Consider the following 51,356-nt stretch of genomic DNA (forward strand, 5'->3'; position numbering starts at 1 on the left):
CGATTGGTGAAGACCTATCTGCCGCGCGCCTATGCGGACGGCGGGGATATCGAGGCGCGCACGCAGATGATGGCAGCCGCCGCGATGGGCGCCGTCGCCTTCCAGAAGGGGCTGGGCGCGATCCATTCGCTCTCCCATCCGGTCGGGGCGGTCTACCACACCCACCACGGTACCACGAATGCCGTGGTGATGCCGCCGGTGCTGCGCTTCAACCGCCCTGCCATCGAGGAGAAGATCGCGGCGGCCGCCGCCTATCTCGGCATCGCCGGGGGCTTCGACGGCTTCTACGATTTCGTGATGAAACTGCGCGCCGATCTCGGCATCCCCGACAAGCTCGGCGCGCTCGGCGTCGGCACTGACAGGATCGACGAACTGGCCGAGGCGGCCGTGGCCGACCCATCGACCGGCGGCAACCCGGTGGAGCTTACCGTCGCTGCGGCGCGCAAGCTGCTGATCGAGTCGATCTGAGATCGAGAGTGACTATCGACCGGCGCGCAGCTTGCGGACGATGTTCGCGGCGCGCCTGATCGTGGTGATCGCGGCGCCGGCAGCAATCAGCCAGAGCGCTGCAACGAGAACCTGATTGTGGCCGTTCCAGAGTGGCTCCAGCAGCGACAGCATGGCTGCGGCGGTGATCGTGGCCATGCGGTGCTGCTTGGCCATCGGGCCCGAGAAATCGGCAGGCAATCCGCAATTGCGGCCGAGCTCGCGGGTATAGGCGGTCAGCACGGCAAAAGCCGCCGCCGCCCAGCCCAAGGCCGGCTGGCCCATGCCATAGCCGACGCCGACACAGATCAGGATATCGGCGACACGGTCGGGGAATTCGTTCCAGAACGGCCCGTCAGGCTCCTGCTTGCCGCCCTCGATCGCGACCATCCCGTCGAAGAGATTGCAGAGCAATCGGAACTGGCAGAACAAGGCTGCGACGAGCAACAAGGCAATGCGCGAGCCACCGGTCGCCGCTCCCGCCTGCCAGAAGGCGATGCCGGCAACCGCCGCCATCGCCATGCTCGCCATCGAGATCTGGTTCGGCGTCACGGAGGCCGTGCTCAAGCGGCGTGCGATCACGCGGGCCCAGCCGGAATCACGGCTGGCGAGCGGGCGTCTGTTCTCGTCCTGCGCCATGGTTCAGGCCTTCCGGATGCGCCAGAGCGAATAATTGTAGAGCGCGGCGTAGCTCGTCGCGACGGTGAGCGGCACGGCGATGGTCTTCGCGATCTCGGGCGTGCCACCGAGCGTGTGCAGGATTGTCAGCAGCGTCGCCGAGACGAGGCTGGCGATCACGGGCGGCGCCAGCAAGGCGGCGAGGCCGGAGAAGCGACTGGCGAGATATTCGATCGCGCGTTTCAGGACCAGCGTGATCGTGGCCGAGATCGCGCCTTGCAGCAGCCCCGCATAGAGCGGCGCCGGCATCGGATGAGCGCGGTTGGCGAAGGCCGCCCAGCTGCCCATGGCGAGGAAGGCAAAGCCGACATGGACGATGCTGCTCCGCATCAGGCGCGCGAGCGGGCCATTCATACGGCCGACCAGCCGTAGCGGACGAGATGGAAGAAGATCGGTGCGGAGAAGACGACCGAGTCGAGCCGGTCGATGAAGCCACCATGGCCGGCGATCAGGTTGCCCCAGTCCTTGACGCCGCGATCCCGCTTGATCGCAGACATGACGAGCCCGCCGAAGAAGCCCATGAGGACGATGACAAGCGCGAGGAAGGCCGCCTGCAACGGCGTGAACGGCGTCATCCAGGACAGGCCGGCGCCGACCGCGGTGGCACTCAGCGCCCCGCCGACGAAGCCCTCGACCGTCTTCGAGGGCGAGAGCTTCGGCGCGATCTTGGTGCGGCCCAGAAGCTTGCCCCAGACATATTGCAGGACGTCGCTGATCTGCACGACGATGACGAGGAAGGCGATCAGCAGGACGTTACGGCCCTCGTAACCGGCGATATCAAGGCTGAGCAGCGCCGGCACATGCGAGGTGGCGAAGACGCAGATCATCAAGGCCCACTGCACCTCGGCGATGCGGACGAGGAAATGCTCGGTATCGCCGCGCGCCGCCGCGATGATCGGCATCAACAGGAAGGCGTAGACCGGGATGAAGATCGAGTAGAGCCCGTACCACTCGATCCAGATCAGGTAATACTGCACCGGCAGCACGACGAAGAAGGCCGCAGCCAGCGCCCAGTGGTCGGCCCGGCGCGTATCGGTCAGCGTGATGAACTCGCGCAAGGCCGCGAAGGAGCAGAAGCCGAAAAGCAGGGTCACGCCGGTCTTGCCGCCAATGAGCGCGAGCCCCATCAGCACGACCATGACCCACCAGGCCCGGATGCGGTCGTTGAGGTTTTCGATCACCGCGTTCGAGCCGTCAGGCGAGAGCCGGCGCTCAAGCACGAAGCCGATGGTCGAGGCGAGGACGAGAACGCCAAGGATGCCGGCGAGGACGGCCACGAGATCGGGATGCGGCATCGTCATGACGCGTTCGCCTTCGGGGACAGGGCAAGCAGCGCCGCTTCCGCCCTTTTCAGGAAATCCTGCTTCGCCTCGCCCTCGGCGAGATGCAGCGGCGCGCCGAAGGTCACCGTGCAGATCAGCGGGATCGGCACGAACTCGCCCTTCGGCATGACGCGGTTGAGATTGTCGATCCAGGCCGGCACCAGCGCCACGTTCGGCCGCGCCTGCGCCAGATGGAACAGGCCGCTCTTGAACGGCAGCAGACGCGCCTCGGTGGTGTTGCGCGTCCCCTCCGGGAAAACGATCAGCGAGGAACCGGCATCGAGCGCTTCTGTCATCTGCGCGATCGGATCGCTGGTGCGGCTCTCTCGGTCGCGGTCGATCAGGACGGCATTGAAGACATCGCGGCCGATGAAGCGGCGCAAGCTGCTTTGCAGCCAGTAATCGCTGCCGGCGACAGGACGGGTCGCGAAGCGCAGGCGCCGCGGCAGCACCGTCCAGATCAGGACGAAATCGCCATGGCTCGCGTGATTGGCGAAGTAGATGCGCTGCTCGTCTGTCGGCCCGATGCCGGCCCAGCGGCCACGGACGGCGGTGATGAATCGTGCGAAGAAGAGGATGAGCGCGCCCGCCAGACCTGCCGCTATCCCACGCATTCCGCCGGTCCCACCCTCGTTAGCCTGCGAGAGGAGGTAGCGCCTGTTACCGGCGCTGTCGATATCGCCGGCAAGGCAATGAACAGGCTCGGCAATCGCGGCGGCTGCGCTATACTCCGCGCAACAGAAGCAGATAGGCACCCGCTCGATGCTGGCCGAGACTTTGCCCCCCGCGAGCGTGGGCGTCACCGTCAAACTCTATGACGATCTCACCTCGGCCATCGTCTCCGGGGAGATCGCGCCCGGCGCCAAGCTGAGCGAGCCGGCGATCGCCCGCCATTTCGGCGTCAGCCGCGCGCCGGTGCGCGAGGCGATCCGGCGCCTGCAGGAGCGCGGGCTCGTCACCTATGTCGCCAATCAGGGCGCGCGCGTCGCCGAGCCGAGCGCTGCAGAGTTCCTCGCGCTGCTCGATGTGCGCGAGGCGACCGAGGGCATGGCCGCGCGCCTCGCGGCCGAAAGCATGAGCGACGACGAGATCGCGGCGCTGGAAGCGCTGGTCACGGGCCATCGCGGCGAGATCGAGCGCAATCCGATGGGCGCCTATCTCCAGGACGAGCCGGAGGCGGATTTCCACCGTCGGATCGCCAAGGGCAGCGGCAATCCGATCCTGGCCGAACTGCTCTGCGAGCAGTTCTACCCGCGGCTGCGCCTGTGCCGGCGCCTGCATTCCACCGTGCCGGGGCGCGGCCGCGAGGCCTGGCGTGAGCATATGCGCATCACCGAGGCGATCAGTCATCGCGACGGCGAGCTCGCGGAAATCCTGATGCGACGCCATATCCGCGCCGCGCGCATGGCGCTTCAGGCCGCGCTTGCGGCAAGCGAGAGCGCCAAGCCCGGCAAGCGCCGGAACGGCGCGAAGCGCTGACCCCGCTCAGCCGGCAGCAGTGGCCGATTGTCCATCCGCCTCGGCGCGGCGGCGGCGATAGGCCAGCAGCGGTGGCACGATCAGAACCAGAGCCGCGACCGCGAGCAGTGTCGCCGCGATCGGCGTGCCGACCAGCACGCTCCAGTCGCCCTGGCTGACCGCGAGCGCGCGCCGGAGCTGGATTTCCGCCTGCGGGCCGAGGATCAGCCCGATCAGCGCCGGCGCGATCGGAAAATCATGGACGCGCGCGACATAGCCGACGAGGCCGAGCCCGAACATCAGCGCGAGGTCCATCCATGAGGTCGAGAGCCCCCAGACGCCGACCATCGCGAAGACGACGATACCGCCATAGATGTAGTGCCGGGGGATCAGCAGCAGCCGGACCCAGATGCCGACCAGCGGCAGGTTGAGGATCAGCAGGATGACGTTGCCGATATAGAGCGAGGCGATCAGGCCCCAGAGCAGATCGGGGTTGGTCGCGAAGAGCAGCGGTCCCGGCTGGAGCCCGTAATTCTGGAAAGCGGCGAGCAGGACGGCGGCTGTCGCAGTCGAGGGCAGGCCGAGCGTCAGGAGCGGCACGAGAATGCCGGCAGCGGCCGCGTTGTTGGCAGCCTCAGGCCCGGCGACGCCCTCGATGGCGCCCTGCCCGAACTCCTCGGGATGCTTGGTCAGGCGGCGCTCCAGCGCATAGGACAGGAAGGTCGGGATTTCCGTGCCGCCGGCCGGCAGCGCCCCGATCGGGAAGCCGATGACGCTGCCGCGCAGCCAGGGCTTCCATGAACGCTTCCAATCCTGCCGGGTCATCCAGCTGCCGCCGGAGAGCGGATTGATCGCGGCCGGTGCGGCGCTGTGCCGGCTCGCGACATAGAGCGTCTCGCCGATGGCGAAGAGCGAGACCAGCACGACGGTAAAGGAAATCCCGTCGAGCAGTTCGAGAGAGCCGAAGACCATGCGCGTCTGGCCGGTCTGGGTGTCGATGCCGATCGTCCCGAGCGCGAGCCCGAAGAACAGCGCGGCGAAGCCCCGCACCATCGAGCGCCCCATCACCACCGCGACCGAAGTGAAGGACAGCATCATCAAAGCGAAATAGTCTTCGGGGCCGAAGACGAAGGCGAGCTCGGCGATGGCCGGAGCGAGGAAGGTCAGAGCCAGCGTGCCGATCGTGCCGGCAACGAAGGAGCCGATCGCGGCCGTCGCCAGCGCTGCCGCGCCACGGCCTCGGCGGGCCATGCGGTTGCCTTCGAGCGCCGTCATCACCGAGCCGCTCTCGCCCGGCGTGTTCAGCAGGATCGAGGTGGTCGAGCCGCCATAGAGCGCGCCGTAGAGGATGCCGGCGAACATGATGAAGGCCGAGGCCGGATTGACCTGCGCGGTGACGGGCAGAAGCAGCGCGATGGTCAGCGCGGGGCCGATGCCGGGCAGCACGCCGACCGCCGTGCCGAGGCCGCAGCCGATGAAGGCCCAGAACAGGTTCATCGGCTGCAGGGCAACCGCGAACCCGCCGAGCAACTGGTTCAGGATGTCCATGACTCAGCCCAGCAGCGGGAAGAAGGGGCCAAGGCTGATGCCGAGGCGGGAGAAGCCGAGCCAGGCGAGGCTGGCGATCAGCGCGCCGATACCGAGATCGAGCAGCGTCCGGCGCGAACCGAAGGCATGGGTCACCAGCGTGAAGGCCAGCATCGCGCTGAAGGGAAAGCCGAGCCAGCGGATCGTCAGCAAGGGTACGCCGACGCCAGCCAGCGCCATCAGGAAGGCGGGGCGCGAGAACGGCGCCTCTTCCTCATCCTCGCTGTGAGAAGCCAATTGCCCCTTCAGCGCCTGCACGATCAGCAGGAAGCCGAGCAGAACGAGACCGAGCCCGACGGCGAGCACGATCGCGGCCGGCCCGACACCGACATAATTGGTGGTCGAGGCGATGCTGCGCGCGCCATTGAGCCAGAGCGCGCCCATGACCAGGATCGCGAGCCCGAGCCACCAGGGCCGTCCGCCGCCGGACGCTACGGAATCGTTCTTCATCGACGGCATCGCCCTACCCTGCTCTTCACAGCAAAACGCGGGCGGCGCGCTCGCGCGCGCCGCATTGTTCAGGCACGGATTATTTCAGGATGCCGACTTCCTTGAGCGCGCTGGTCCAGTTCGCTTCCTCGCCCTTGAGGAAAGCGTTGAAGGCGTCGCCCGGCAGATAGGCGTCCTCCCAGCCCTGCGTCTTCAGCGTCTCCTTCCACTCCTTGGTGGCGTGGAGCTTGGCGAAGCGGTCGAGCCAGGTCTTCTTGGCGGCGTCGCTCATGCCGGGCGCGCCGACGAAGCCGCGCCAGTTGCCGACCTCGACCGGGATGCCGGCTTCCTTCAGCGTCGGAGCGTTGAGGCCCTCGACCCGCGTCGGGCCGGAGGTCGCGATGATCCGGATACGGCCGGATTCGGCGAAGGCACGGAATTCCGAGGCGCCGGAGATCGCCGCCTTGATCTTGCCGCCGCCGAGCGCGGCCAGGATCTCGCCGCCGGAGAAGGCGACGAAGTTGATCTTCGCGACGGGCGCGCCGGCATGCTTGGCGAGCAGCGCCAGCATGACATGGTCGGCACCACCGGCCGAGCCGCCGCCGACCGAGAGCGCACCGGGATCGGCCTTGAGCGCGGCGATGAAGTCCGCCGGCGTCTTGATCGGCGAGTTCGCAGGCACGGCGATGGCATTGTACTCGTTGGTCAGGCGCAAGAGCGGCGTCGTGTCCTTGAGCGAGACCGGCGTCTGGTTGGTGATGACGCCACCGACCATGATGACGCCGGTGACCAGCAGGGCATTGTCATCGCCCTTGGCGGTGCGGACGAATTCGGCGAGGCCGATCGTGCCGGCGGCACCGCCCTTGTTGGTGAAGGACGCCCCGTCCGTGAAGACCTTGGACTGGGCGAAGGCCGCCATGGTGTGGCGCCCGGCCCCGTCCCAGCCGCCGCCGGGATTGGCGGGGATCATCACCTTGGCCGGCTCAGCCAGGGCCGCACCGGCGCCGAGCCCCAGAGCCAGGACGCCGGCCATCGTCAAACGCTTCAGCATCTTTCATCTCCTCCCGTTGTCGTTACGCCGCTCTTTTCGAGCTGGTCGTTTCTTCTGGTCGTTTCTTGCCGCGTGATCCGCGGTTCGGGCTCCGGCTCGTTCCGGCGCCCCGCTGGCCTCATGCACTGCGCTCGCGCTGGGGCATGCCTTCCGGCGCGATGGTCGCGACGATCGAGGCGTCGAGCGCCTCGTAATCGGCGAGCCCGATCGTCTTGTAGAGCTCGACCCGCGTCTGCATCTGATCGACCATGGCATGCGTCCCGCCGTCGCGAGCGAGCGCCGCGTAAAGCTTTTCCTGCGCCTTGTTGGCGACGCGCAACGAGGAGACCGGCCAGATCACCATGCGGTAGCCCATCGTCTCGAACTCCGAGGCCGTGAAGAAGGGCGTGCGGCCGAACTCGGTCATGTTGGCGAGCAGCGGTACGCCGGGCATGCGGCGGGCGAACTCGCGGAACATCTCGGCCGTGGTCAGCGCCTCCGGGAAGATCGCGTCGGCGCCAGCCTCAAGATAGAGCTTGGCGCGGGCGACCGCGCCGTCGATGCCTTCGCTCGCGGCGGCATCGGTGCGGGCGATGACGTAGAGATGCCGGCGAGCCTTGGCGGCGGCGGCGACCTTCGCCGCCATGTCATGGGCGTCGGCGAGCTTCTTGTCGTTGAGATGGCCGCATTTCTTCGGCAGCAGCTGATCCTCGATATGGACGGCGCCGGCGCCGGCCTCCTCGAAGACGCGGACCATATGCATGACGTTGAGCGCCTCGCCATAGCCGGTATCGCCATCGACCAAGAGCGGCAGGCCCGAGGCCCGCGCGATCTGGCGGATGAAGAAGGCAACCTCGTCGACGGTGATCATGCCGAGATCGGGAATGCCCATCGAGGCGGTCATCGCCGCGCCCGACAGATACAGTCCCTCGAAACCGGCCATCCTGGCCTGAATCGCGGCCATGCCGTTATGGGCGCCGGGAAGCTGGGCGATGCCGCCGCGCTCGACCAGCGCCCGGAAGCGCTGGCCGGCCGGCTCTGACGGAAGATCGGAGGCGACGAGATAGGGCATGGGCGCTCAGTTGCAGTAGAGATCGACGTAGTCGTTGACGGACATCGCTTCGAGCCTGGCCTGATCCAAGGAGACGTCGAGGATCTGGCGCTGGCGCTTCTCGACGAAGCGACGGGCGAGATTGGTGCGGAACTTGGCTTCCAGCAGCGGGATGCCATCAGTGCGGCGACGCTTGTGGCCGATCGGGTATTCCACGACGAGCTCGGGCAGCACCGTGCCATCCTTCAGGGTCACCGTCATGCCGTTGGCGATCGAGCGCTTCTCGGGGTCGTGATAGTCCTTGGTGAAGGCCGGGTCCTCGACGCATTCGATCTTGTCGCGGAGCGCATCGATGCGCGGATCGGCGGCGACATCATCCTCGTAATCGGCGGCGGTGAGGCGGCCGAAGATGAAGGGCACGGCGACCATGTACTGGATCGTGTGGTCGCGGTCGGCCGGATTATGCAGCGGGCCGCGCTTGTCGATGATGCGGATGCAGGCCTCGTGCGTCCTGATCCTGATCGAGGCGATGTCGTCGCTGCTGCGGCCCATCGCCTTGAGCTGGCCGTGCAGGGTCATCGCCGCCTCGACCGCTGTCTGCGAATGGAACTCGGCCGGGTAGGAAATCTTGAACAGCACATGCTCCATCACATAGGAGCCGTAGGGGCGCTGGAACTTGAAGCTCTGGCCGCGAAACGAGGCGTCGTAGAAGCCCCAGGTCTTGGCCGAGAGCGCCGACGGATAGCCCATCTCGCCGGTGCGGGCGATCAGCGCGAGCCGGACGGCGCGGCTGGTGGCGTCGCCCGCCGCCCAGCTCTTGCGCGAGCCGGCATTGGGGGCGTGGCGGTAGGTGCGCAACGCCTGGCCGTCGACGAAGGCGAGCGAGAGCGCGTTGACGATCTCGTCGCGGTCAAGCCCGAGCATGCCGGCGACCACCGCGGTCGAGGCGACCTTGACCAGGATGACATGATCGATGCCGACCTTGTTGAAGGCGTTCTCCAGCGCGAGGCAGCCCTGGATCTCGTGCGCCTTGATCATCGCGGTCAGCACGTCGCGCATCGTCAACGGCGCCTTGCCGGCGGCGACCGCAGTGCGCGAGAGCCAGTCCGCAACCGCGAGGATGCCGCCGAGATTGTCCGACGGGTGGCCCCATTCGGCTGCGAGCCAGCAATCGTTGAAGTCGAGCCAGCGGATCATCGTGCCGAAATTGAACGCCGCCTGGATCGGATCGAGCTGATAGGGCGTGCCCGGCACGCGGGCGCCGTTCGGCACGGTGGTGCCCGGAACGACCGGGCCGAGCAGCTTGGTGCAGGCGGGATATTCGAGCGCCTCCATGCCGCAGCCCATCGTGTCGATCAGGCAGTTGCGGGCGGTCTCGTAGGCGAGGCTGCTCTCGACGCGATAGTTCAGCACGTAATCGGCGATATCGACCAGCACGCCGTCCGGAGCCGGGCGCTCATTGTTGTTGAATGTCGCCATTTTAGGCCGTTCCTCGCATCGATCGCTCGCCTTTTCGTTTTGGCAAGCATTTATTGTCGACACAAATTACATCGACTTGCCCGTTTGACAAGCGGCGCCGGGTCGCTAATCTAAAAATTGTCGACAATCGAACCGGACCGATCGAGAGCCCGGACTGGCGACAGAAGCCCGCCGCCGACAGGCGGGGCCAACAAGACTTTCGGAGGAACGCCATGAGGACAACGATCGCCACCTGCTGCGCGCTGCTGCTCTCGGCAACCGTCCACGCGCAGGACTTCCAGCCGCAGAACCCGGAATGCATCGCGCCGGCCGCGCCCGGCGGCGGCTTCGACCTGACCTGCCGGCTCACCAGCCGCATGCTGAACGAGACAGGGCTGGTCGGCCCCTCGATCCGCACCACCAACATGCCGGGCGGCATCGGCGCCATCGCCTATAACAACATCCAGGCGCAGCGCGCCGCCGACGCCAATGTCATCGTCGCGGTCTCGACCGGTTCATGGGTCAATCTCGCGCAGGGCAAGTTCGGCCGCTTCAGCGAATCCGACGTGCGCTGGCTCGGCGCGATCGGCGCCGATTACGGCGTGCTCGCCGTGCGCAAGGACAGCCGCTTCAAGACGCTGGCCGATGTCGTCGAGGCCCTGAAGAAGGACCCGACCTCGGTGAAGGTCGGCGCCGGCGGCACCGTCGGCAGCCAGGACTGGATGAAGCCGGCGCTCGTGCTGAAGGCGGCCGGCGTCGACCCCCGCAAGATGCGCTATCTCGCCTATGAGGGCGGCGGCGAGGCGATCGGCGCCCTCATAGGCGGCCATATCGACCTCTTCCCCGGCGATGCCTCCGAGGTGCGCGGTCAGTTGGAGGCCGGCGAGATCCGACTGCTCGCGACCTTCTCGGAAAAGCGCCTGCCCGGCGCCTTCGCCGACGTGCCGACCGCCAAGGAACAGGGCTACGACGTGCAATGGCCGATCGTGCGCGGCTTCTATGTCCCGCCGAAGGCGCCAGAAGCGTCCTATGCCTACTGGACGGGCGTGCTGACCAAGCTCAACGCCGATCCGCGCTGGCAGAAGGCGCGCGGCGAGCAAGGCCTGTTCGAGTTCAGCATGGTCGGCGCCGAGTTCGACGCCTTCGCCAAGAAGCGGACCGCCGACTTCCGGGCGCTCGCCGCCGAGGTCGGCCTCGCCAAGTAAGGTCTGAAGCCCTTCGCCACGACAGCGGGACGGGAGGAGATCATGATCGATCGCCTGGTCGGATTGATCTGCGCATTGCTTGGTGCAGGCGCGATCTGGCACGCGCAGACCCTGCATGTGCCCTTCGCGGCCGACCCGGTGGGGCCGCGGATGTTTCCGACGATCATCGGCGGCGTGCTGATCCTGGGCGGATGCATCCTGATGCTGCGCCCGGGGCCGGTGACGATGGAGTTCGGGACATGGCCGCGGGCGCTCGCCGTGCTCGTGGCGAGCCTGATCTATCCGCTGCTCCTGCTGCCGATCGGCTTCATCGCCGCCACGGCCCTGCTCTGCTTCGTGGCGGCGCTCGCCTTCCATGCGCGGCCCCTTCCGGCGGCGGTCTCGGCCGTCGCCACCGCGATCGTCTTCTTCGTGCTGCTCGACAAACTGCTCGACCTGCCGCTGCCACGCGGACCACTGGGGATCTGAGATGGACGCATTCGCCGCCCTCCTCTCCGGCTTCCAGGTCGCGCTCACCCCGCTCAACCTTGCCGTCGCCTTCGCCGGCGTGGCGTTGGGCACCGCGATCGGCGCCCTGCCCGGCGTCGGGCCGATCAACGCGGTCGCGCTGCTGCTGCCACTCTGCTTCGCGCTGAAGCTGCCGCCGGAGACGGCGCTGATCCTGCTCGCCGGGCTCTATTACGGCAGCGGTTATGGCGGCCGCATCTCCTCGATCCTGCTCAACATCCCCGGCGATCCCGGGCTGGTGATGACGACGCTCGACGGCTATCCGCTGGCCAAATCCGGGCGCGGCGCGGCGGCGCTGGCGATCAGCGGCATCGGCAGCTTCGTCGGCGGCACCAGCGCCGTCATCCTGATGACCTTCCTGGCCGTGCCGCTGGCGCGGCTCGCGCTTTCCTTCGGTCCGGCCGACTATGTCGCGTTGATGGTCCTGTCCTTTGCGCTGCTCGGCACGATGAGCGAGGGCAAGGCGGTGAAGACCTGGATCGCGGTGGCGCTCGGGCTGCTCTTCGCCATGGTCGGCGTCGATGGCGGCACCGGCGTCGAGCGCTTCACCTTCGGCTCGCTGGAGCTCTTGGGCGGCATCGACTTCACCAGTCTGACCATCGGCCTCTTCGCCGTCGCCGAGATACTTTTCCTCGCGGAAGGCATGATCAGCGGCGTGGTCTCGCGCACCGGCAACGGCGCGCGCCTGAGCTTCCGCGAGATCGTCTATTGCCTGCCGGCGATGCTGCGCGCGACCGGCCTCGGCTTCTTCCTCGGCGTGCTGCCGGGCACCGGGGCCTCCGTCGCCTCGGCCATGGCCTATACCGCCGAGAAGCGCATCTCCGACAAGGGTACCTTCGGCAAGGGCGACATGCGCGGCCTGGCCGCGCCTGAAACCGCCGACAACGCCGCGCAGACCGGCTCGATGGTGCCGATGCTGGCCCTCGGCATTCCCGGCTCCGGCACCACGGCCGTGATGCTCGGCGCCTTCCTGATGTATTCGATCACGCCCGGCCCGCTGCTGTTCACGCAGCGCCCGGAGGTCGCCTGGGGCCTGATCGCCTCGATGTATATCGGCAACCTGATGCTGCTCGTGCTGAACCTGCCGCTGGTCGGGCTGTTCGCGCGCCTGCTGCTGGTGCCGGCCTGGATCCTCTATCCCGGCATCCTCGCGCTGTCCTATGCCGGGGTCTATGCCGTCTCGAACTCGGCCTTCGAACTGATCATCACCACCGGCATCGGCATCCTCGCTTATATCCTGCGCAAGGTCGGCATACCCTTGATCCCACTGATGCTGGCCTTCGTGCTCGCCCGGCTGCTGGAGGACAATTTCCGCCGGGCGCTGTCCTTGTCGGATGGCGGCTACGAGATCCTGTTCTCGACGCCGACCAGCATCGTGCTCTGGCTGCTGGCGGTGGTCGCGATCGGCCTGCCGTTGATCCGCAAGCCGAAGCTTCATCCCGCCGTTCCGGTGGCCGAAGCCGGCAAGCCGGGCGCCTGAACGGCGCCCGGAACAGCCTCAGATCGCGCGGGTGATGCCGCCGTCGACGCGCAGGTTCTGGCCGGTGATATAGGCCGCGTCCTTCGAGGCGAGGAACGCGATCGTGCCGGCGATCTCGTCGCTGGTGCCGTAGCGCTGCATCGGCACGCCCTGCCGCCGCTCCTCCGTCGCCGGCAGGCTGTCGATCCAGCCCGGCAGCACGTTGTTCATGCGGATGTTGTCGGCCGCATAGGTGTCGGCGAATATCTTGGTGAAGGAGGCGAGCCCCGCCCGGAACACCGCCGAGGTCGGGAACATCAAACTCGGCTCGAAGGCCCAGGCGGTCGAGATGTTGATGATCGAACCGGCCTTCTGCTTCTGCATGATCGGCGTCACCAGGCGCGTCGGGCGGATGGCGTTGAGCAGATAGGTGTCCATGCCGCGATGCCAGTCCTCGTCGGTGATGTCGAGGATCGGCGCGCGCGGCCCGTGGCCGGCGCTGTTGACGAGCACGTCGATGCGACCCCAGCGCTCCAGCGCGAGATCGACGAGGCGCTTCAGATCGTCGTTCGACTGGTTCGAGCCGGTGACGCCGATGCCGCCGAGCTCGGCCGCCAGTGCCTCGCCCTTGCCCGATGAAGAGAGGATAGCGACCGCGAAGCCGTCCTGCGCCAGGCGCTTCGCCGCCGCGGCGCCCATGCCGCTGCCGCCCGCGGTGACGAGAGCCACTTTTTCTACCGACATGCTATCCTCCGGTTCGATGCAGCAGCAGCCAGGGCCGCAGCAGAGTGATGGTCCACTCGCGTTCTAGCATCGGCAGCGCCGCACGGCGAACCAGTTCCGCGCAGTAGAGACAGTAGAAAAACTATCGCATGCCCTCATCCTCCCGTCGCTTGCCGCCCTTGAATGGCCTTCGCGTTTTCGAGGTCGTCTCCCGCCATCTGAACTTCCGGCTGGCCGCCGAGGAGATCGGCGTGACGCAAGGCGCCGTCGCGCAACTGATCCGCGGCCTCGAGGCCGAGCTTGGGCTGAAACTCTTCCTGCGACGCGCCCACGGATTGGAACCGACGGAGGCGGGGCAGCAATATGCCGCCAAAATCCGCCGCGCCTTCGAACTCATCGCGGAAGCGACGCGGGAGCTGCGCGCCGAACCGCAGCGCCTCACGATCAGCGTCACGCCGAGCCTCGCTTCGCGCTGGCTCATTCCGCGCCTTCCCGCCTTCACGGCCGCCCATCCGGCGATCGACCTGCGGATCGTCGCGACCGACCGCCTCTCGAATTTCGAAACGGATGACGTCGACCTCGCAGTCAGGCTCGGGCAGCCGCCATTCGGGCCGGGGCTGAATGCGGAATTGCTGCACGAACAGACCATCATCGCCATCGGCAGCCCCCTGCTCATCGAGAAGCTCGGCGAGCCCGGCGATCCCCGGCATTTCGCGCGCTACCCGTTGCTGCACGATGCCCATGATTTCTGGCCTTCGTTCCTCGGCACGGCGTTTCCGGGCGGCACGCCGGCCTCGGGCCAGAACGTCCGCTTCAACCAGACCTCGCTGGCGGTCGAGGCGGCGATCGCCGGGCAGGGCCTCGCCCTGGCGAGCCTGTTCCTCGTCGCCGACGACATCGCGTCCGGCCGATTGGCCCGCGCGCTGCCGGCGGAACTGCCCGTCGAAGCGGGCTTCCATATCGTCTTCCCGCGCAAGCCGAGGCATCCAGGCCCGGTCGAGGCGGTGTGCCGTTGGCTGATCGAGGCCGCAGCCGGCAACAGCCCCGCCCGGTCGGACCGCACGCCCGGCTCACAACCGGACGCACGCAACGGATAGCCTCAGGCCCGCGCAACAAACTTGCACCCGGCAGGCGGGATTGCAGCGCTTCTTGCGGCACATCTGCACTATCCCTTCGCAACCCCGTGACGCGAGGCCGCTCCGATGTCCAAGCTCGATCTCGATGCCCTGCAATCCGAGATGACCGCGTGGCGCCGCCACCTGCACACGCATCCCGAATTCGGCTTCGAGGAGAAGCGGACGGCGGCCTTTGTCGCCGAAAAGCTACGCGAATTCGGCCTGGACGAGGTCGTCGAGGGCATCGGCGGCACCGGCGTCGTCGGCACGCTCAGGCGCGGCAGTGGCAACCGCGCGATCGCCTTGCGCGCCGACATGGATGCGCTGCGGATCACCGAGCAGGGCGAGCGCCCCTATCGCTCGCAGACGCCCGGCGTAATGCATGCCTGCGGCCATGACGGCCATACCAGCATGCTGCTCGGCGCGGCGAAGCTGCTGGCGAAGGAAGGCGGCTTCGACGGCACCGTGCGCTTCCTGTTCCAGCCGGCCGAGGAATGGGGTCGTGGCGCGCTCGCCATGCTCGACGACGGACTGATGGAGCGCTTTCCCTTCGACGAGATCTACGGCCTGCACAACATGCCGGGCCTCGGCATCGGGCAGTTCCAGACGCGCGCCGGCTCCTTCATGTCGGCCGAGGATAATTTCGAGATCGTGCTGAAGGGCGTCGGCGGCCATGCCGCCAAGCCGCATGCCGGAAGCGAGGTTCTGGTCGCCGCCTGCGCGCTGGTGATGCAGCTCCAGACCATCGTCTCGCGCCGCCTGAGCCCGGCCGATATCGCGGTGGTCTCGGTGACCGAACTCCTGACCGACGGCACCCGCAACGTACTGCCGGGAACGGCCCGCATCCTCGGCGACGCCCGCAGCTTCCGCCCCGAGGTCAGCGCCGCGATCGAGCGCCAGATGGGCGTCATCGCGCGCGGCACGGCCGAGAGCTACAACCTCGCTTGCGAACTGACCTATACGCGCGAATTCGTGCCGCTGGTGAATGACACGGCGCTCTCGCAGGAAGCGCTCGCCGCCGCGCGGGCCGTGCTGGGTGACGACAATGTCGCGGTCGCTGCGGAGCCGATGACGGGCTCTGAGGATTTCGCCCGCTTCCTCGACCATGTGCCCGGCTGCTTCGCCTATGTCGGCAATGGCGAGGGCTCTGCGCCGCTGCACAATGCGTCCTATGATTTCGACGATCGCGGGCTGATCCACGGCGCGCGGTTCCATGCCGGAATCGTCAGGCACAGGCTGCCCGCCGGCTGAGCTTCGGCCGACGAGAGACGAACGCTCTCCTGCGGCACGCTCTCGGGGAAGAGCCTTCCGAACATTCCCCGATCTATGGAGCCAAACACTCCGCCGGCCGGCGTAGAGATGAGCCCGAACTCGCCTCACCGGCTGTCGAACAGGCTCATGATTCAAGATTCAGGCGCGCTTCGGCCGGCGCACGGCCCGCAGCGCGTTCTTGCCGGCATCGCCGCAATAGAACAGGCCGGCGCCATCCGACTCCATCCCGGACAGACCCACGCCCGGAGGCATCGCGAGCGCGTCCAGGCCCTTGCCGGTGGCGGGATCGATCCGGCGCAATTCGCTTTCGCCGTCTTCCCAGGTGCCGTGCCACAACTCGCCCTCGACCCAGGTCACGCCGGTGACGAAGCGGTTGGTCTCGATGCTGCGCAGCACCTTGCCGGTGGCCGGGTCGATCTGGTGGATCTTGCGCTCGCGATAATGGCCGACCCAGAGCGAGCCCTCGGCCCAGGCGAGGCCGGAATCGCCGCCCTTGCCCGGCGCGGGGATCGTGCCCAGCACCGAGCCGGTCCGCGGATCGATCTTCTGGATACGGTCCTCGGCGATCTGGAAGAGATGCGTGCCGTCGAAGGCCGTGCCGGCATGGGCGGCCACGTCGATGGTGCGGGTGACCTCGCCGCTCGCGACATCGAGCGCGTTCAGCCTGTCCCCGGAGGCGAACCAGACATTGGCGCCGTCGAAGCTGACGCCATGGACCTTCTCGACGCCCGGGAACGGGCCGTAGGTGCGGGTGATTTCGGCAGCGGGTATGGTCATCGCTTGGCTCCTGCGTCTGTCGTGATGCCGGACCCTAGCCATCCGGCCAGGACACCGGGAGTAACAAACTCGTCGCGAAACCCGGCATCGGCGGCATCACCCAGCGGCGTGCCCGCGCCTGCCCGAAGAACTGGACCTTGCCGGCTTCGGCGAGCGCATCCAGCGCGCGCTGGACACTGCGCTGACTTGAACCGAGCGCCAGCGCCAGGGCGGAGCTCGACCATGTCTCGCCATCGGCCATGAGGGCGAGCACCGTGGCATGCTTTTCCTCGACCGGGCGCGCCAGCACCGCGATCCCCGTCGCGCGGCGCGGCGCGATGACGAAGCCGCGCTCGGTCGCGCTGATCCGGGCCAGCGGCCGCAGCGCCGCGCGCAGCCGGCCGATCTCGACACGCAATCGCGCCCGATATGTTTCATCGGTGAAGCGCGAGCCGAAGGCTTGCGCGATCAGCACTTCGCGCGGCGCATCTTGCGGCCAGGCCTCGGCCAGCGCCCGCAGCAGGGCGAACAGCACAGGCCGCGTGGCCAGCGAAACCGACCTGTCCCGGTCGCGTGCGGCATGGCGGCAGGCATCGACGATCAAAGCCTGCGAACTCTGCAGGTCCTCGACCTCGTCGAGCAAGAGCGGGCGTGCGGCGCCGTCAGCGATCAATCGCGCGGCCGGCTCGTCGAGCAGGCGGCGGGCGGCGCCGACCTCGGCGATCAGCGCGGGAATGCCGGCTCGTCCGGCGGCATCACGCGCGCCTTCCAATGCAACCCGGGCAGCGCGGGCTTCCATCCGGCGCAAGGCGATCCCGGCGCTTGCCAACCCGTGGATGGCGCGCAGCGCGGCGGGCAGGCGCGCCGGGTCGATACCGGCAAGGCGCTCGCCCGCATGGCCGAGCCGGCCGATCAGCAGCAGCCGGCGAATGTCGAGCAGGCGCGCATGGGCGGCATTCGCGCGGTCGTCATGGGCTTCGAGCACCGAAGCTGCCTCATCGAGCCTTCCGGGCGCCCAGCCGAGATCGCGCGCGGCCAGGGCGACTTCCGCCTCGGCGACGGTGCAGCGCGCCCGCGCGACCGCCTCCCTTGGCCCGAAGGCGCGGCCGGCGCGGCGCAGCAAAGCCTTGGCACGGGCGAAATCGCCGAGCTGCGCCATGGCGATGCCGCGCAGCGCCAAAGCGGGCGCATCGTCGCGCAAGGCGACCCGGTTCAGCGCCCCCAACGGATCGCCCGCAGCGAGCGCGCGGGCCGCCGCCGTGATCAGCGAGTCCATCGGAATCCCGCCAAACTTGTCACTCCCACCGTCTGCCGCCTCCGCCTTACCACCGATCGCGACGCCGCATCGAGTGTCGAAGCGGTGCGGACATCCGACGACAGGAGTGAAACACCATGACCAGTCATGCGATCGGAACACGCGAGGAATGGCTCGCCGCCCGGCTCGAACTGCTGGAGGCCGAGAAGGCCTATACACGGCAGGGCGACGCGCTGGCCGAGCGGCGGCAGGCCCTGCCCTGGGTCAAGGTCGAGAAGGACTATCTCTTCCAGACCGAGCAGGGCGACGCCTCACTCACCGACCTTTTCCAGGGGCGCTCGCAACTCCTCGTCTATCATTTCATGTTCGGGCCGGACTACACGGCCGGCTGCCCGTCCTGCTCGGCGATCGCCGACGGGTTCAACGGCTCGACCACCCATCTCGCCAATCACGACGTGATGCTCTGGGCGATCTCGCGGGCGCCGCTCGACAAGCTCCTCGCCTTCCGCGAGCGGATGGGCTGGAGCTTCCCCTGGGCCTCGGCCGGCCAGACCGACTTCAATTTCGACTACAACGTCTCCTTCACCGAGATGCAGGAGCGGACGCAGGGCATCGACTACAATTTCCGCCACAAGCCGAAATTCGAGTGGCGGACCTCCGGCAACGAGATCGAGCGTTCGCTCGCCGCAATGTCGGGCGTGGACGTGCCGACCTATCACCGCGACCGGCCGGGGATGAGCGCCTTCATCCGCGAGGGCGGCGCGATCTACCACACCTATTCCAGCTATTCGCGCGGCGTGGACGGCGTCTGGGGCATGTATGCCTGGCTCGACCGGGCGCCGAAGGGCCGCAACGAGGCGGAAGGCCCGTGGTGGCTCCATCGCGACCGCTACGCCCCCCGCCAAGCTGCGTCGTGAGCGCAGCTGGAACAGGTGTCGAAACGGGTTCCGCGTCCGGTCGAGAGGCCGGGCGCGGGGCCCAATTCGTCTTCTTCGGAACAGCCGGACTGCTTTTCGCAGCGGCAACGACCGTCACGATCCTGTCCGGCGCGGCGATGGAGACGATGGGCGCCGTGCCGATGGCCGGCGGCTGGCTGCTTTCGGGTATCTGGCTGCCGCTCTGCGGCCAGTCCTGGCTCGATACCGCCACCTGCTTCCTCGGCATGTGGTTCGTGATGACGGTCGCGATGATGCTGCCCTCGCTGACGCCCGTGCTGTGGCGCTATCGGGGAACGGTATTTGCGGCTGGCACGAGCCGACCCGGCTGCTTCGCGGCCCTGGTCGGCACCAGCTACTTCGCTGTCTGGACCGGCCTCGGCCTTCTTGTCTTCCTCACTGGTGCGGCGCTGGCACAGGCCGCGATACTCTGGCCCGCGCTTGGGCGTCTCGGCCCGATCGCAGGCGGCCTTCTCGTCCTGATCGCGGGGGTCGCACAATTTTCCCGCTGGAAGGCACAGCTCCTCGCGAGCTGCCGCGTTGCCTCCCCCCAAGCATCACATGCGTGGTCTGCTCCATTATCGGCGCTGCGGGCCGGCGCGCTCCTCGGGTTGCGCTGCTGCGCCTCCTGCATCGGGCCCATGGCGGTCCTGATCGCGGGCGGTGTCATGGACCTGCCGTTGATGATCGGCGTGACGATCGCCGTCACGGCGGAGCGCCTGCTGCCGGCGAAAGCCCGGACTGCCGAAGCGACCGGCGTGTTCATGGCCGCCCCCGGCCTTCTCCTGCTCGCGCAGGCCCTCCGATGAGTTCGAAAGCTCAGCCCAGCGCCGGAACGGCGCAGCCTATCACGCTGCCGGCAAAGCTCCTTGACGCAGCGCAAATTCGTTGCTTCATTCATCTAAAGCATCAAGCAGCGAAGTTGATGCATGAAAGGGATTGCCATGGCCCAACCCGCCAACCCTGAGGCGTCTCCCTGGCTCGGCGCCATATCGGCCGCCGCACAGTCGCGCAGCAACATCTTCGAGATGAGCCGGCAGGCCGAGAACGCCGTCATCGATCCGCGCGATCCCGGCGGCTTCCCCTCGCCCTGGCGCCGCGCGATCTCGGCCCGGATCGCGCTTCAGAACGCCTTGCCGGAGCTGGCCGCGCACTACCTCGCCGGCGTGACCGAGCCGGCACTGCGCATCCTCGCCGACCCCACCGAAGCGGGACGCGACGACCGCGAACGCAGCGTCATTACCTTCATGGACCGGGTCGCGACCCAGCCGCGGGCCGTGCAGGCCGAGGAGATCGAGGGGCTCAAGGCAGCCGGCGTGGCCGAGGCCGATATCGTGCGGCTCTGCGAACTCAACGCCTTCATGAGCTACCAGTGCCGCGTCCTTGCCGGGCTCGCCGTTCTCAAGGGAGCCTCCGCATGAGCCGGGTCGTGCATCGCTTCACCCGCAACGTGCCGGACTGGCAGCCGCGAGTGACCCCGGTCGATCTCGCCAAGGCAAGCCCCGAGCAGCTCGAGGCGCTGAAGGTCACGCCGTCCAACACCAAGGTCTCGGATTACGTGCTGGTGCTGGCGCATGATCCGGAGACCCTCAACGTGCGCTCGCCGCTGTTCAACGGCATCATGTACGATCCCGGCGGATTGAGCCGGGCCGAGCGCGAGCTCGGGGCGATCGGCGCATCGGTGGTCAATCGCTGCATCTACTGCGCCGCCGTGCATGCCGCGCGCCATGCCCAGCTCAGCAAGGACACCGCCGTCACCGACGAATTGTTCGCCAATGGCGAGAAGGCCAAGCTCGGCCCGCGCGACCAGGCGATCTTCGACTATTCCGTCAAGCTCTCGCAATCGCCGCCGGCCGTGACCGAGGCCGACACCACCCGCCTGCGCGAGGCTGGACTGGACGAAGCCGAGATCGTCGATCTCATCCTGTCCACGGCCCTGTTCGGCTGGGCCAACCGGCTGATGCACATCCTCGGCGATCCGGTCCGCAAAGACGGGTGAGATGAGCCGTCTCAAGATCCTCGAAGCCTATCTGCAGGTCGCCTCGCTCGGCAGCGTCACGGCGGCGGCGAAGCATCTGGGCGTGTCCCAGCCTTCGGTCAGCCGCATGATCCAGGAGCTGGAGCGCGATCTCGGCCAGCCGCTGTTCGAGCGCGTCGGCCAACGGCTGGTGCTGACGCAGAAGGGCATGGTGCTGCGCGACGATGTCGAGCGGGCGCTGGCCGGCTTCGTGAATCTATGGGAGCGCGCCCGTGAGGTGATCGGCGAGGCCGAGCCGCCGATCCGGATATCGGCGGTGTCGTCGCTCGCCTTCGGCCTGCTCACCGATGCCTGGAATGGGGCGGATGCGCCGCGGCTCGCGATCGAGGTCGAGAACCCCGACCGCGTGCAGAACGCGGTGATCTCCGGCAATGCGCAGCTCGGCGCCACCAGCGCGCCTTTGCTGCATCGCGACCTCGCGCTCGAATGGCTGGGCACCGCTCCTTGCGTGCTCGCCGTGCCCGAGACCGATCCGCTCGCCCGCAGTGAGGGGCCGATCGATCTCAGTGCCCTCTCCGGGCGGGACCTCGTCGGCATGTCCCTGCGCCGGGGCGTGCCGGCGCGCATCCGCGCGGCGCTCACTGCGGCCAGCGTCGATGTCCGGGTCAGGGTCCGCACGACCTCGACCATGAACGTGCTCTCCTTCATCCGGGCCGGGGCCGGCGTCGCCATCTGTAGCGCGAACTTTCAAATGGCAACGCGCGAACAATCAAATGGCAACAGATTGAGTTTCAATCACTCACCGGCGGTGGGGTAGCCCGTCTTCTCAATCCACGCTCCGCCACTAGTTTCCCCCTACGCCGCGCCTGCTCCATATCCCGGTCGTCAAGCATGGGGATGAGCTTGGCGAGCTCGTGGTTAGGGCCAAGGCCGTACTGTTTGCGGATGCTGACTGCCAATGCCCATGCGGCCAGCCCCAGCCGCTTCGCCTCGGTGTTGCCTATCCAATAGCCGGTCTCCCTCTCCTCTAGATCGCAAGCCGCTTGGGCCAGCTCGACCTCGGCAGCGAAGCTCAAAACCCGGAAAGAGAGCGCCGTATCGAAGTTCTTCCAGTTTATGTCGGCTGGGAGCGGATCGGGTACGGGGAGGCTTTCCAGCGTTTGCTCCCGACTGAAGGCGATCTCAGTCTCGGTGAGGTGTGCTTCAGCCTGCTGGACGTACCGTTCGAGCATCACAACACATCGAACGGCTGAATAAGCATTGTCCGACCGTCGACCAAAATAGCTCGTCGCAATGTCGACGCCAGTTTTCAGCGCTTGATTGGCCACTGCGGCAGCCACGCCTCCAACGCCTGCGATCTTTAGAATCGCGTCTAGTGTTAGCTCAGCGGCCATCCTCGCCCCCCCCTCGATGGCGAGATAATCACTTCCCGCACCCGCTTGGTCTTCCCCGCACCGCCGGCCTGATAGCTCAGCTCGACCGTCTCGATCGAAGCCCAGGCGAACAGCTCGCGCACCTCGGGCACGTCGTTCAGCGATAGGATGAAGCGGCCTTGAAGGCGCTGTAAAGCGGCGCTGAGCTGCTCGAACTGCTCCCGACCGAATAATCCACGGCCATATAAGTGCTCGGTGCCCCAATAGGGCGGATCCAGATAAAACAGCGTGCCTGGCCGGTCCCAGCGGGTGATGAACGACTGCCACGGCAGGCATTCGATCCAGACGCCGGCGAGGCGGTCGTGAACGGCCTCGAGGAGCGGCTGGAGCCTCGTGATGTCGAAGCGCGCCGGCGCCTTCGTATCGATGCCGAAGGTTCGGCCGGCGACCTTCCCGCCGAAGGACAGCTTCTGCAGGTAGAGGAATCGGGCCGCGCGTTCGAGATCCGTCAGCGTGTCCGGATCCTGGGCGTTCAGCCGCTCGAATTCGGCGCGGCTGGAGAGCTGCCAGCGCAGCATGTCCAGAAAGGCCTGATAGTGGCGCTGGAGTACCCGGAAGAACGTCGCGACATCGCGCGACGCGTCGTTGATGACCTCGGCGTTCGGCCTGGTCGGCCGGCGCAGGAATACGCCACCCATGCCGACGAAGGCTTCAGCGTAGGTGGTGTGCTCGATCGCACTGATCCGCTCGACGAGCGTGCGAGCGAGCTGCTTCTTGCCGCCGATATAGCCGGCGACGGGCGAAATAGGACGAACCTCGTTCATCTGATCTTAGAACCTGATGACGCCCGCTATGGCGCGGCCTCACGGCCGTCGTGGCGGGCGATGTGATGTCGCACTCGTCGGGCGGCAAAGACCTTCCCGGGACACTGCCGCCGGAGCCGCAAGGCTCCCCTGTCACGTCACCTATTCTCGTTGTTGAGCTCGTATCTGAGCCCCGCCGCCACGGCCCGCCCGTCCATGCCGTCCTGGCCATCGAAACGCGAGGCGCAGCCCGCGAGGGCAAAGGCCACCATCAGCAAGGCGAATGCGCGCATGGTCAGGCTCCGACGATAAGGATGCCCCAGAGGGCGCCGAGGACGAGCTCGGCGCGCAGCCAGTCATAGGCCGCGAGCGGACGAAACAAGGTGTGGTAGACGACCGTCGCCACCGCAGCGAAGGCCGGAGCCGCGAGCCAGAATTCCGGCCGGCCGGTGAGCCAGGCGACGGCGATCGCGGTCGGCAGGATGAACATCATCCGGGCAAACACGGGCGCCAGAGAGCCCGGCAGAGCCAGAAGCGCCGCTTCCATCACATCGGGCGAACGATCAGGGCGGCGGCCGCCGACCCGCATCAGGATGTGGCCCCAGCCCGGCCCGGCCCAGAGGGCAAAGCCTAGCGCAAAGGCGAGTGCGACCGGCCAGGGCTGAACCAACCACGCGACGGCGCCGATCGCCGGCGCGACATAGAAGAGAGCGCGGCCGCGCAGCCAGGACGGCATCCAACTGTCGTCACCGCGCAGGCGGTTCAGCATGGCGCAGGCGAGGATGACGAAGGCGCCGGTCACGCCGTCGCCCCCGCCACGGCCCAGACGGCCGCATTGCCGGCATTTGAAAGCACCTTGAAGGTGGCCTCCTCGTGCTGAGCCGCAATGCCGACATGGGCGGATTTCGAGGCGGGCAGCGCGAGAGTCGCGCCGGCGGCGAGCGTCCAGGTCACGGCGCCGGCGCCACCGCGCCTCACCGTCACGCTCTCGCCCGGCAGCCAGTCGGCCGGCAGCGTCACGGCACGGGCCGCGGCATTGGTGACGATGACGAGCGCGCCCTTGTCGGCCGCGCCGAGCACGGTGTTGGCGTCGTAGCTCCTGACCGATTGCGCCGCCGCTTGGACGAACGCGGCGAGATCCGCGACGGTCGGCCGGGTCGGGAGGCCGCTCCGCAGCAGCTGCACGGTGTCCGTCTTGGCTACCGGCGCGGCCGCGGGTACGGCGCTGCCGGGCTGGCCGGTCGCGGTGATCGTGCCCTGCGCCAGCTCATAATCGGCCTGCTCCGGGGTGAGTTCGATCGTGGTCTGGCCGGGCGTCAGGCGGATGCCGGCGACGTATTTCCCAGCCTTGCCGGGGACGATGTTGTAGATCTGCGTCGCCATGGTCAGTCCTTTTCCTTCGAGGACGAGCCGTCCTCTTTCGCGGCGATGTTGACGGTGGTGATGAAGCCGTTCGGGTCGAAGACGTGCTCGACGGAATCGGCGCGCCAGTTACCGGCGATCTCCCGGCGGAAGCTCTGGCCGGCGATGACATCGGCCTCCGCCATGGCCTCGGGCCGCCCGTAGAGCTCGAAATGCCCGCTGCCCGTCTGCCTGGTCAGGCGCCGCGCCTCGGCCATGGCGGCCTTCTCGGCCAGTTCCTTGGTCGGATAGGGCGCGCGCAGCACGGTCTCCGGGCCTTTCAGACCCGTCTTGGCTTCGGCGGTTTCGCGCTTGCCGGTCTTCTGGTCGATCCAGGGCGCCTTGACGGTCCCGTATTCGACGCGCCCGTCCGGCGTGATCTCCCAACCCTTGCAGTCCCACTTCTCGATCAGGATCTGCGGCAATGTCTTGCCGGAAACCGAGGTGGCCGCGCCCTTGCGCGAAATCACGAGCTTGTCACCCATCGGCTTCACGACCGCGTCGAGCTCGTCGCCGATGGTCGTCAGGAAGTCGATCTCGCTGACATCGACGCGGGCGCGGAAGTCGAACTTGAAGCTGGAGACCGTCGGATCGGCATGCACGGTCATCTCGTTGCGGCCGGCAATTCTCTCGGCGATCTCCTTCAGCGACATGTTGCTGAAGCTCTCGCGCCCCTTGCCCTTCAGCTTGCGCTTGAGGTCGGCCGAGCTCGCCTGGATCGTCAGCAGCTCACCCAAATCCATATCGCCCTTGAAGGCGATCGGCTGCATCTCGAAGGTCCCCTTCGGAACAAGGCCGGTTTCCTTGTAACCGAGATCGACGACAATCGTGGCCTTGGGCGGTGGCACGATAATCGCGTTGTCCGCGTCGTCGAGCTCGAAGGTGATCTTGTCGGATGTCTGCCCGGCCTGATCGGTCAAAGTCGCCTTGTTGAGCCGGGTGTAGAAGCCGGCCGCGACCTCCTTGCCGTTGACCTTGATCGAGATCATCGGGGTGTAGCCGAGGGCGTTGGGCTGCGGGAGAGCAAACGGCATGGCCGTCAGGTCCAGAGCACGACGGTTTCGCGCAGAGGCGGTTTCGCCGCCTGCGGCTCCGGCAACTCCACGATGGTCCCTACCGGCAAAAACGGCCCCAGCTCCGCCAGGCCCGGATTGAGCTCGAAGGCTTGCTCGACCACGCCGGGATCCTGCCGGCCAAACGCGTTCCACACGACCAGGTCCAGCGTCATGTTCTCGCGGGTGACCTCGACACGCATCAGAGCAGCCCGCCGAAGGAGAGCTCGCCGCCGAACGGCGCCAACTTCACATCGAATTCGGTCTTCGCCCCGATCCCGCTCTTTCGGATGAAGGAATGGCTGGCGCCAACTTCGAGGATGACAACGGTGCCGAACACGGACGCGCCGCCGCCGGCCGCGGCGCCGAGCAGCTCCACCGGGAGGCCGGCGCGCTGGGTCATCTTCAGCGCCAGATACTCGGCATGGCCGCCCCATTCGTCGTCGAAATACAGGCCCTCGACGGTGAACTCGTCCTCGTCGCGGCCGGTGTTCTGGCGCGCCGGGCCGGCGCCGAAGCGCCTGATCGCCGGCCAGCTCATCTTGGTCCGCTCCTCGATCTTCTGGAGCGAGAGCGGCAGCGCCGCGAAGATATGCGGGCCGATGGCGAGGATCGGGACGCCGCTCATTGCTTGCTTCCCGACCACGACTCGCGAAACGCTGCCAGCGCGGCGCCGAGCGCGAGAGGAAAGCGGCTGTGAACGAGCAGATGAACTCCATGGCGGCGATGCTTGCGGCCACGATCGCAATCGCTTCCGAGTTGGGCGGAGAGATCACCCGGCTCCATGGCAATCTTGGTTGGACAGAGAGCATGCAGGAGCGCCTGAAAACCATGATCCGGAACGGGTTGCCGCAAGCGACCGCTACGCCCGATGACGAGAAGCGGTTTTATGACGCTGGGCATGCCGCGCTTGCGCTCGTCATGGCGGGGGTCCGCGTCGAGGCCGAGAAAGATGGCTTGGTCTGACAGGATCGCGACGACCCGACCAAAGCTGATCGCGGAACCGTTGCTCATCTACTCGACCCCGTCATGCAGGGCGCCGGAGAGCGACTGGCGCCCGCCGGCGGCGAGCGCGCCCTTCAGCCGGGCGCCTATACGCTGCGCTGCTGCGACGGCCCGATCGCCGCCGGCGGTGAGGCCTTGTTCAAGGGTCGCCATCATGTGCGCGCCGGCGGCCGAGAGATCGGCACCGGAAAAGGCACCCGTGATGCCGCTGCGAATTCCGCCCGCTGCCGCCTCGGCCGACGATCCCCCGCTCCTGAGGCCCTGCGCCAGGCTCTCGGCAATCGTGACGCCGATGCCACTCAGGTCGATGTCCTGGGCGCCGAGCACGCTGCTCGCCCAGTTCTGTATTGACGGGCGAAAGGACGCCGTTCCCGATCCGGCGCCCTTGGCCTGAGCCGACACTGGCGCGCCGCCGGGGCCGAAGCCGAAGCGGCCAGCAGCCGTCGCGTTGGGAGCGAGCCGGTTCCGCAGCTGCTCGTCCGCCTGGTTGCGGCGGCGCTCATATGCGAGGGCGTCGCCACCGAAGCCCAGGCGATCGTCGCGATTGCCCGAGGTGCGGCGCAATTCGTCGAGCGTGGTCAGCCGCGATTCCAGCTGCAGGACGCGCTCGCGCAGCGCCATGACCTCGCTGCGGTCGGGCCGGCCGCGCTCGTCCTGGTCGGCCGGCCGGCGCGCGTCCGGCCGGGACGCATGAAGGTCGAAGGAGCCGGTCGGGATCTCAGTGAGCTGTTTGCGCAGGTTGGCAAGACGCTTGTTCTTCTTCCTATCGCCGAAGCCGTCCGGGGACAGTTTCAACTCGGCTTCAAGCGTCTCGATCTGGCGCTGGAGCTGGCGGCGCAACAGCTGCGCGCGCTCGGAGAGCACAGTCTGCGGATCGGACTGAGACGTCCGGTTCGCGGTGTCCTCGAAATCCTTGCGAGCCGAGATCGCGTTGCTCTGGCCTTTGACGCGGGCGGCCAGCAGCCCGTCGTTGGCGAGCCTTTCGCGCTCCTCGGCCGAGAGCGGCAGCCCGGCCGCGACCTTCTCGCTGAGGCTGGCTTCGGCCTTCTTGTCGGCGGCGCGCTTATCCAGCGCATCCATGCCGGCGATGATCTTCTCGATACCCTCGTTGATCGCGGGCAGCGCCCAGCGACCCAGGCGGTCGCCTACCTCACTAGCCTGTGCGGAGAGACGCTTAAGGTGGTTGTCGGTGGTCGCGAGCTGGATGTTGAGGTTGTTCGCCATCGACCCCTGCCATTTCTTGGGGTCCTGGACAATTTCGAGGTTTTTGCGAATTTCAGGCAGCGCTTGCCCTGTGCGCGCCACCTCGTCCCACCATTCTTTGCCAACGATTTTGATCGCGGCGTCGGCCTTCTCGGAGCTCTTTTCGAGCCGCTCAAGAAAGTCGATGATTGTGCCGGTCGCATTCTTCTTCATGCCCGCTTTGACTTTGCCGGGAGTGAGACCGAGCATTGCCAAGCCTTCAGCGTACTTTTTGCCGCTGCCCGTTCGCAGTGTGGACGAAAGAGCGGCAAAGCCGCGCGAGGCCACTTCCGGCGCGATGGCGACGTTGTTCATAGCGGTCAGGAAGGCGAGCGAGGTATCGAACTCTACACCAGCGGCCTTGGCAGCCGCGCCGGCTCGCTGAAACATGTCGACAACGTCCATTTCCTTCGCCGCGCCCGCGTCGGACAGCGCATTGACCTTGTCGCCGAACTCTTCGAGCTCCTTGTTCCCCCACTGGGTCGCGGCGCGGATCTTAGCGAGCGCATTGCCCGTCTTATCGGCCGTGGCATCCCATGCGGTGGCCGCCGCGAGGTTGATGCGGACGAATTCCGGCATGTCCTTGAGCGTGACGCCGCCGGCGCCGGCCTCGGCCACGAGGGAGGCAACCTCTTCGCGAGCGCGGCCATAGGCGATCGCCCATTTCGAGACGGCCTGCTCCATCTTCTGGAGCTCGGCCGGATTGTCCATGCCGTCGACCTTCTTGCGGACCTCGGCCATGGCCTTCTCGAAGGAGATCGACTGGCCGACCGTGCCACGAGCAGCCATGCGGGCGCCCTGGATGCCGAGATAGCCGCCGAGAAGCCCCTTCGTGCCGGCGAAAAGTGTCGATCCACCTTCCTTCGCGCTGCCGGCCTCGCCTCTACCGCCCCCGCCTGCAAACCGGCCGCGGCGATCACGGAGGCGGCCATCGGAGGCGGCGACACGATCCATTCCCGCCTTCGCGCGTGCAGCCTTGCGCGCCACGTCGTCGAGCTCGCGGCCGAGCTTCTTGGCGCCCGCGCTTCTGCCCAGCGCGTCGGTGGCGACCTTGGTGTCCTTGAGATTGCGCGTCGCGGTCTTCGAGCTGGAGGCAAGGTTCAGGAAGTCGCGGCTGATCCGCTGGCCGCCCTTGGCCCCATCCAGGCTCTTGGCGGCGTCCTTCACGCCTTTCAGGTCGCGCTGCGCCTGCTTCGCGCCGCTCTTGGTATTGGCGACCAGGTCGAGGATCATCTTGACGCGCATGCGTCGGCTCCTACGCGCCTGCGAGGGTGCCTACCTCGCTGTGCCAGAACAGGATCTTGCCGACGTGCCAGGAGAGCACGGTCGGCAAGGGTGTATCCGTGCCCCGCGCCACCTCGATCGCGAGCAGTGGCACGAGGGCGAGCGGCGAGCGGCGGATCACCCGCTCGCGCTTTCCGCCCGTTGTGCCGCCTCGATGTCGAGGATGGCGCGCGGCAAGAAAGGGCGGGCGGCTTCGGCCACCCGCTCCGAATCGTCCGGCCACAGCGCCCCGAAGACGGCGGGATGAACGCCGCAAATCCGTGCGTAGAGCCGCGCCGGAAGCGTCTCTTCGTCGGAGCTCTCCTCCATCAGCTCGGCGATATCCGCGCCGGTCGGCCGGCGGATGTGGATCTCCGTCAGGGCGGCGCCATCGACCAGCAGCGGGAAGTCGAGCGGAACCACCTTTTCCCACGCGGTCGGATCGGCCGGACGGATAACGGGCACCGAGAAGCTGATGGTCAGCTTGCCGTTCGCGATGTCCTCGTCGGAATTGGCGGCGGGGTCGATCCAGGCACGGGGCGGTTCCCGCGCCACGCCGAGCTGGTCAGGCGCGCCGGGCGGCGGGCGGATCGGATCGAAATGGGGATCGTGCGGCTTCTCCTTCATGGCGTCAGCCGTTCAGGCCGAGCATGTTGGCGATCCGCTCCTGCTGGCCCTCGTAATCGACCCAGCCGCCGAGCTCGATGTTGAAACGGCAGATCTCGGTGTTTCCAATCGTCAGGACGTACTTGGCGATCGACTTGATCGCGTAGCTCGTGCCCATCAGCGAGGTGCCGTTGTGCTCGTCGATCTCAGCGCCCAGGCGGGCATAGGCCGTCGCCACCACCTGCAACTCGCGCTCGGCCTGGGTGGTGCCGTACTCATTGATGAGCACGCCGAACCCCGTGAACTTCCGGCGCACGCCGAAGGGGGTCGAGAACAGCCGCAGCAGCTCGGGCTGGAGGCCCTTAGTTGCGAGACTGATCTCCAGCGCCTCGCGGTTCAGCGGGATCTCGATCGCGCCATTCGTCGCCGCCGGCACAAAGGTCTCGAAGTTCTCCGACATCGCCGGAACCTTCGAGCTCTCGGTGGCGAGATGCATGTTGAGCGGCGTGCCGGCGGCATCCTCGGTGTACCAGTTCATGCCGCGGACGTTGAGAAGCGAAAGCTTGGTCATGGAGGCCTCCGGCCGTCCGTCCGCCGTCAGGCCGCGGCGGCGGTGATGTTGCTGGAGATGTTGAGGATGCCGTCGGCGAGCGTGGCGTAGTACTCGACGTTGCGGCGCGCCCCGAACTGCAGGTCTTCGAGCGGCGCGGCCGGCTCGCGATCGTAGGTCAGGCGCAGGATGCCCCCGGCGAGCGCGGTGTTGGAGTTCTGACTGCGGTCGAACCAGGCGCGGAAGCCGAGCACCCCCGCCTTGCTCTTCAGCTCGTCGCCGAAATTGTCGAGCGTCTCCAGGATGGCCTGGGCGAGCGGCACGGACAGATTGTCGTCGAGCGCCCAGTAGAAGGCGCGCATGACCGTGTCGTCGATCATGTCCTGGGTGCGGACCACGTTGACGAAGGCGTCGAGCGGATCGGCGGCGCAGGTGCGGTTGCCCCACAGGATCGAGCCGGCGCGCAGGGTCGCGATCTCGTTCTGGTTCAGCCAGTTCGCCTCGCTGTCTGACTCCCCGTCGTAATAGGGGATCGGCCGGGACGGGCCGGTGATGCCGCCCATCGACTGGTTGGACGGGCTGCGGAAGGGGCCTCCGACTTCCTTGTCGCGCTTGATGAAGAGGCCCACGACGCGGCCCGAGGCCGGCTCGGTGATGGTGGTGCCGCGGAAGACCTTTGCCGAGGGGTGGAAGAGATAGGCGCGCGGATCGTCGGCGAAATCCTCGCGATACTGGAGCGCGGCCTCCTTCGAAGCGTCGGGCGTGTTCAGGATCTTGATGGCCCGCAGACGGTTCGCGATGCCGGTCAATTCGGCCGCGACCGGGTTTTTGGCCCCGCTGATGCGCTGGCTGTCATAGCCCGGCACGAACAGCAGCTTGGCGGGCTTTGAAGCCTCCTTGAAGGCATGGACGCCGGAGTTGTTGGCGCCGGAGCCGACGATGTTGGCGAGGGTCTGCTCCAGCTTGGTCTGCGGAACGGCCGAGGCGCCCTCGGCGACGCGCACGATCTGCAGCTCGGCGACAACGCCCTGGTCGTCGATCGCGTCCCAGATCGCCTCGACATTGCCGCCGGTGCCAGCGGCCGCGCGGGCGTCGGTATCGTTGGTGAAGACGGTGACCAGCTCGTCGAGCGGATAGAAGTCCGGGTCCGCATTCGGCCCGATCATGACGGTGCCGGCGGTCGAATAGTCGAGGACCTCGACAGGGCGCGCGGTCTGGCCTTCCTTGAAGACGCGCGTCCCGTGAAACCGTTCGGTGGTGGCCATTTTGTGCTCCGGCGCCGGCGCTTGACATCGCTGGGATCGGAGCCGAGGCTAGGTGTCTGCCCCATGCAAAAGGCCCCTGACAGACGTCAGGGGCCTTTGTCGTTCGGGTGGCGAGGGCGAGAATTCAGTGGGTCGGCGCCAGCACCTCGTCGGCACGGGCCTCCCCGAGCGCCGCGACGATGCCGGCGCGCAGGGCGGGATAGTCGGGATCTGCCGTGTCGAGATACTGCGCAGCCTCGAAGATGCGGCGCAGCCGCGTCGGAGCGGCCGCCAAGGCCGCGTCCAGGGCATCCGCCTCGGCCTCAGTGAGCCGGCGCCACAGCTCGGCCTTGAACAACCGCGTCGGCCCGGGCGCCGGCGGGTTCAGGAAGGACACGACCTCGGGATCATCGGCGCCGACGGGCTCCGTCATCCCTTGGGGATTCGCGTAAACGGCGACGATCTTGCCAACGCCGTCACGCTCCACATGTACTGTGCTCATGCGCCGATCCTTGGGATTTGGTAGTCAAGCCATCCATAGGTGCTCAACGAGGTGTTCGTGATCGGCGGGAAGTTACTCTCGCCGCGCGCTCTGATTTGAGATGAGGTGTTCGTTATGGTGCGCAACTCGCCGGCGCCTGCCGCGTAATTGACGCCGCTGGTTAGGGTCATAGGCGCGCCGGCGACGACAGCTTGGTTGCTTTCGTCGGGAGATGAGAACAATACCCACGCAATGCCGCCCGGAGCGCCGGTCGTTGCCTGGATATAAGCTCGATAATGGGCCTCTACTTTAATCCCGGCAGGAACTGATAGCGTGTAGAGTTTTGCGGTGTTGACGAGGGTGCTATCGATCACGTCAGCGACCATGGCAGACAGCAGAAAAACATTACCGTGCTGCACGAAGGCGCGGATGCTTCCGCTGCTGTTCGTCAAGACCGCGCCTAGGCGCTGCACCTTCGCATATCCCGTCGGGACGATCGGCGCGGTCGGCGAGAGCGAGTAGCACCAGTCGAACGACCCGTCGCTGTCCTTGCGCAACGACCAGCAGTGATAGGTCGAGCTATTGGCTTTGACGCCGGTATCCAGCCCTCCGCCGTTATGACCGGCGGTCCAAACCGCATCGAGACGCTTCGTCATGGTCGACGGGCTGGCGACGTAGACGGATCCGGCCTGAGCTGAGCCGGGACTGGCATCGATGTCGTTGACCAGATCCGTGATGTTGTTGCTAAGCGTGAGCCCCTGCACGAAATCATGTGCAGCGACGCCGATCGCCGCCCGTGCCGCAGCCTCGGTCGACGCCGCCTTCAGCAGCTTGCCGATCGTCGAGAAGCCGAGATTATCGAGCGCCTGCGAGACCTGCGGCCCGGTCAGTGCCTGCGCCGCATCAACGCGCAGGCGGTTGCCCATGGCCGTCAGAAGGCCCGACACAACGGTCGGGTCGTTTCCGAGCGCCGCGGCCAGCTCACCGAGCGTGTCGAGCGCGCCGGGCGCCGAATTGACCAGCCCGGCAACGGCGGCCGCGATCGCCGCGTCGATGCCGGCCACCTTGTTATAGGCGAGCGTCCCGGTCGCATTGCCCAGCGCCAGATAGAACTCCGGCAGGTTGCCGCCGAGCTTCAGCGCGTTCGGCGCGTTGCCGTCGCCGAGCACCTCCTCGACCTGCACCCGCAGGTCAGCCACCGACTCGAGCAGGCTTTCGAGCTGCGGCGCAACATTCTGGGTGATGACGTCGAGGGCGGCCTGAGTGCCCCCGGTAATCAAGGCCTCGAAGGTCGCTTCCAGCGCCTCGCGCGCCGCTAGGCGGGTTGCGATCGATGTGACGACCTCATTCCACAGGGCTCGCGAGAACTTCTCGGTCGGCCCTACCGTGTAGTTATTCTCTGGCGACGGCGGCATCGACGATCTCCTGCCCGTGCTCCTGGACGAGCGCGTTGAGCACCGCGCCGGTCAGATGGTGCTCATTACGCGGCAGCAGCTTGAGCACACCCACGCGAACGATCTGATTGAGCCTGACATCGTAAGTGCGGCTGGGGTCATAGGGCGGCGGCGCCGCCGGCGGCGTTGCTTTCGGCATGATCAGTCCTCAGGTGGCGATCAACATGGCGTTGTTGATGAAGGGGACGTCGACGACGTTGCTGGTCTCGATCTTCGGCGCCATGCGGGCGCTCGTGGTCGCCGGCACCGTGAAGGTGCTCTCGACGAAGCGCCGTTTCGGATCGTCGACATCGATCGAGACGGTGGTAGCCGTGGCCGGATAGGTCGTGCCGCCAATGATGATCTGCGGCGTGAACGTGTGCAGAGCGGCGTCGAAGGCATCGAGCAGGTATTGCGTCACGATCTGTGTGGTCGAGAGCCCGAATGCCAAAACCTTGCTCGATAGACAGGCTTCGTTGCGGTTCCGCCCGACCCGGCATTTCAGCTTGTTGTCGACGACAACCATCGGGGCGAGATCGGCGGTGCCGAGCATGACGAGCTTGAGCTCGATCAAGGCCGGCAGGCCCGCCAGCGGATGGCCGCCGCCCGGATAGTCGTCCTCGATCGAAAACCAATAGGGCTGGCCGGAGGGCCGGAACTGCCATTCAAGCGCGGTGCCGCCGGGTGCCCAGGACTTCATCACCATCTCGACATCGGTCATGCCGCCGGCGAGCGTGACCGGATCGAACGCGATCTCGGTGCGCGGCTGGCGAGGGCGGGCGCCGAGCACCCTGAAGGCCATGTCCGCCGAGAGGTCGCCCTGCTGGAAGACGCCGTCCGTGCAGGCGAACCGGGTGCCGCCTGTGAACTTGTTGCCGGAAGTGCACCAGATCGAGTGGTTGCCAGTCGTCACAGTCTCAAACGCATAGCGCTTGCCGGCTTCAAGCAGCGTGTAATCGAATTCAAACCTGTTCCAGCCGACGACCAGGTCGTCGCGCTGCTTCGTCACATGAGCGACCACCTGACCGAAATCCGGAGCGCCGATTGCGTTGCAGACGCAGATCATGACCGTCACATCGCCGGTCGGGCCCACCCGCTCGAAATCGAGCTCGATTGCGGTGGCGATGAAGGGCTGCGCGTTGAGGAAGCTCTGCGCGTAGACCGAGCCGTTGAGCCCGACCTCCGTGTTCTCATAGGTCCAGTAGACCTCGCTCCATTCCTCCACGATCGCGCGTCGGATATGGCGATACATGTCCTGGCCCGAGTAGTGCACAAGGCCGTTTGATCCTTCGAGGAGGAAGGTCTCGCCATCGAGCGTGAACATCTGGCCGATCTGCACGCCGGCCAGCACGTTCGCCCAGTACTGGGTATTGGTGCAGACCAGCTGCGCCGTGGACCAGGCGAACCGCGAGCGGGCGACCTCATGCTTGGTCGCCGTGACCTCTGTGTGGGTCAGCTGGCTGATGTTGAGGACCGTATCTCGGCCCTCGTTGGCGATCCGGACGATCTCGTCGAAAGCCGGGATCATGCGGCCATTGCGGATCATCACCGCCGGGTCGTCAGGCGTCGCAAGGGTCAATTGCGAAACACTCTCGCTGACATAGGGGAACCTGCCTCCCTCGCGAACGCGGCCGCGCCAGGCAGCGTGCGTGGGGTCCCACACGTCGTAGGTCAGGAAGGAATCGAAGACATGCGCGCGGGCTTCTTCGGGCAGCACGATCTCGCGGTTCAGCTGGCCGAGATTGCGCTGGATCTGCCGCATCAGCGCCGGGCGCGGGATGTCGCGCAGGCGCGCCGCGATGTTTACGATGTCGGTCTCGATCGCCGTGGTGCGAATGGCGATGCCGCCGACTTCATTCTCAAGATCGGTGACGCGTCCCTCCACTTCGTAGAGCGACTTCACCCGCGAGGGCTCGCCGGGCTCGATCGAGAGGATGCCGGCCGAGCCGAGCAGCACCCAGGCGACCACTGCATCCGTGCCTGCAACGGCCGGCTTCAGCGCGGGCGCCGGCGACGCTGCTCCCTGCTGATAGGTGAACCCGGCCTTCCGGATTTCGCGTTTGGGCGCCGTCTGCTCGACAGGCACCGACGTTTCGACGTCGGTTGAGGTCTCGAAAATCCGCTGTGCGGTGGCGGTTTCGACATTGCCGCGCAGGATGATCGCGACCCACCGCTGATCCGACGATGCCAGCGGAATATGGACCTGCAGGTTGATATCGGTCGCCGCATCCGCCGCAAAGATCATCTCCGGCGTGTAGTACCGGCCGGGGGTGAGCCGAACGATCTGCGCCGACTGCTGGGTCGCGGTGAAGCCTGACCAGTGGGCCGGATAGCCGATCGCATCCTTGACCAGGCTATCGGTTGCCGACTGTGCCTGTTGGCCAATGGCAGTCAGGTCTTCCGCCTCGATCACTTCGGCGTCGTTGAACAGCATGCGCTGCGCCATGTTGGCTCCTACAGGCTCGTGCGGTCGATGAACTCGTCGAAACCCATGCCGAAGAGCATCTCGTCGAAGGTGGGACGACGGCGGTGAGCAAAGGTGACGGTGTATTGCGTCGCAGGGCCCTTGGAGACCGTGGCGGCGACCTGGGCGCGAAAGATCGGCTCGCGAGACACCGGAACACTCGCTCCGATGCCGCAGGCCGAACGGCCCGCAATCACGGCGCGCACATGCCGGCGCAGCGTGACCTTGACCAGATAGCGCGCGGTGAACGGGGGAAACTGAAGAGGCTGCACGCCAACGGCGGACTGGCCGGCGACGAAGCGGCGGGGATGGGCAACGGCCGACACGAGCGTCGCATCGACGTAAGCCAGCAGGCCAACCAGTCCGGGCCGGGTGCCGATGAGGTCCGAGAGCTGTGGCCAGGCCGCCGCGATCTGGCGCTTGCGGGCCTCGCTCCAGTCATCGAACCAGAGCTTCACGCCCTCATGGACTGCGACGAAGGGCAGGAAGGCTGGGGTGGTCGTTGCCGGATCAACCAGTTGGCGCAGCGGTATCGGCAGCTCGGCCTGCGCCGCGTCCATGGTGACGCGCTCGTAATGGCCGGCGGTATCCGGCGGAAGTTCGGACCAGTTCATCCGATCACCTCGACATCGATGGCGATGCCGGTGCGAACCGGGATCTGATAGGGCGTCGCGATGACGTCGGCGGCCGGCGTGGCGTGGTTCACGCCGACGATGGAGGCGCCATAGCTCGCGCCGGCGACCAGGTCGCGCTGGATCGTGCCGCCGATGAGGTGGCGCACATCCGACGCGGCAGCGACGCGGGCAACCGCCTCGAGGCGGACGAGCTCGGCATCGGGGCCCACCGGAACGCGGATCGTCTGCGCGACCGCATAGGTCAGCGGCGTGGCCGCCAGCACGAACATGCCGATGGCCTCGGGCTTGGCTGAAGGCGCCGTCACCGCCGCGCGAACGGCAGCGAGCTTCTCGGGCGGGGTCACGCCGGCTGGCCCGCTGATAACGAGGTCGATCTCGCCACGGCGGCCATGCACGGCAAAGCCGTTGACGCGCGCATCCCACATCGCCGGCCAAGCCGTGTGCGCGTCGAACAGGATGCGGTCGATACTGCCGGCGCTGGCTCGGCCGAAGGAGAGCAGATAGCGCCGGAAGAGCTGCTCGTCGGTCTCCATCACGCCGGGCGCGGTTTCGAGGCGGACGACGCCCATGCGCGCGACGACGTTGTCGAGATCCGCGCCGCGCGCCAGCGGCGCCAGCACGGCGCGGACGGCCGCATTCACCGCTGCCCGGTCCTGAAGGCGCAGGAAGGCGGTGATCCGGCCGACGACGATCGCCGGATCGGTCGCGAGCGATTCCACCGTGAAGGCAGGCAGGTCCGGGCGCGTTGCGCGCAGCTCGGTCCAGTAGCCGATGAAGCCGGTCACGAATTCCGCCAGAAGCGTCGGGTGGTCGAGCGGCAGGATGGCGTCGGGCGGCGGCAGGCGCGACAGATCGATGGCGACGGGAGAGGTCGGGTTCATGCCGCCAGCACCTTCAGGCCGTTGTCATTGGCGGCGAGCACGGCCCGTTTCGCTTCGAAGACCGAGTAATCGCCGACATGGCCCATCGGATAGAACCGGCCTTCCAGGATGAAGGCGAAGACGCCGTCCGGCCCGTGCCTGGTCAGCTGGATCTTCGTCAGGCGGAAACAGGGCTCCCAGGCCTTCAGTGCCGCGGCGATCGCCGCGTAAACCCGCATGATCGTTTGCGGCGTCGCATTATCGTCCTGCAGCTCCGGCACGAGCGAGCCGAAGGCGCGGAGCATGATCAGGCTGCCAATGCGCGTGAGGATGATGAAGCAGATCGACTGGATACAATGGTCCCAGCCGGTCAGCACCTCGCCCGTGCGCCTGTTCAGCCCGACGCGCATGGTCAGGCGACCTTCTTCTTGCGCTTGCCGGCGGTTTCTTCGCCATCGCCTTCAGGCGCCGGCGCCTGCTCGGGCTCGACGAGCGGAGCGACGGGCTGCCCGGTCGTCGGGTCGACTTCCTCGATGATGAGGTTGCGCAACTCGTGGCGCGCCTCGGCCTCGGTGAACCAGAAGACGTGCCCGACGAGCGGCACGACGTTCCCATCCTCGTCGCGGCGCGACGGCACCTTGCGGCCGGCGACATACCAGCCGGCGCGATCGGTCACGGCATAAGCTTTCTTTTCGTCGTCCATGTTCAGGCTCCTACGACCGTGCCCTGCAGGACAGGCGCGGCCACTTTGGTTTGAGAGGTGATGTCGCGGGTGGCGTTGATCTGGCCGTCGATGGTCGCGGCGACGTTGGATCCGGCACCGGCATTGGCGCTGAAGCCCTTCAGCATCGAGACCGGGCCATCGAGCGTGATGCTCGCGCCGGACACCGTGATCGCGCCGTTCGAGGTCAGGACCATGGAGCCGTCGCTCTTCATGAGGACGCTCTGCTCGCCCTGCTGGATGAGCGTGCCGTCCGAGCGCATCGAGATCTTCGCGTCGCCATGCTCGATGACCTCGCCGTCCTGCTCGGCCGAGCCCGGCGACGGATGATCCTCGACCGGCCCGGCCGGCATGACGCGCGAGTGCTTGCCGAGCTCGCCGCCGGGCGAGATCACGAGGACGGGCTCGCCATCCCCGATCTTCCTGAAGCTGGAAACGCCGCCACCCTTCTTGCCCGAGGGAGCGATGTGAGAGAGCGCCGGGGACTCGAAGGGCTGGCCGTCCGCGCCCTTGTCATCGAAGCGCACCACGGTCTTGCTGCCTTCGCTGCGCTGCGCGGTGCCCGGCATGATCAGCGTGGCAACACGGCGTTCCAGCGCGGCGAGCCGCTTGGCGAAGATCTGGAGGTTCACGGCTCGCCTCCCACGCCGGGGACCGGCTGAGGCGGGCTGCCATTCGTCGAGAAGCTCGTCGGCCCCCAGGCGTTCAAACCGGTTTCAAGCGCCTGTTGAACGCTCGGCCGGGCGACCACGACTTCGAGCAGCCGCCACTTCGCCTCGACCAGCGCGATCGCGACATTCTTCTTGCTGGTGGCCTGCGAGACCGCGACCAGGCTCTGGCCGACGCTCGCGTCCGCGATCTTGCCGAGGCCGACCGAGGGATTGAGCTTCAGCGCCTGGCTGACGCCGGTGATGAGATCGAGCGCGGCCATGTCGGCCGAGGCGAAGCTGGGGTTGGGGCGGCCGGTTGCGCCCGCCACGACGACGAGCGCGATCGAGACGTCCATGTCGTCGCCGCCATCGGGCCGGGGCACGGGCTTGCCGGCGAGGAAGCAGATGCGGCAGGCCGGCGTCTTCGTGCTCTCGGCGACCAGGTCGGCGAGGTCGTAGCGGTCGAGCTCGATGCGCACGTCGCGAAAGAGGTTGACGTTCGGCGCGGTTTCGGCGGCGCTCATGACGCCGGCGACGGCATCGAGCAATTCGGCGATCCGGTTCATGGGAACAGGCTCCGCAGATACGCACCGGCCGCCTGGACGAGCTCGGCCCGATCCTCGCCCGAGAGGCCGATATAGGGCCGAGCCGGCATGGTGACCTTGCGCGCGAAGACCTGCCGGTTACCGATCCGGAACGACAGTCGGTCGGCCGCCTTCGGCAGGATCGTGCCGCCGAACTGATGGATCGCGGCATAGATCAAGCCGGAGCCGACGACGGCCTGCATGCCCGAGACCGCATAGTCGATCGAGCGTGCGAGCGCGCCGGAGCGATGCAGGATCGGGCGGCGCCCTTCGAGATTTGGCTTCCAAGCCGAGCCATCCGGCGCCGGGCCGCCGGCGATGAGGCGCTCGCGGACGGATTGCTGGATCAGGCGGGCGAGAGCTTCGAGCAGCTGCTCGCCCTGGAACGGGTTGAGCCGGGCGAGTGCCTGCTCGATTGTCTCGAAGCCCGAGAGCTGGACATGGATGGCGAGGGTGCTCATTCGAGCTCTCCCGACCAACGCCGCGGCTCGGCCGAGAAGGACGCGCCGCCGCCTGAGATGACGCCGGCGCCATCGCCAGAGCCGGCAACGGGCGTGAGCTCGACAATCTCGGCATCGCCGCGGGAGATCTTCAGCAGGAAGTCCATGCGCAGCTTGGCGCGCTTCTCGATCTCCTCCGACAGGCGATCCGCAGCCGGCGCGAGCTCCCAGCAGGCGATATCGATCGCGCATTGCTTCAGGATGGCGGGAACCGCCACGGCGATCGGCAGGACGTAGCGCTTGCGCAGGAAGGAATCGATCGTCGCCTGCGCCGCCTCGATCGCGTTTGCGACGGCAGTGTCCAGATCGAGATCGGCAGCCACCAGCGTTTCCAGGTGGTTGGCGCCGTATTTCGCCTCGATGTCTTCGCGGGTGGCGTAGGCCATGATGTCCTCTGAAACGGCAGTGGCGGCCTCTCACCGCCTCGGGGGAAGCAGTCCCCTGCAGCCGCCGCATCGCGGCGACGGACGCCTACTCAGCTCTCCCGACGCATCCGGGCCATACGAGGCGCTTGGATGCCGTTGCCCACGGAGCCTTTCGCTTGGATTTCGTCAGGCGTCGGGGGCCTTGTCCTTGAAGGGGCGCAGCGTGAGCTGGGGATCGTCGATGATCTGCTCGAACTGTTCCTGGTCGATCTCGGCGAGGTCGATCACGGTGCCGGCCTGACTGAATTCCAGGCCAGCGCGACGCCGGCCCTCCTTCGCGGTCGCGGCGACCATGATGCGGCCGCTCTCGGGCTTCCGGCGGTCGCGGGCAGCTTCCTGCTCGCCGGCCTCGGCAGTGCTGGCTTTCGACTTGCTTTTGGGGTCCATGGCGATCTCCTACGGGCTTGCCAAAGCCCTCCTCGCGGAGGGCTCGACGCAAACCCGGCCGATCAGCCGAGCCAGGGCGAAACGACGAGCTCGACGCGCCCGTAGTCCAGGTTGGACTCGCCCCCGGCGAGGTTCATCTTCTTGACGATGGTCTCGCCGGCGGAACGATTGGTCGGGCCGACCAGGAGGACGTTGGGCGTGATCGCCAGCGGCGCGCCGTAATCCTTCTTGAACAGCGACATCGCGTCGAAGGCCGACTTGAAATTCGCCGGATCGAGCGTCGCCTTCGAGCCGTAGGCGGTCTGCCAAAAGCCGAAGCCCGAGGTGTTGCGGCTATCGGCGCCGTAGACGAACTCCTTCCGCATGAACACCGACTCGTCGTCGGGATTGTCCATGGCGGCGAAGACAGGCTTCTTCCGGTTCTGGAAGATGATCGGCTTCACCGCCTTGGTCAGGTCGAGCAGGAACCAGGCCGGGCCGCCGCCGGCCTGCATGTTGGAGACCGAGGTCATCGAGCCATTGGCGTCGAGCACCGGATGGTCCGTATCGAAGAAGAACTGGCCGTCGAAGCAGTTCGTGCTGAAGCCCTTGCCGAAGGTCGGGAAGATGAGCTCGTCGGGCTGCCGCGCCGCGGCATCGCCGAGCATGGTCATCAGCGGCGCGAAGATGCCATACCGATCATCCTCGATCGCATTGCGCGTGACCTTGACGGTGTCTTCCCAGTCCTCGTTGACCAGGCGGTAGTCGCCGGTGCCGACGTTCTTCAGCTGGCGCTCGCCGATCCACTTCCGCATGCCGGGGATCTGGTTGAGGAACGGATAGAGCTCTTCCGAGGTCGTCGAGGGAACCTCCGTCGCGAAACGGCCCCACATCGACGCGACGGCGGCGAGGCCGGCCAGGAAGTTGGCGTGATAGCCCGTGGTCAGCATGCGCAGATTGGGGGAATTGATGATCATGGACCGTCCTCGCGATCAGGTTTCTGGTTGCGGAGGGCGGATTTGAACCGCCGACCTCCGGGTTATGAGCCCGGCGCGCTACCGCTGCGCCACTCCGCCAAAGTCAGGAAAATTCGACCCAGACGCCGGTCGCCTCGACTTCGAGGATCTTGCCGGCCTTGGATCGGGTGTTGGCGCCGTTGGTCTTCGCCACGGTCTCGTCATCGACGATGTAGCAATCGGCCAGCGTGTCGCCCTGGACGCAGGCGTCGCCGGCGGAATTCTTGAACTTGAAGACACCGCGCTTGACGGTGATCGACTTGTCGCCGGCGGCGCCGGAGTTCTCGACCGTCTCCTCCGCACGGCCCACGCCCTTCAGCGTTGTCGAGGTCGAGCCGGGGACAGCCTGGCCGGAGGCATTGGCAGCGACGAGCGCGCCCTGCTGGATCGTGGTCGCCGCGGCGACCGGAAGGACGAGCAGGTCGCGACCACGCTCGATGGTGTCTCTGGGCTTCGACAGCGGCATGGCAGCGCGTTCCTAGTGGGTCTGTGAGCGGATCAGGCGGCGCGAGCGGCCAGATAGGCGGCCTCGGTGAGGCCGAGGCTCTTGGCCATCAGCTTCTCGGCCTCGGAGAGCTGGCCAGCCGCCCCCTTGGTCGGATCGACCTTGTCGATCTCGGGATCGCCGCCGGCCTTCAGCACCACCGGCATGGCGTCGATCGCCGCCTTGGTGCCGTCGAAGTTGGACTTGGCGAGCGCGAGATACTGATCCTTGGCGGCCGGGGCGATCTTGCCGCCCTTGATGGCTTCGTCGACGAGCGAGCTGCAGCGCGCGAGATGAGCAGCATCGTCGGCGTCCTGGAGCTTCTTCTCGGCAGCCGCGAGCGCAACGACGGTGGCGTCATGTTGGGCCTTCGGGACGAACAGCGTCGGGTCGCCGGCCTTGAGCCGCGCGATCGCCGAGACGGCGTCGGTCTCGGGGGCGGTTTCGGCGAGGCCGAGCGCGGCAAGGATGGCTTTGGTCATGGATTGCTCCTGCTGGGAGGAAGTGGCCGCGACGGCCGGCATGTTGAGCGCGGGGGACGTGACCAGCGACGCGCCCTTCAGCAGCCGTGCGGTGGTCCGATCGGCGGCGAGAAACACCGCCGGAGAGATGTAGCGATAGGCCTTCGCGCGGAGAGCGCTGACCGCATCGGCCAGCCAGTCGATCTTGCCGAAGAGCCCTTCGGGCCGGGCATCCAGCTCGACGATCCAGCCGCGCGCCGGGCGAGCGCCGAGGGTCTCGACGTGCTCGGTCTCGTGAGCGAAGTCGATCGGCAGCTTCAGACCACCGGCGCGGAACACCTCGACCAGCGCTTCCGGGTCGAAGATGAAGTTGCGGCCGTCGCGGGCGACCACCTGGCCGCGCGGCGTCAGCTGGACCCATTCGGGCGGCTGCTCGTCTCCGCCAGCCTGCGCGGCGGCCATCGCGACCTCAAAGACGGCGATGCCGGCTTCGAGGCCTTCGGGCAAGGAGCTGCAGAGGGCGAGGCGCTTGGACATGCCCGCACCATGCGAGCAGCCGGCAGCAAAAAGGCCCCTGACGCGTGTCAGGGGCCGTGATTTGGTTTCGAGAGCAGATTGGCCTATATTGGGCTCGCGGTCGAGACAGTACCTCCGTCCCTGTGACGCGCGGGAGTTATGCCCCGCCGGCCGCTTCTTCCCCCCTCAGCTTGTCGGCCTGCCATTCCTCGATGCGGTGAGCGCTGTTGAGCAGCACCTCCTCCGCCGAGGTCCGCTTCAACACGACGATGTGCGGCTTTCCGTCGATCCGGAACACCACGCGCAGCTTGTCGCCGCGGGCCACGGCTTCCGGTCGATCGAGCCCTTGCTGCAGGGCCGCCCAGAACTCGGGGCCGATCTCTCGATGCTTGACGCCGATCTTCGCCGCGTCGGCGACCGAGAGCGCAACCGTCCGGGTGGTGGTGCCGAGCTGCGATGCGAGGGGATCGGGCAGAACCGCCACCGGCCAGCGCAGGCGCCCCGCGCCCGCCTGCTCGGGATCGAGCCGGCGCCGATGATCAAAGCGGGCGCCATTCTCCGTGACATAGGCGAAGACGGGATCTCGCCGCAGCATCTCGACGGCGGCCCGCCGGGCTTCGCTGCCCATCCGATCCAGCCTGTCGACCAGGCGCCGGCTCGCCATCTGCTCTCGGACCTTGCCGGGGTTGTTGTCCCAGCCTGGATCGATGCCGGCCGGCACCAGGCGCCTCTCGCCAGTCGTGCCGTTTTCCCAAGGGCGAAGATTGAGTGCCGGACGGTCCAACTGCGCCCCTTCGCGCGGCATGGCTCGAGACCGAACCCGGCATTTGCAGCGCCAACCGTTCGGCGGATAGTGCGTCGACCACCACGCGTCGTCGACCGGCAAGGTGGTGCCGACCCAGCTGAGATGCAGCGGCCGCTTCCGCTCCGACGTGCTGGTCAGATATTCGAGATAGGGCAGCGCGTCCTTGACGCGCTGGATCCGCGACCAGTCGCCGGCGGCCTCGGCCGAGCGGATATTGGCGTCGTAGATCAGATCGAGCCGGCGCAGCGAGCCGAGCTGGACCTTGGCGATCTCGCCGGTGCGCGGATCGATGACCTTCTTCTCGCCCCACCAGCCCTTGGCCTTCAGCACCGGCATGAGCTCGTCGCGGAACTGGGCGAAGGGAATGCGATCGACGACCGCCTTGCGGGTGGCGGCGCGGATATCGTCCAGCACGTCGAAGCCTGCCGTGCGGGCGACGGTGAAGCCGAGCGCATGTTCGCGAGGCGCGACCTCGTCCCAACGAAACGACGGCTTGGAGGGTCGCCGGTCGAAATATTCGACGACCGGTTTCGGCGCCGTGGCGAACAGGTCTTCAACGGCCATTGAAGGGCGAGCCCCACAGATGGCCCAGAACGGCCGCGAGCCGCTGACCGCCCCATCGGGCCGGAGAATCTTTTGAAACTGAAATTGAAAGCCCTGTGGCCGTTTGGCGCCCGGTCTGGCGTTCAGTCGAGCTCGGCATCGCCACGCCCTCTGCCGATCATCGCCACGACGCCGAGACGGCGTGCCAGCCGCTGGACCGGGAGATCCGGCGCGAGCTTCTCCAATGCGGCCTGGAATTCTTCGTACGAGGACACCTCGTCGGCCACCGCCCGGATTGCCGCGATGACGGGCGAGAGATCCGGCTGCCAGCCGTCGAGCGCCTCGGCGACGAGCTCGTCCACCTCGTCGGGCTCGGCCGTCGGATCATCCGCTGCCAGCAGCGTCGGGCCGCAGGACGGGCAGACGCGCGGATCGATGCGCAACGCCGAGGCCTTCGCGACCGGTACCTGCGGCGGTGGACGCCGAACGCCTGGCGGCTGCTCGCCGGGCGCGTCGGGCTTGGGGATGTTCAGGAGCTTGGCACCGGGGGCCGGCTCCTTCAGGCCGATGATGTCGTAGACCTGGCTCTGCTCCACCTCGAGCCCGCGATCGACGAGCTGCGTGAGCGCGTTCGACCAGACCTGAAGATCCTTGCGTTCCGGAATCGGGAAATGGACCTTCGGATAGGCCTTCTGGGGTCCGAAGTTGAGATCCACCACCGGGCGGATCAATTGCTCCATCAACGTGAGCTGCAGGTCGCGGGCGTCGGACTTGCGGATGTCGGCGCGGACCTTGTCCAGAACCTCCTCGCCGGCCTTGCTGGCGCCCGTGCCATCGCCGGGCTTGCCGATCACGAGCTTGGACATCTGCTCGTCGATGAAGCGCACGTTGCTTTCGAAGGGCTTGTCCGAGAATCCCTTGGCCTCGATGAAATCGATCGTCATCCCCTCGGGGACGATCGCCGCGGCATCGCGACCGAGATTGCGCACGGCGGCGAGCAGCACGGCGCGATCGTCGGCCGAAGAGCCGGGGCCGTATTTGCCGAGCCGGAGCGGCATTCCGTAGATTTCGAGGAACTGCGCCCAGTCCCGCATGCTGAAGCTCTTCAGCATGAACGACCAGGCGCCGACCCGCGCGAGGCCGTTGCGCGCCGGCAGGCCCATCTTCAGCAGCGGGACGTGGGTGATGAACTGCAGCGGTCCCAGCGGCACGCCATCGGTCTCGCCCTGGACGCGCAGGCGGAATTCCTTGCGGGTTTCCCGGTCGAACTGAAATAGGCGCGGATCTCGCCAGATGTAGCGGCGCGGGATCCACGCCGAACCGGTCTCCCAGATCGGCTCGACATGGGAATACCCCTTCGACAGGCCGTCCATCAGCATGTCCGGCAGGGTCTGGAAGGCCGGCGTCTCGACAACCTCGTTGCGCAGGAAGTCGGCGATATCGACGTCACGCTGATCTTCCGAGGCCGGATCGACCTGGGCGGTGAGCGCGGTGACCGCGTTCTTCCGGGTCTCCAGCACATAGCGATAGTGCGGCTCGCGCTCTTCGATCTCCTCGGCCAGCGTGAGGAAGTCATAGACCTCGCCCAGGGCGGCATCGCGCAGCGCCCGCGCCAGCCGGGCCGGCGTCAGGCCGGGCGCCATCATCTCATCGAACTGATGGCGGATGCCGGTGAGCTCCGGCACGGCCCGTTCCCGGGACAGAGCCGAGCGGTCGATCTTCACCGGAACGCCATAGGCGTCGAGCAGGCGGAATCTGTCAGCCATGGTTCACCTCACCAGAGCCCGTCACGCCGGCCAGGCATCATCACGTCGCGCGCCTGGTCGACCCGACGCATGCCAGTGCGGCGCGGCTCGTCGGCCCCGACCCGCGCCGACTGGTAGCCGTAGGCATCGTGCGGCTGACGCGTCGACGAATAGGCCAGCACGATCGCCATGCCGGCGTCGCCGTGGCGCATGCCGCCGGCGGCCGCCTCCGTCCGGACATGCGGCAGGCAGGCGATACCCTTCACAACCTTGAAGGCGCGCAGATCCGCGCCGACCTCAGCGTCGCGCGGTACCGCGATCATGTCGTCTTCGAAGGCCGCCTTCACCGGCGGCATCTCGACCCGGTACCACTCGGTCGAAAGCTTCACCTCGACCATGGCCGGCCCAAATTTCTGCATGCCGGATTCGGCGAGGCTGGCGCCGATGCCGGTGGCGTCGGTTCGCCCGCCGATGAAGCGAGGAAGCCCGCGCACAAGCGCGTCGCGGATCTGCTCCTGCTGCTGGAAGGGAACGCGGAAGAGTTCGACCAGGAAGGGAACGACCCTGCGCATCAGCCGTGTGATCTGCATCGGGCACATCACCGTCAGGTCGCGCAGGCGGCCGACGTCCATGCCGAAGCCGGACATCAGGTTCGGGTCCAGCGTGGCGAGCATGACCGGGCGCAGCACGTCCTCGATCCAGCGATCGACTTCGGCACGCCGGCGATGCTCGGGCTCAAGGTTGAAGCTCTCGGGGAACGAGAGCCGCAGAACGGGCGCATCGACCATCCGCGCTTCGATGAGAGGCCCGGGCAGCCAGGCGCCCGAGCCCTGGCTCGGGATGCAGTAGAGTTCCTCGTCGGCGCCGTCGCCATATTCGCCAAGCAGCTTAGCTCGCCAGTCCGCCTCCTTCTCTGCCGACCACTCACCGTGCTTGTGCGCGTTGACCAGACACATGCGCTCGAGCAGCCCGTCCTTCAGCGCATCGTCGAGGTCGAAGCGGACCAGGCCGTATTTCTTGCGGCCGGCCCGAATGTCCGTGATCGTCTGGTTGAACGGATTGTCCACGCCGTTATGCGTCGAGATCACCAGCACCTTGCCGCCCCACATCAGGAAGGCCAGGGCCGCCTTCAGCAGCTCGGCGAGATTGTCGACGAAGGCCGCCTCGTCGAGAATGGCGAAGCCTTGGCGGCCGCGCAGACTGCGCGGCTTCGACGACAAGGCGACGATCGAGAAGCCCGAGGCGAAATCGATCTTGAGCGCCTGGACGCCCTTTTCCGAGCCATCGTCGAACAACGTCTCCGAGATCTCGCCGCAGACCTTCTCGAAGAGCCGCGACCACATCGCGGCTGCGTCGATGAACTCCTTCGCCATGTCATGGGACGTGCCCATGTAGAGCGTGTCCATGCCGCCGTTGTTTCGGGGCGAGGCCGAGCGCAGCACCGCGTCGGCCGCGGCGCCCCAGGTGGCGCCGGTGCGTCGCGACTTCTCGACGAAGACGACATCGTAAAGATCGCAGGCGAGCGAGATCTTGCGCTGATACCCAAGCAGTGCCGGCGTCTCGCGCCAGCTCGCCGGGGTGGCGCGGCCCTGCTCGGTGCGGATCGCAATCCACTGCTCGCGGTTCGGGCGGTCGCCGACGTCGCCGATGGCGGCCGTGACCGCCATGGTGGCCGCGATCGCGGCGCTGGCGCCTTTCCGCAGCGCCTGACCAGCCGCCTTCAGAATTGCGCTATCAGTCATCGCGCACCCCGAAGAGCTCGCGTTTGAAGGCGTCCTTGGCTTCCGGCGAAAGCCCCTTGAACGCACCGACCTTTTCGATGGCGGCATCCGCCTTCTTGACGAAATCGCGCTCGATCATCTTCCGGGTGTCGGCGCTGATCTTCTTGGCGCGTTCTGCTCCGGTCAGCGCCGCGGCGAGGTTCGCCATCATCTCGGCCGTCAGCGGGTTGGCCTTCAGGTCGCCGGCGTTTTCCAGCATCTCGAAAACCATTGCCTTGATGGTTTCCGAGACCATCAGTGTCAGATCCTCATCTCCGCCGTCCTCGAACTTCGTCGCCAGGGCCGAGGCCATCTCGCGGACCTCGCCAAGGCGATGCGCCATGCGCGCCGTCCGGACGGCGGCCCGGTTGAAGGCCGAGGGTGAGATCGGAGCGATGCCCTTCAGCTTGAGGCGGAGGTTCAGCGCCTCGCGGATATCGTCCTGCGTCTGCTTGCGGGCGCGCAGCTCAGCGAAGGCCCAGGCTACATCCTCCTCGGCCTCGATCGGCAGGAGGTCGATGGAGGACAGCCGGCCCCGCTTAGCCTTGGTCATTTCGGCCTCGACGGGCGCTTCACGCCTTCGATGGCGATCTCGCGCGCGAGGTGGCGTGCGCCCTTCTCGGTCAGCGTGGGGATCAGAACGGTGCCGGCGGCGACCACCGAGACGGCGCCCATCTGCTCAAGCCAGCGCAGCTCGTCATGCACCCATTCACGCTCGCGGCGGATGGCATAAGTAGCGAGCTCGCGTCGGAGCAGTTCACTCTGCAACGACTCGTCCGGCTGGGCGGCGAGCGCTTTCAGGATGATGAGCCGCGCCTCCTCGCGGATGAAGGTGTCCATGCTCATCGCTTGGCCTGCTCCAGCAAGAATTCCTGCAAACGTTCGGAGATCGCGGCGACAGGCTTCAGTTGCTCGCCCATGGCGCGCATCTCGCCCTTCAGCTCAGCGAGCGAGAGCTGGATCGTATGGACGGAGCCTCGATCCGGCAGATGCCGGAACTCGTTCTCCAGCGCCGCCACGCGATCCTCGACCTTGTCGATCTTCTCGACCGTGTGGACGAACTTGCCGTCGAGCGACGCGATCGCCCGCTCGTGGTCCGTGCGGGTCACGAATTTCGAGGCGATCGCGAGAATCGCCCCCTGGCTCAGCAGGACAAGGACGCTGCCGTATTGCTGCAGGAAGGCCATCATCTCGTTCACGGCACGGCTCCATCCACGGCCGACGGCCGCCTCATTCCGAAATGCTGGCGAACCAGATCGCCGTCCTGGACAGCGAGCGACCGCTTGTCCTCGCAGTCGGCCAGCGCGCTGCGCGTCTGCGCGATCGCCACCTCGGCGTTGCGATCGACGCCGGGATCGTCGCAGGCCTCCCGCACCTTGCTATCGAGCTCCGGAATCGGCGCGCGGAGATCCAATGCGGATTTTCTGGAGCCGCAGCCGGCGAGCATCATCGAGAATGCAGCCAGCCCCAGCAGGCTTCTCGCGAAGCTGTTGAATGAGCTCATCGGTCGTCGTCTTTCGCTGAAGGCTTTCGGCGCGAACCTCCGAAAGGCGCTGCGCCATCTGGGTCTGGATCGCGACGGCGGCGTCGCGCTGCTGCTCCATCACGGTGACGGTCTGATCCAGACGGGCGATCTCGGCTTTCTGCGCTTCCCGCGCGCTCCCGGTCAGGTCGCCATAGAGCCACGCCACCGCGACGGCCGCCGCGAGAAGCAACGACGCGTAGGGCTCCGGGATCAGCTTGAGCAGGAGGCCCATCACAGGCCCTCCAGGCAGAGCTCGCGCTCGCCGATGCGCTGGGCGTCGCCATCCTCGCGCCGCCGCCTCAAGCCCTCGACGACCTGTCCGCCGGCACGGTTGAAGCGGGTGAAGGCCTCGCAGCTTTCCCGATAGCGGCCCTCGCGCGCCAACACGGCCGCCGTGGACTTGCAGACGGCGCCGACGCCGACGTTGTAGGAGACCGAGATGGCGACCGCCTGCCAGCTCTTCGGCTTGGCGTCGAAGCCGGAGATGCAGCGGGTCAGCGGCAGATAGTAGTCTTTCACGATGCGCTTGTTCAGCATCGCCTTGCACTCGGCCGGCGTGAAGCTCATGCCCGGCCGAACGGGCTTTCCGTCGACCCGCGTTTCGCCGATGCAGATGTCCCAGATCTTGGCGTAGCGATCCCAATGGGAGGTCGTGACCAGCCCCTCCCAGGGGACGATCAGCGCCGTCGTCGTCAGCGAGATCGCGGTGGCCGCGCCGGCGATCGCAAGCGTGGCTCGCCTACTCGCCATCGCTCGGCCCCGACACCGTCTCCTGCTTGATGACGCGGGCGACGCTCGCCGCCAGCGAAGCGCCGGTCACGGCGAGGAACGCGGAGACGCGGCCATCGACCCAATAGGTGATGCCAGCCTCGACGGCGGAGGCCGCGGCGACGATCAGGTTGATGTGGAAGGACCACGAGTGCCAGAGCACGCGCTTCCAGTTCGGGACGAGTTTCACGGGCAGCTCCGCACCGGGCGCGCGCCCGGTCATGCTGCCGACTATGAAAAGACTGACACGTGTCAGGGACCCTGACGCGTGTCAGGTGCGACTAAAGCAATTTGAGCTGAGGGGAGTTGTGCGCCCGGCGCCGGGAGCGAAACCGATGCACGGTTCGCGTGGTAACGCCTGCCTTCGCCGCCATCTGGTTGGCGGAATCGCCCCGCGATGCCGCATCTTCCAGTGCGCGCGCGGTGCGCCGACGAAGCGCCTGATAACTACCAGCAGGGCCGAAGGGAATCGTCAACTTCTGACGCGACCGGCCCGAACAGAAATGATCGCTGATCAGCTTGGCCTTCTCCCCGCCGACCGCCTCGATCAGCCAGTTGCCGGGCCGCAGGTGCGCGACGATGAAGACCTGCTGGCCACCTTTCGCTTCGGCGATCGCCAGCGCCGCCTCGATGCCGGCGACATCGGCGATCTCGGCGAGCAGCGGCGGAAGATCTGGCCAACCGGCGCGCGTCATCCCGACGCTCCCGGCTTCTGGCGCATCGAGCTGTCGAGCACCGTGACGAGCTCGCCATCTTCCACGATGTACTTCAGGCCGTCGGCGCTGATGGTGTACTCGGCGATGCCGGCCCGCTCGGCGATCTTGCGACCGCGCTCCAGCGAGCCGGAGATCATCGCTCGCAGCCGCTCGACATCGAGCGCTCCGGAACGCTCCAGGAAGCGGACGAGAGCATGGTCGGTAACGCGGATCATGCTTTCCCCCGGAGCCGGTTCTGCCAGGCCTTCAGCTGCTCGATCGCGAGGCTGGTCTCCGGCGGCTTCAGGAACTCCGGCGCCGAGACCTTGAACCTGCCGTGCACCCAGGCGCGCAGGGCCTCGCGGTCGATCGGGCCGGAATGGAGCGCGCCCCACAGGGCATAGAGCTTGCGGGTATCGTCCCGCTCGGCGCGCGGCCGGGTCGATTCCTTTGCGACCCAGCCGAGGCGCTTGAATTCGGCGATCACCGCGTTGGCCTGCTTGTCCGAGAGATCCCTGGAGCTGTCCGTGCCGGTGACGCGGACGAGCAGGCCGCGATATTCCGGCTCCTGCAGCTTCAGCTCGCGCCGGGCGATCTGGATCTTCTTCAGCATGGCGGGATGCGTGCTCATCGGCCGGTCCTCGCAATGGCGGCGACGAGGCCGACGCGCTGCTTC

Annotated in this window: 67 protein-coding genes and 1 tRNA gene (2 of these 68 running past the window's edge); 13 read left to right on the forward strand and 55 right to left on the reverse strand. The window is 67.1% G+C overall.

The window, feature by feature from the left end; genetic code table 11:
• A protein-coding gene (locus WFK61_RS12770) for an iron-containing alcohol dehydrogenase (protein ID WP_336812162.1) crosses the window boundary here: on the forward strand, window positions 1-468 show its 3' portion. Its footprint begins 678 nt before the window's first position; only the last 468 of its 1,146 coding nucleotides appear in the window; its start codon lies beyond the left edge, outside the window; the stop codon is at window positions 466-468.
• A 12-nt stretch (window positions 469-480) separates the two neighbouring features.
• Here the strand turns inward: WFK61_RS12770 and WFK61_RS12775 are convergent, their stop codons facing one another.
• From WFK61_RS12775 to WFK61_RS12790, 4 genes are read right to left on the reverse strand one after another with little or no spacing between them, the layout of a single operon-like run.
• The gene (locus tag WFK61_RS12775) at window positions 481-1,125 is read right to left on the reverse strand and encodes a CDP-alcohol phosphatidyltransferase family protein (protein ID WP_336812164.1); all 645 of its coding nucleotides are present in this window, start codon (window positions 1,123-1,125) and stop codon (window positions 481-483) included.
• A 3-nt stretch (window positions 1,126-1,128) separates the two neighbouring features.
• Complete coding sequence (locus WFK61_RS12780; protein ID WP_336812165.1) at window positions 1,129-1,518, reverse strand: hypothetical protein; 390 nt, start codon at window positions 1,516-1,518, stop codon at window positions 1,129-1,131.
• A complete protein-coding gene (locus WFK61_RS12785) occupies window positions 1,515-2,465 on the reverse strand; it encodes a phosphatidate cytidylyltransferase (protein ID WP_336812167.1) in 951 nt (316 codons plus the stop codon). Before WFK61_RS12785 ends, WFK61_RS12780 begins: the two co-directional genes overlap by 4 nt.
• A complete protein-coding gene (locus tag WFK61_RS12790) occupies window positions 2,462-3,100 on the reverse strand; it encodes a lysophospholipid acyltransferase family protein (protein WP_336812169.1) in 639 nt (212 codons plus the stop codon). Before WFK61_RS12790 ends, WFK61_RS12785 begins: the two co-directional genes overlap by 4 nt.
• 148 nt (window positions 3,101-3,248) lie before the next feature.
• On the opposite strand from WFK61_RS12790, the gene WFK61_RS12795 reads away from it, so the two are divergent.
• A complete protein-coding gene (locus WFK61_RS12795; RefSeq protein WP_336812170.1) occupies window positions 3,249-3,965 on the forward strand; it encodes a GntR family transcriptional regulator in 717 nt (238 codons plus the stop codon).
• 6 nt (window positions 3,966-3,971) lie between these two features.
• Here WFK61_RS12795 and WFK61_RS12800 read toward each other — a convergent pair whose 3' ends face one another.
• The 5 genes from WFK61_RS12800 to WFK61_RS12820 all read right to left on the reverse strand — a co-directional run bounded on the left by WFK61_RS12800 (window position 3,972) and on the right by WFK61_RS12820 (window position 9,520).
• Complete coding sequence (locus tag WFK61_RS12800) at window positions 3,972-5,492, reverse strand: tripartite tricarboxylate transporter permease (protein ID WP_336812172.1); 1,521 nt, start codon at window positions 5,490-5,492, stop codon at window positions 3,972-3,974.
• A 3-nt stretch (window positions 5,493-5,495) separates the two neighbouring features.
• Window positions 5,496-5,981 (reverse strand): tripartite tricarboxylate transporter TctB family protein, encoded by a 486-nt coding sequence (locus WFK61_RS12805; RefSeq protein ID WP_336812174.1) that lies wholly within the window; start codon window positions 5,979-5,981, stop codon window positions 5,496-5,498.
• 79 nt (window positions 5,982-6,060) lie between these two features.
• Complete coding sequence (locus WFK61_RS12810; protein WP_336812176.1) at window positions 6,061-7,011, reverse strand: Bug family tripartite tricarboxylate transporter substrate binding protein; 951 nt, start codon at window positions 7,009-7,011, stop codon at window positions 6,061-6,063.
• Window positions 7,012-7,129: 118 nt separating this feature from the next.
• Window positions 7,130-8,062: a methylisocitrate lyase gene (prpB, locus tag WFK61_RS12815; protein WP_336812178.1), complete on the reverse strand. Its 933-nt coding sequence runs from the start codon at window positions 8,060-8,062 to the stop codon at window positions 7,130-7,132.
• A 6-nt stretch (window positions 8,063-8,068) separates the two neighbouring features.
• On the reverse strand, window positions 8,069-9,520 hold the full coding sequence (locus tag WFK61_RS12820) for a bifunctional 2-methylcitrate dehydratase/aconitate hydratase (protein WP_336812179.1): 1,452 nt from the start codon (window positions 9,518-9,520) through the stop codon (window positions 8,069-8,071).
• A gap of 212 nt (window positions 9,521-9,732) precedes the next feature.
• On the opposite strand from WFK61_RS12820, the gene WFK61_RS12825 reads away from it, so the two are divergent.
• Genes WFK61_RS12825 through WFK61_RS12835 form a run of 3 tightly spaced genes read left to right on the forward strand, consistent with a single transcriptional unit; the run spans window position 9,733 to window position 12,691 of the window.
• Complete coding sequence (locus WFK61_RS12825; protein ID WP_336812180.1) at window positions 9,733-10,704, forward strand: Bug family tripartite tricarboxylate transporter substrate binding protein; 972 nt, start codon at window positions 9,733-9,735, stop codon at window positions 10,702-10,704.
• A gap of 42 nt (window positions 10,705-10,746) precedes the next feature.
• Window positions 10,747-11,172, forward strand: a complete 426-nt coding sequence (locus WFK61_RS12830; protein WP_336812181.1) for a tripartite tricarboxylate transporter TctB family protein — start codon at window positions 10,747-10,749, stop codon at window positions 11,170-11,172.
• Window position 11,173: 1 nt separating this feature from the next.
• Window positions 11,174-12,691 (forward strand): tripartite tricarboxylate transporter permease, encoded by a 1,518-nt coding sequence (locus tag WFK61_RS12835; RefSeq protein ID WP_336812183.1) that lies wholly within the window; start codon window positions 11,174-11,176, stop codon window positions 12,689-12,691.
• Between the two features lie 18 nt (window positions 12,692-12,709).
• On the opposite strand, the gene WFK61_RS12840 is transcribed toward WFK61_RS12835, so the two are convergent.
• Window positions 12,710-13,414, reverse strand: a complete 705-nt coding sequence (locus WFK61_RS12840; RefSeq protein ID WP_336812184.1) for an SDR family oxidoreductase — start codon at window positions 13,412-13,414, stop codon at window positions 12,710-12,712.
• A gap of 128 nt (window positions 13,415-13,542) precedes the next feature.
• Here WFK61_RS12840 and WFK61_RS12845 point away from each other — a divergent pair, with 128 nt between their 5' ends.
• Both WFK61_RS12845 and WFK61_RS12850 read left to right on the forward strand, forming a co-directional pair.
• Complete coding sequence (locus tag WFK61_RS12845) at window positions 13,543-14,490, forward strand: LysR substrate-binding domain-containing protein (RefSeq protein WP_336812186.1); 948 nt, start codon at window positions 13,543-13,545, stop codon at window positions 14,488-14,490.
• Between the two features lie 105 nt (window positions 14,491-14,595).
• The gene (locus tag WFK61_RS12850) at window positions 14,596-15,759 is read left to right on the forward strand and encodes a M20 aminoacylase family protein (protein WP_336812188.1); all 1,164 of its coding nucleotides are present in this window, start codon (window positions 14,596-14,598) and stop codon (window positions 15,757-15,759) included.
• A 159-nt stretch (window positions 15,760-15,918) separates the two neighbouring features.
• Here the strand turns inward: WFK61_RS12850 and WFK61_RS12855 are convergent, their stop codons facing one another.
• Window positions 15,919-16,557, reverse strand: coding sequence for a Vgb family protein (locus WFK61_RS12855; protein WP_336812190.1), 639 nt, complete (start codon window positions 16,555-16,557; stop codon window positions 15,919-15,921).
• A gap of 34 nt (window positions 16,558-16,591) precedes the next feature.
• Window positions 16,592-17,812 carry a helix-turn-helix domain-containing protein gene (locus WFK61_RS12860; protein ID WP_336812192.1) on the reverse strand — a complete coding sequence of 407 codons (1,221 nt, stop codon included), beginning with the start codon at window positions 17,810-17,812 and terminating at the stop codon, window positions 16,592-16,594.
• Window positions 17,813-17,928: 116 nt separating this feature from the next.
• Here WFK61_RS12860 and WFK61_RS12865 point away from each other — a divergent pair, with 116 nt between their 5' ends.
• The 5 genes from WFK61_RS12865 (at window position 17,929) to WFK61_RS12885 (ending at window position 21,521) form a co-directional block, all read left to right on the forward strand.
• Window positions 17,929-18,708 (forward strand): DUF899 domain-containing protein, encoded by a 780-nt coding sequence (locus WFK61_RS12865; RefSeq protein ID WP_336812194.1) that lies wholly within the window; start codon window positions 17,929-17,931, stop codon window positions 18,706-18,708.
• A gap of 137 nt (window positions 18,709-18,845) precedes the next feature.
• Window positions 18,846-19,535: a DUF2182 domain-containing protein gene (locus WFK61_RS12870; protein ID WP_336812196.1), complete on the forward strand. Its 690-nt coding sequence runs from the start codon at window positions 18,846-18,848 to the stop codon at window positions 19,533-19,535.
• Window positions 19,536-19,670: 135 nt separating this feature from the next.
• Window positions 19,671-20,147 carry a hypothetical protein gene (locus WFK61_RS12875; RefSeq protein ID WP_336812198.1) on the forward strand — a complete coding sequence of 159 codons (477 nt, stop codon included), beginning with the start codon at window positions 19,671-19,673 and terminating at the stop codon, window positions 20,145-20,147.
• Window positions 20,144-20,725, forward strand: coding sequence for a peroxidase-related enzyme (locus WFK61_RS12880; protein WP_336812200.1), 582 nt, complete (start codon window positions 20,144-20,146; stop codon window positions 20,723-20,725). The genes WFK61_RS12875 and WFK61_RS12880 overlap by 4 nt, the downstream gene beginning before the upstream one ends.
• Window position 20,726: 1 nt before the next feature.
• Window positions 20,727-21,521, forward strand: coding sequence for a LysR family transcriptional regulator (locus WFK61_RS12885; protein ID WP_336812201.1), 795 nt, complete (start codon window positions 20,727-20,729; stop codon window positions 21,519-21,521).
• Here WFK61_RS12885 and WFK61_RS12890 read toward each other — a convergent pair.
• The 8 genes from WFK61_RS12890 to WFK61_RS12925 all read right to left on the reverse strand — a co-directional run bounded on the left by WFK61_RS12890 (window position 21,496) and on the right by WFK61_RS12925 (window position 25,961).
• Complete coding sequence (locus WFK61_RS12890; RefSeq protein ID WP_336812203.1) at window positions 21,496-22,044, reverse strand: hypothetical protein; 549 nt, start codon at window positions 22,042-22,044, stop codon at window positions 21,496-21,498. The two genes, WFK61_RS12885 and WFK61_RS12890, sit on opposite strands and share 26 nt — an antisense overlap.
• A 38-nt stretch (window positions 22,045-22,082) precedes the next feature.
• A complete protein-coding gene (locus WFK61_RS12895) occupies window positions 22,083-22,901 on the reverse strand; it encodes a DNA adenine methylase (protein ID WP_336812205.1) in 819 nt (272 codons plus the stop codon).
• A gap of 137 nt (window positions 22,902-23,038) precedes the next feature.
• Entirely contained in the window at window positions 23,039-23,173 is a 135-nt protein-coding gene (locus WFK61_RS12900; protein WP_336812207.1) for a hypothetical protein, read from the reverse strand.
• Between the two features lie 2 nt (window positions 23,174-23,175).
• Window positions 23,176-23,682, reverse strand: coding sequence for a hypothetical protein (locus WFK61_RS12905; RefSeq protein WP_336812209.1), 507 nt, complete (start codon window positions 23,680-23,682; stop codon window positions 23,176-23,178).
• Window positions 23,679-24,263 carry a hypothetical protein gene (locus tag WFK61_RS12910; protein WP_336812211.1) on the reverse strand — a complete coding sequence of 195 codons (585 nt, stop codon included), beginning with the start codon at window positions 24,261-24,263 and terminating at the stop codon, window positions 23,679-23,681. The genes WFK61_RS12905 and WFK61_RS12910 overlap by 4 nt, the downstream gene beginning before the upstream one ends.
• Window positions 24,264-24,265: 2 nt before the next feature.
• Entirely contained in the window at window positions 24,266-25,315 is a 1,050-nt protein-coding gene (locus tag WFK61_RS12915) for a phage late control D family protein (RefSeq protein WP_336812213.1), read from the reverse strand.
• 5 nt (window positions 25,316-25,320) lie between these two features.
• Complete coding sequence (locus WFK61_RS12920) at window positions 25,321-25,536, reverse strand: tail protein X (protein WP_336812215.1); 216 nt, start codon at window positions 25,534-25,536, stop codon at window positions 25,321-25,323.
• Window positions 25,536-25,961, reverse strand: a complete 426-nt coding sequence (locus tag WFK61_RS12925; protein ID WP_336812217.1) for a phage tail protein — start codon at window positions 25,959-25,961, stop codon at window positions 25,536-25,538. Before WFK61_RS12925 ends, WFK61_RS12920 begins: the two co-directional genes overlap by 1 nt.
• A gap of 68 nt (window positions 25,962-26,029) precedes the next feature.
• Here WFK61_RS12925 and WFK61_RS12930 point away from each other — a divergent pair, with 68 nt between their 5' ends.
• Entirely contained in the window at window positions 26,030-26,299 is a 270-nt protein-coding gene (locus WFK61_RS12930) for a hypothetical protein (RefSeq protein ID WP_336812219.1), read from the forward strand.
• 48 nt (window positions 26,300-26,347) lie between these two features.
• On the opposite strand, the gene WFK61_RS12935 is transcribed toward WFK61_RS12930, so the two are convergent.
• From WFK61_RS12935 to WFK61_RS13105, 35 genes are all read right to left on the reverse strand, one after another.
• Window positions 26,348-28,825: a phage tail tape measure protein gene (locus WFK61_RS12935; protein WP_336812221.1), complete on the reverse strand. Its 2,478-nt coding sequence runs from the start codon at window positions 28,823-28,825 to the stop codon at window positions 26,348-26,350.
• A gap of 156 nt (window positions 28,826-28,981) precedes the next feature.
• Complete coding sequence (locus WFK61_RS12940; RefSeq protein ID WP_336812222.1) at window positions 28,982-29,470, reverse strand: phage tail assembly protein; 489 nt, start codon at window positions 29,468-29,470, stop codon at window positions 28,982-28,984.
• 4 nt (window positions 29,471-29,474) lie between these two features.
• Complete coding sequence (locus tag WFK61_RS12945) at window positions 29,475-30,020, reverse strand: phage major tail tube protein (protein ID WP_336812224.1); 546 nt, start codon at window positions 30,018-30,020, stop codon at window positions 29,475-29,477.
• A gap of 26 nt (window positions 30,021-30,046) precedes the next feature.
• Window positions 30,047-31,264 (reverse strand): phage tail sheath protein, encoded by a 1,218-nt coding sequence (locus WFK61_RS12950; RefSeq protein ID WP_336812226.1) that lies wholly within the window; start codon window positions 31,262-31,264, stop codon window positions 30,047-30,049.
• A 124-nt stretch (window positions 31,265-31,388) separates the two neighbouring features.
• The gene (locus tag WFK61_RS12955; protein ID WP_336812228.1) at window positions 31,389-31,745 is read right to left on the reverse strand and encodes a hypothetical protein; all 357 of its coding nucleotides are present in this window, start codon (window positions 31,743-31,745) and stop codon (window positions 31,389-31,391) included.
• Window positions 31,742-33,139 (reverse strand): hypothetical protein, encoded by a 1,398-nt coding sequence (locus tag WFK61_RS12960; protein WP_336812230.1) that lies wholly within the window; start codon window positions 33,137-33,139, stop codon window positions 31,742-31,744. The genes WFK61_RS12955 and WFK61_RS12960 overlap by 4 nt, the downstream gene beginning before the upstream one ends.
• Window positions 33,117-33,317 (reverse strand): hypothetical protein, encoded by a 201-nt coding sequence (locus WFK61_RS12965; protein WP_336812232.1) that lies wholly within the window; start codon window positions 33,315-33,317, stop codon window positions 33,117-33,119. The genes WFK61_RS12960 and WFK61_RS12965 overlap by 23 nt, the downstream gene beginning before the upstream one ends.
• Before the next feature lie 9 nt (window positions 33,318-33,326).
• Window positions 33,327-35,603 carry a hypothetical protein gene (locus WFK61_RS12970; protein ID WP_336812234.1) on the reverse strand — a complete coding sequence of 759 codons (2,277 nt, stop codon included), beginning with the start codon at window positions 35,601-35,603 and terminating at the stop codon, window positions 33,327-33,329.
• An 8-nt stretch (window positions 35,604-35,611) separates the two neighbouring features.
• Complete coding sequence (locus WFK61_RS12975) at window positions 35,612-36,235, reverse strand: phage tail protein I (protein ID WP_336812236.1); 624 nt, start codon at window positions 36,233-36,235, stop codon at window positions 35,612-35,614.
• Complete coding sequence (locus WFK61_RS12980; protein WP_336812238.1) at window positions 36,232-37,137, reverse strand: baseplate J/gp47 family protein; 906 nt, start codon at window positions 37,135-37,137, stop codon at window positions 36,232-36,234. The genes WFK61_RS12975 and WFK61_RS12980 overlap by 4 nt, the downstream gene beginning before the upstream one ends.
• Window positions 37,134-37,526: a GPW/gp25 family protein gene (locus WFK61_RS12985; protein ID WP_336812240.1), complete on the reverse strand. Its 393-nt coding sequence runs from the start codon at window positions 37,524-37,526 to the stop codon at window positions 37,134-37,136. The genes WFK61_RS12980 and WFK61_RS12985 overlap by 4 nt, the downstream gene beginning before the upstream one ends.
• 2 nt (window positions 37,527-37,528) lie before the next feature.
• Entirely contained in the window at window positions 37,529-37,819 is a 291-nt protein-coding gene (locus WFK61_RS12990) for a hypothetical protein (protein ID WP_336812242.1), read from the reverse strand.
• 2 nt (window positions 37,820-37,821) lie between these two features.
• Window positions 37,822-38,469 (reverse strand): hypothetical protein, encoded by a 648-nt coding sequence (locus tag WFK61_RS12995; RefSeq protein ID WP_336812244.1) that lies wholly within the window; start codon window positions 38,467-38,469, stop codon window positions 37,822-37,824.
• A complete protein-coding gene (locus WFK61_RS13000) occupies window positions 38,466-39,053 on the reverse strand; it encodes a hypothetical protein (RefSeq protein ID WP_336812246.1) in 588 nt (195 codons plus the stop codon). The genes WFK61_RS12995 and WFK61_RS13000 overlap by 4 nt, the downstream gene beginning before the upstream one ends.
• Window positions 39,050-39,532, reverse strand: coding sequence for a phage virion morphogenesis protein (locus WFK61_RS13005; RefSeq protein WP_336812248.1), 483 nt, complete (start codon window positions 39,530-39,532; stop codon window positions 39,050-39,052). Before WFK61_RS13005 ends, WFK61_RS13000 begins: the two co-directional genes overlap by 4 nt.
• Window positions 39,529-39,957 (reverse strand): DUF1320 domain-containing protein, encoded by a 429-nt coding sequence (locus WFK61_RS13010; RefSeq protein WP_336812250.1) that lies wholly within the window; start codon window positions 39,955-39,957, stop codon window positions 39,529-39,531. Before WFK61_RS13010 ends, WFK61_RS13005 begins: the two co-directional genes overlap by 4 nt.
• Before the next feature lie 165 nt (window positions 39,958-40,122).
• On the reverse strand, window positions 40,123-40,383 hold the full coding sequence (locus WFK61_RS13015; protein ID WP_336812251.1) for an HI1506-related protein: 261 nt from the start codon (window positions 40,381-40,383) through the stop codon (window positions 40,123-40,125).
• A gap of 62 nt (window positions 40,384-40,445) precedes the next feature.
• Window positions 40,446-41,339: a Mu-like prophage major head subunit gpT family protein gene (locus tag WFK61_RS13020; protein ID WP_336812252.1), complete on the reverse strand. Its 894-nt coding sequence runs from the start codon at window positions 41,337-41,339 to the stop codon at window positions 40,446-40,448.
• A 24-nt stretch (window positions 41,340-41,363) separates the two neighbouring features.
• Window positions 41,364-41,439 (reverse strand) — tRNA-Met (locus WFK61_RS13025).
• Window positions 41,440-41,442: 3 nt separating this feature from the next.
• Entirely contained in the window at window positions 41,443-41,844 is a 402-nt protein-coding gene (locus WFK61_RS13030; RefSeq protein WP_336812253.1) for a hypothetical protein, read from the reverse strand.
• A 32-nt stretch (window positions 41,845-41,876) separates the two neighbouring features.
• A complete protein-coding gene (locus tag WFK61_RS13035) occupies window positions 41,877-42,860 on the reverse strand; it encodes a phage protease (protein ID WP_336812255.1) in 984 nt (327 codons plus the stop codon).
• A 136-nt stretch (window positions 42,861-42,996) separates the two neighbouring features.
• Window positions 42,997-44,208: a phage head morphogenesis protein gene (locus WFK61_RS13040; protein ID WP_336812257.1), complete on the reverse strand. Its 1,212-nt coding sequence runs from the start codon at window positions 44,206-44,208 to the stop codon at window positions 42,997-42,999.
• Between the two features lie 122 nt (window positions 44,209-44,330).
• Window positions 44,331-45,953, reverse strand: a complete 1,623-nt coding sequence (locus WFK61_RS13045) for a DUF935 domain-containing protein (RefSeq protein WP_336812259.1) — start codon at window positions 45,951-45,953, stop codon at window positions 44,331-44,333.
• An 8-nt stretch (window positions 45,954-45,961) separates the two neighbouring features.
• Window positions 45,962-47,674, reverse strand: a complete 1,713-nt coding sequence (locus WFK61_RS13050; protein ID WP_336812261.1) for a terminase large subunit domain-containing protein — start codon at window positions 47,672-47,674, stop codon at window positions 45,962-45,964.
• The gene (locus tag WFK61_RS13055; RefSeq protein ID WP_336812263.1) at window positions 47,667-48,245 is read right to left on the reverse strand and encodes a DUF3486 family protein; all 579 of its coding nucleotides are present in this window, start codon (window positions 48,243-48,245) and stop codon (window positions 47,667-47,669) included. Before WFK61_RS13055 ends, WFK61_RS13050 begins: the two co-directional genes overlap by 8 nt.
• Window positions 48,242-48,538: a VpaChn25_0724 family phage protein gene (locus WFK61_RS13060; protein ID WP_336812265.1), complete on the reverse strand. Its 297-nt coding sequence runs from the start codon at window positions 48,536-48,538 to the stop codon at window positions 48,242-48,244. The genes WFK61_RS13055 and WFK61_RS13060 overlap by 4 nt, the downstream gene beginning before the upstream one ends.
• The gene (locus tag WFK61_RS13065) at window positions 48,535-48,882 is read right to left on the reverse strand and encodes a DUF2730 family protein (protein ID WP_336812360.1); all 348 of its coding nucleotides are present in this window, start codon (window positions 48,880-48,882) and stop codon (window positions 48,535-48,537) included. Before WFK61_RS13065 ends, WFK61_RS13060 begins: the two co-directional genes overlap by 4 nt.
• 5 nt (window positions 48,883-48,887) lie before the next feature.
• On the reverse strand, window positions 48,888-49,106 hold the full coding sequence (locus WFK61_RS13070) for a hypothetical protein (RefSeq protein ID WP_336812267.1): 219 nt from the start codon (window positions 49,104-49,106) through the stop codon (window positions 48,888-48,890).
• Window positions 49,072-49,449 (reverse strand): hypothetical protein, encoded by a 378-nt coding sequence (locus tag WFK61_RS13075; protein ID WP_336812269.1) that lies wholly within the window; start codon window positions 49,447-49,449, stop codon window positions 49,072-49,074. The genes WFK61_RS13070 and WFK61_RS13075 overlap by 35 nt, the downstream gene beginning before the upstream one ends.
• Window positions 49,449-49,967: a lysozyme gene (locus WFK61_RS13080; RefSeq protein WP_336812270.1), complete on the reverse strand. Its 519-nt coding sequence runs from the start codon at window positions 49,965-49,967 to the stop codon at window positions 49,449-49,451. Before WFK61_RS13080 ends, WFK61_RS13075 begins: the two co-directional genes overlap by 1 nt.
• The gene (locus WFK61_RS13085; protein ID WP_336812271.1) at window positions 49,957-50,175 is read right to left on the reverse strand and encodes a DUF7940 domain-containing protein; all 219 of its coding nucleotides are present in this window, start codon (window positions 50,173-50,175) and stop codon (window positions 49,957-49,959) included. The genes WFK61_RS13080 and WFK61_RS13085 overlap by 11 nt, the downstream gene beginning before the upstream one ends.
• A 91-nt stretch (window positions 50,176-50,266) precedes the next feature.
• A complete protein-coding gene (locus WFK61_RS13090; RefSeq protein WP_336812272.1) occupies window positions 50,267-50,680 on the reverse strand; it encodes a helix-turn-helix domain-containing protein in 414 nt (137 codons plus the stop codon).
• Window positions 50,677-50,916 (reverse strand): hypothetical protein, encoded by a 240-nt coding sequence (locus tag WFK61_RS13095; RefSeq protein ID WP_336812274.1) that lies wholly within the window; start codon window positions 50,914-50,916, stop codon window positions 50,677-50,679. Before WFK61_RS13095 ends, WFK61_RS13090 begins: the two co-directional genes overlap by 4 nt.
• Complete coding sequence (locus tag WFK61_RS13100) at window positions 50,913-51,311, reverse strand: regulatory protein GemA (RefSeq protein WP_336812276.1); 399 nt, start codon at window positions 51,309-51,311, stop codon at window positions 50,913-50,915. The genes WFK61_RS13095 and WFK61_RS13100 overlap by 4 nt, the downstream gene beginning before the upstream one ends.
• Window positions 51,308-51,356 carry the 3' end of a hypothetical protein gene (locus WFK61_RS13105; RefSeq protein ID WP_336812279.1) on the reverse strand. Its footprint extends 176 nt past the window's final position, so 49 of the gene's 225 nt are visible here — the last part of the coding sequence; the start codon falls outside the window, past its right edge; it ends in the stop codon at window positions 51,308-51,310. The genes WFK61_RS13100 and WFK61_RS13105 overlap by 4 nt, the downstream gene beginning before the upstream one ends.

It is taken from the genome of Allobosea sp. MMO-172, assembly GCF_037147855.1.
In the GTDB taxonomy this organism is placed as follows: domain Bacteria; phylum Pseudomonadota; class Alphaproteobacteria; order Rhizobiales; family Beijerinckiaceae; genus Allobosea.

Bases quoted from the DNA above. Each gene is read 5' to 3' on its own strand.
- WFK61_RS12775 (WP_336812164.1), bottom strand. From the start codon at position 1,125: ATGGCGCAGGACGAGAACAGACGCCCGCTCGCCAGCCGTGATTCCGGC.
- WFK61_RS12780 (WP_336812165.1), bottom strand. From the start codon at position 1,518: ATGAATGGCCCGCTCGCGCGCCTGATGCGGAGCAGCATCGTCCATGTC.
- WFK61_RS12785 (WP_336812167.1), bottom strand. From the start codon at position 2,465: ATGACGATGCCGCATCCCGATCTCGTGGCCGTCCTCGCCGGCATCCTT.
- WFK61_RS12790 (WP_336812169.1), bottom strand. From the start codon at position 3,100: ATGCGTGGGATAGCGGCAGGTCTGGCGGGCGCGCTCATCCTCTTCTTC.
- WFK61_RS12795 (WP_336812170.1), top strand. From the start codon at position 3,249: ATGCTGGCCGAGACTTTGCCCCCCGCGAGCGTGGGCGTCACCGTCAAA.
- WFK61_RS12800 (WP_336812172.1), bottom strand. From the start codon at position 5,492: ATGGACATCCTGAACCAGTTGCTCGGCGGGTTCGCGGTTGCCCTGCAG.
- WFK61_RS12805 (WP_336812174.1), bottom strand. From the start codon at position 5,981: ATGAAGAACGATTCCGTAGCGTCCGGCGGCGGACGGCCCTGGTGGCTC.
- WFK61_RS12810 (WP_336812176.1), bottom strand. From the start codon at position 7,011: ATGCTGAAGCGTTTGACGATGGCCGGCGTCCTGGCTCTGGGGCTCGGC.
- prpB (WP_336812178.1), bottom strand. From the start codon at position 8,062: ATGCCCTATCTCGTCGCCTCCGATCTTCCGTCAGAGCCGGCCGGCCAG.
- WFK61_RS12820 (WP_336812179.1), bottom strand. From the start codon at position 9,520: ATGGCGACATTCAACAACAATGAGCGCCCGGCTCCGGACGGCGTGCTG.
- WFK61_RS12825 (WP_336812180.1), top strand. From the start codon at position 9,733: ATGAGGACAACGATCGCCACCTGCTGCGCGCTGCTGCTCTCGGCAACC.
- WFK61_RS12830 (WP_336812181.1), top strand. From the start codon at position 10,747: ATGATCGATCGCCTGGTCGGATTGATCTGCGCATTGCTTGGTGCAGGC.
- WFK61_RS12835 (WP_336812183.1), top strand. From the start codon at position 11,174: ATGGACGCATTCGCCGCCCTCCTCTCCGGCTTCCAGGTCGCGCTCACC.
- WFK61_RS12840 (WP_336812184.1), bottom strand. From the start codon at position 13,414: ATGTCGGTAGAAAAAGTGGCTCTCGTCACCGCGGGCGGCAGCGGCATG.
- WFK61_RS12845 (WP_336812186.1), top strand. From the start codon at position 13,543: ATGCCCTCATCCTCCCGTCGCTTGCCGCCCTTGAATGGCCTTCGCGTT.
- WFK61_RS12850 (WP_336812188.1), top strand. From the start codon at position 14,596: ATGTCCAAGCTCGATCTCGATGCCCTGCAATCCGAGATGACCGCGTGG.
- WFK61_RS12855 (WP_336812190.1), bottom strand. From the start codon at position 16,557: ATGACCATACCCGCTGCCGAAATCACCCGCACCTACGGCCCGTTCCCG.
- WFK61_RS12860 (WP_336812192.1), bottom strand. From the start codon at position 17,812: ATGGACTCGCTGATCACGGCGGCGGCCCGCGCGCTCGCTGCGGGCGAT.
- WFK61_RS12865 (WP_336812194.1), top strand. From the start codon at position 17,929: ATGACCAGTCATGCGATCGGAACACGCGAGGAATGGCTCGCCGCCCGG.
- WFK61_RS12870 (WP_336812196.1), top strand. From the start codon at position 18,846: ATGGAGACGATGGGCGCCGTGCCGATGGCCGGCGGCTGGCTGCTTTCG.
- WFK61_RS12875 (WP_336812198.1), top strand. From the start codon at position 19,671: ATGGCCCAACCCGCCAACCCTGAGGCGTCTCCCTGGCTCGGCGCCATA.
- WFK61_RS12880 (WP_336812200.1), top strand. From the start codon at position 20,144: ATGAGCCGGGTCGTGCATCGCTTCACCCGCAACGTGCCGGACTGGCAG.
- WFK61_RS12885 (WP_336812201.1), top strand. From the start codon at position 20,727: ATGAGCCGTCTCAAGATCCTCGAAGCCTATCTGCAGGTCGCCTCGCTC.
- WFK61_RS12895 (WP_336812205.1), bottom strand. From the start codon at position 22,901: ATGAACGAGGTTCGTCCTATTTCGCCCGTCGCCGGCTATATCGGCGGC.
- WFK61_RS12900 (WP_336812207.1), bottom strand. From the start codon at position 23,173: ATGCGCGCATTCGCCTTGCTGATGGTGGCCTTTGCCCTCGCGGGCTGC.
- WFK61_RS12910 (WP_336812211.1), bottom strand. From the start codon at position 24,263: ATGGCGACGCAGATCTACAACATCGTCCCCGGCAAGGCTGGGAAATAC.
- WFK61_RS12915 (WP_336812213.1), bottom strand. From the start codon at position 25,315: ATGCCGTTTGCTCTCCCGCAGCCCAACGCCCTCGGCTACACCCCGATG.
- WFK61_RS12920 (WP_336812215.1), bottom strand. From the start codon at position 25,536: ATGCGTGTCGAGGTCACCCGCGAGAACATGACGCTGGACCTGGTCGTG.
- WFK61_RS12925 (WP_336812217.1), bottom strand. From the start codon at position 25,961: ATGAGCGGCGTCCCGATCCTCGCCATCGGCCCGCATATCTTCGCGGCG.
- WFK61_RS12935 (WP_336812221.1), bottom strand. From the start codon at position 28,825: ATGCGCGTCAAGATGATCCTCGACCTGGTCGCCAATACCAAGAGCGGC.
- WFK61_RS12940 (WP_336812222.1), bottom strand. From the start codon at position 29,470: ATGAAGGAGAAGCCGCACGATCCCCATTTCGATCCGATCCGCCCGCCG.
- WFK61_RS12945 (WP_336812224.1), bottom strand. From the start codon at position 30,020: ATGACCAAGCTTTCGCTTCTCAACGTCCGCGGCATGAACTGGTACACC.
- WFK61_RS12950 (WP_336812226.1), bottom strand. From the start codon at position 31,264: ATGGCCACCACCGAACGGTTTCACGGGACGCGCGTCTTCAAGGAAGGC.
- WFK61_RS12955 (WP_336812228.1), bottom strand. From the start codon at position 31,745: ATGAGCACAGTACATGTGGAGCGTGACGGCGTTGGCAAGATCGTCGCC.
- WFK61_RS12960 (WP_336812230.1), bottom strand. From the start codon at position 33,139: ATGCCGCCGTCGCCAGAGAATAACTACACGGTAGGGCCGACCGAGAAG.
- WFK61_RS12965 (WP_336812232.1), bottom strand. From the start codon at position 33,317: ATGCCGAAAGCAACGCCGCCGGCGGCGCCGCCGCCCTATGACCCCAGC.
- WFK61_RS12970 (WP_336812234.1), bottom strand. From the start codon at position 35,603: ATGGCGCAGCGCATGCTGTTCAACGACGCCGAAGTGATCGAGGCGGAA.
- WFK61_RS12975 (WP_336812236.1), bottom strand. From the start codon at position 36,235: ATGAACTGGTCCGAACTTCCGCCGGATACCGCCGGCCATTACGAGCGC.
- WFK61_RS12980 (WP_336812238.1), bottom strand. From the start codon at position 37,137: ATGAACCCGACCTCTCCCGTCGCCATCGATCTGTCGCGCCTGCCGCCG.
- WFK61_RS12985 (WP_336812240.1), bottom strand. From the start codon at position 37,526: ATGCGCGTCGGGCTGAACAGGCGCACGGGCGAGGTGCTGACCGGCTGG.
- WFK61_RS12990 (WP_336812242.1), bottom strand. From the start codon at position 37,819: ATGGACGACGAAAAGAAAGCTTATGCCGTGACCGATCGCGCCGGCTGG.
- WFK61_RS13000 (WP_336812246.1), bottom strand. From the start codon at position 39,053: ATGAACCGGATCGCCGAATTGCTCGATGCCGTCGCCGGCGTCATGAGC.
- WFK61_RS13005 (WP_336812248.1), bottom strand. From the start codon at position 39,532: ATGAGCACCCTCGCCATCCATGTCCAGCTCTCGGGCTTCGAGACAATC.
- WFK61_RS13010 (WP_336812250.1), bottom strand. From the start codon at position 39,957: ATGGCCTACGCCACCCGCGAAGACATCGAGGCGAAATACGGCGCCAAC.
- WFK61_RS13015 (WP_336812251.1), bottom strand. From the start codon at position 40,383: ATGGACCCCAAAAGCAAGTCGAAAGCCAGCACTGCCGAGGCCGGCGAG.
- WFK61_RS13020 (WP_336812252.1), bottom strand. From the start codon at position 41,339: ATGATCATCAATTCCCCCAATCTGCGCATGCTGACCACGGGCTATCAC.
- WFK61_RS13030 (WP_336812253.1), bottom strand. From the start codon at position 41,844: ATGCCGCTGTCGAAGCCCAGAGACACCATCGAGCGTGGTCGCGACCTG.
- WFK61_RS13035 (WP_336812255.1), bottom strand. From the start codon at position 42,860: ATGTCCAAGCGCCTCGCCCTCTGCAGCTCCTTGCCCGAAGGCCTCGAA.
- WFK61_RS13040 (WP_336812257.1), bottom strand. From the start codon at position 44,208: ATGGCCGTTGAAGACCTGTTCGCCACGGCGCCGAAACCGGTCGTCGAA.
- WFK61_RS13045 (WP_336812259.1), bottom strand. From the start codon at position 45,953: ATGGCTGACAGATTCCGCCTGCTCGACGCCTATGGCGTTCCGGTGAAG.
- WFK61_RS13050 (WP_336812261.1), bottom strand. From the start codon at position 47,674: ATGACTGATAGCGCAATTCTGAAGGCGGCTGGTCAGGCGCTGCGGAAA.
- WFK61_RS13055 (WP_336812263.1), bottom strand. From the start codon at position 48,245: ATGACCAAGGCTAAGCGGGGCCGGCTGTCCTCCATCGACCTCCTGCCG.
- WFK61_RS13060 (WP_336812265.1), bottom strand. From the start codon at position 48,538: ATGAGCATGGACACCTTCATCCGCGAGGAGGCGCGGCTCATCATCCTG.
- WFK61_RS13065 (WP_336812360.1), bottom strand. From the start codon at position 48,882: ATGATGGCCTTCCTGCAGCAATACGGCAGCGTCCTTGTCCTGCTGAGC.
- WFK61_RS13075 (WP_336812269.1), bottom strand. From the start codon at position 49,449: ATGGGCCTCCTGCTCAAGCTGATCCCGGAGCCCTACGCGTCGTTGCTT.
- WFK61_RS13080 (WP_336812270.1), bottom strand. From the start codon at position 49,967: ATGGCGAGTAGGCGAGCCACGCTTGCGATCGCCGGCGCGGCCACCGCG.
- WFK61_RS13090 (WP_336812272.1), bottom strand. From the start codon at position 50,680: ATGACGCGCGCCGGTTGGCCAGATCTTCCGCCGCTGCTCGCCGAGATC.
- WFK61_RS13095 (WP_336812274.1), bottom strand. From the start codon at position 50,916: ATGATCCGCGTTACCGACCATGCTCTCGTCCGCTTCCTGGAGCGTTCC.
- WFK61_RS13100 (WP_336812276.1), bottom strand. From the start codon at position 51,311: ATGAGCACGCATCCCGCCATGCTGAAGAAGATCCAGATCGCCCGGCGC.